Genomic DNA, 57,671 nt, shown 5'->3' on the forward strand with positions numbered 1-57,671 from the left:
CTTTTTTCGTCATTGTTGTCTTCGCTTCGACAACCGCCCTTCAAAAGCGGCAAGAAATAATGTATCACGTTCACGATTATAATGCAACACTTTTTTAAAAAAAGACTAAACCACGGTATGACCCTGAAATACCTTCTCTTTTTATTTGCGACAATGAACCCCACGAAATGACAAAGAGACTTCCTTGTCTCTCCGTGTGAACCATTCGTAGTCAAGCACTCACACGGAGAATTACAAGGAATGTCTCTTATTAGAATTACCTATTCTCCAGCTTTATTTACTGAAATTGAAGTATCGTCGTCTGAACTCGCACTATCGTTACTAGTTCCCTCTTTGCCTTTATTCGCTTCTTTATCCTTCAGACCTTTGTCGAGTGCTGTTTGCGCCTCAGCTTGAACTGTCTTGAGTGCTTCGTCCATGGTCTTCTTATTATCCTTTACCAATCCAAGTTCTCTGCTCAGGATTGAATTGTACTCGCCGTAGAAATTATCAGGGAGCTTCTCCATATTGTCATAAATCTTGCTCGCTTTGGGCTTCAAGGCATAAAACGGATCCAGGCTTTGACCCTCGTAATCCTTCTTAAAGCCCATTCGGGTCATTAGATCACCGCCGGATCTTGACTTAACACGGGCATAATCTTCACCGTTAATGAACTTAATGAACTCCCAAGCTGCATCTTTATTAGGAGAAGTTGCGTTAATAGCGAAAATCTCACTCAAATTTGCGTTATACGTTGATGTAGGATCCGAAGGATCAACCTGTCCGGAAACAATGCCGATTTCAAATGGCTTATAATCTTTCAATCTTTCCTTAGCATCCTTCATATTTTGAAGCATATAAGGATAACCCACTGTCATCGCAGCTCGTCCCATCAGGAATGGCTGGCTCTGATAATAGTCTTCCATCGTCCCGCCCGTGAATCCATCACCGTCTGGATTATAGATAACTCCAGATTTCTCGGCATCGATGGCCAGCTGGAATACTCTTTTCCACGAATCGGTATCTACCGTTACCTTCATCGTATCCGGTTTCACATACATCAGACCTTCTGAGCTCGAGATCATACTAACCAGAGAATCCATCGAGGTAGGGTAGTTATCGCCATACCCATATACACGAGTCTTCTCATCACCCTCGGTTGGGAAACGGCGAGCCAGGTCAATAATATCCTGCCAGGACATTCCGTCATGCGGCAAATCTACCCCATACTTGTTGAAAAGATCCTTATTATAGAACACTGCATTTCCATAAAAAGATGGCGAAAGGCCGTATAACTTATTTCCGCCAATCTCCTTCAACATATCGATCAAACCGGGATAAATCCCTTCAAGTTTAAATTTATCCTTCTCAATATACGTGTCCAGCTCTACGAGCTTGCCGTCAGCAACATACTTTTCAAAGTTGCTAGTATCCAGCATCAAAACGTCTGGCTTCTCCTTATCAATCAGTTCATTAAACGCTTCCTGATATGACTTGCCTTCCTCATTGTTGTACAGACCTTGCGTTGAGACAACTTGGAACTCGATGTTCTCCCCATTCTTCATGGTGAACAAATCACCATATTGTTGATAGAACCAGCTCTCATCATTAAAGAGCACTTTCAAAGTCGATTTAGTATTTTCCGTTTTCTTACCTGGCCCAGCTGTACAACCAGCTACAAGCATACAGCTTACAGCGAGCAAGGCGATCTTTTGCCACATTTTCCCCGCATCTTTTCCTCCTATGGTTCATGAATTTTTTTTAATCCAGTCATGGTTAATACGTATTCCTTAAATGTAAAGTTACATATTTACTGCAATTACAAAGATTCTCTGAAATTCATGCAAAAAAGAATCCTTCGCTCTCTCTAAGAAATAAAGTGCAACCTGACACTCTACATCAAGAGAAACAAAGGATATAATTCATCATTATTTAAAAAATGTAATTATCATTGGAAGCCACTTGAGTTACTCTCCTGAATTGCCCTCCTCTGTAACAACAACGCTTCCACCAGCACTCGCAGTACCCGGTTCCGGCACCTTCTTTACCTTTATTCGCTTCCTTATCCTTCAAGCCTTTGTCAAGCGCCGTCTGGGCTTCCGATTGAATCGTCTTCAGAGCCTCGTCCAAGGTTTTTTTGTTATTTTTCACCAAGTCAAGCTCTCTCGTCATTACCGCGCTGTAATCACCGTAGAAATTATCAGGTAGCTTGTCCCAGTTACGATAGCTCTTATTAAGTTTCGGTTTCAAAGCGTAGAACGGATCCAGGCTTTGACCTTCGAAGTCTTTCTTGAAGCCCATTCTAGACATCATATCATTGCCAGATCTGGACTTAACACGAGCATAATCCTCGCCGTTAACGAATTTAATGAAATCCCAGGCCACATCTTTATTGGTCGAAGCCGCGTTAATCGCGAAAACCTCACTCAGGTTCGCGTTATAAGTTGATGTAGGATCTGAAGGATCGACCGGACCGGAGACGATACCGATTTCAAACAGTTTATAATCTTTCAATCTTTCTTTAGCGTCCTTCATATTTTGGAGCATATATGGGGATCCTAACGTCATCGCGGACCTTCCCATCAAGAACGGCTGGCTCTGATAGTACTCTTCCATTGAACCACCCATGAATCTATCACCTTCCGGATTATAGACAACCCCGGATTTCTCGGCATCGATGGCCAGTTGGAATACCCTTTTCCACGAATCGGTATCCACTGTTACCTTCATTGAATCCGGGTTCACGTTCATCAGGCCTTCCGCGCTGGAGATCATACTTATCATGTTATCCATCGAGATAGGATAGCTATCGCCATACCCGTATACACGAGTCTTCTCATCACCATCCGTTGGGAAACGCCGGGCTAGATCAAGAATATCCTGCCAGGACATTCCGTCATGCGGCAAATCTACTCCATATTTGTTGAACAGATCTTTATTGTAGAACACAGCACTTCCATAGAAAGTTGGAGAAAGACCGTATAATTTACTACCGCCAATTTCCTTCAACAATTCGAGAAGACCTGGATAAATGCCCTCAAGATTATATTTATCCTTTTCAATATAGGTGTCTAGCTCTACGAGCTTGCCATCGCTAACATATTTCTCGAAATTATTAGTGTCCAACATTAGCACATCCGGCTTCTCTTTATCGATCAACTCATCGTATGCTTCCTGGTAGGACTTACCTTCCTCATTGTTGTACAGATTCTGCGTAGAGATAATTTCGAACTCGACATTCTCCCCGTTCTTCATCGAGAACAAATCGCCATACTGCTGATAGAACCAGTTCTCATCATAGAATAGTACCTTCAATGTTGTCTTTGTCTGTTCTACTTTCTTGCCTGCTCCATTCGTGCAGCCCGCCAATAACAAACCTACCATCGCTAGAAGTACAATCTTTTGAATCCATTTGTTTCTCATCATAACCTCCCAATGATTTGAATCCTACAATCATATGACAACACAAGCCCCAAAAAAGTTATATTCTGGGTCTCCTATTCCCAAATATTATTACATAGGAACCACAATTAATCTACCATAATCAGGAAAATTAGGAGATTTGACTAATGTTGATAGTCGAATATTGCTGTTTATTGCCTGCGTAACGCTAGATCAAGCACCTGTCGGAGAGTTCCTCTATTGCGATAATTTCTATATAAGAACCCGCCCCAAGAGCAATTCAAGGGAGCTATGCAAATTGAAATAATCACATAGTAGAGACTGGATAAAAAAAATCCCCAGGTAGCTCTCCTCAGTAAGGAAGTGCTGCTTGGGGATAGATTTGATTTTTGTGATCAGATTAATACCTGGAGTTGTTGCAGATCTGTTCCTTCAATTAGGAGTTAGATCCTTCTTCTAACAGGCGGATGAACTCATCTTCATCCTCGATAACCATAATCCCTAGTGCCTTGGCTTTGGCCAGTTTGCTGCCAGCTTTCTCACCCGCTATGACTAGATCAGTCTTCTTCGATACACTGCCCGTTACTTTCGCGCCGAGCGCCTCCATACGAGCGCCTGCTTCATCCCTGGTTAGCTTATGCAGTGTGCCCGTAAGAACAACGGTCTTTCCATTAAAGAAAGAGTCAACCGGAGGAGCAGCCTGCTCTTCTGGAGGTGTCGCCTTAACACCAAGCTCCAGCATTTTATCAATGCCATCACGGCTGATCGGATCTGCAAAGTATGTTACGATGCTCTCTGCTACAATGCCGCCAATATCCGGCAAAGCCGTTAATTCCTCAACGGTAGCACTCATCACCGCTTGTAGACTGCGGAAGTGATCAGCCAACACCTTGGTGGTCGATTTTCCGGTATTCGGAATCCCTAGGGCAAATAAGAAGGCAGCAAGGTCACGTTCCTTACTCTGCTCAATAGCCTCCAGCAGGTTGTTCGCTTTCTTCTCGCCAAAACGCTCTAGCTTAATCAGATCCTCAAAAGATAATGTATAGAGATCGGCTGGCCCATGAATATGCACTTCTTCAAATAACTGCTCGGCCGTCTTCTCACTAAAGGTCTCAATGTCCATTGCATCACGCGAAGCAAAATGCGTAATCCGGCTTACAATTTGCGGTTTACAATCCAGTCGGTTGTTACAGAACAGATGGGCTCCACGCTGCTCCAATGTAGAGCCGCAGGACGGGCACTCGGTTGGGAATAAAATCTCTCCCCATCTTGCTCATCCGTCACTTTGCCGAGGATCTCCGGGATAACGTCATTAGAACGCCGAATAAACACCCGGGTACCCAGTGCAAATTTCAAATTCTTGCGCTCAATATCACCCACATTGTTGAGTGTGCAGTTCTGCACGGTAACCCCGGCTAACTCAACTGCCTCAACTTTGGCAATAGGAGTGACCTTGCCAGGTCCGTCCAACATTCCAGCTGACCGATTCAAGAACCGTGGTTGTCTCCTCTGCCTCAAACTTGAAGGCCACTGCCCAGCGTGGAAATTTATCTGTATAGCCGAGCACCTCACGTGTACGCATATCGGTAATCTTGATGACCGCTCCGTCAATAAGATAATCCAGCGTTGGTCGCTGCTCTACGATTTGGTGTAGTTCTTCCATCACCTTAGAGAAGTCAGTATGGTAGGTAATGTACGGATTCACCTTGAAGCGATTTTCCTTGAGAAAAGCCATCATTTCACGGTGATCTGTAAACTGAACATTGTCTGAATACCCAACATTATAGAAGAACGCGCTTAACTTCCGCTCAGCAGTCGTCTTCGGATTCAGGTTGCGCAAAGCACCTGCTGCTGCATTACGGGCATTCTTCAACGGATCAGCCGCTGTCTCATTGTATTTGTTCAATACAGACAGATTCATAATGCCTTCGCCCTGTACTTCGATCGTACCGTCATGATAAGGAATCGTTAATGGCACCGACTTGATCGTCTTTACCTGCGCCAGAATGCCTTCACCGACAACACCGTTGCCCCGCGTGGACGCCTGTACCAACTTCCCATCACTATAGGTCAGATTGAGGGTCAGTCCATCGAACTTCAACTCAACGACATAAGTCGGATCTGGGAGCGGATTGTCCGGGTTCTTCGTGTTATAGTCGGCAATCAATCGAAGCGCCCGTCCATGCCAGTTTAGTAGTTGCTCCTCGTTCTGCGCCTTGTCCAAGCTCCATAGTGACGCCAAATGACGATGCGGTTTGAAGCCCTCAAGTAATTCACCGCCGACGCGAATCGTCGGGGAATCCGGCAAGGTTACTCCTGTCTCCGCCTCAAGCGCAGTCAACTCATCATAAAGTGCGTCGTACTCTTTGTCACTGATCATCGGCTCATCCAACGTGTAATAATGATAACTATAGTGATTCAATTGCTCCACGAGCTGTTCCATTCTTTGCCTAGCGTCCATTCAGGGACAACCCTCCTTATATATAAAAAAGTTGATGATTAACCTCAGTCGGTCAACAACGGCTATCACGCTTATTCTAGCGGCTTTGACCTGGCTTATGAATAGTTCGCGAGCCCCAACATACCGTTTATAATGAAGTCCTCCTCACAAGAACAATTGTGCGAAATGTCTTTCAGAACGCGGACACTATTCTAGAGAGGGGATATGCTCACTCATAGCATAGAAACAATATATATAGTATACGTTTGTAGACAACAGTCTACATATTGATCAAAAATCGGATTTGCAAATATAACCCTTGTGTCCACTTTTAGGTGGACATTTTACGCGTTTGTGTGTGGTAGAGAGACAATAATGACCATTGCAGCTCGGATATAAGAAAATTGGTATTCCCATGTTTGCTGCAATACGCATAGATAGTATATGCACATGTATACATCACTTATATATCAATATCATATCTATTATCATATCTATTCTAAAATCAAGTTCTTATATAGCATTCTACACAAAACCGATATTCCCCATACTAGATCAATCGAGACCATTCGCCTGCTGAGGTTCATGATCTCGATTGAAAGGGAATATATGATTCTATTACATGTTGAATTACTGTTCTAGCACTAATTAATCGAATTGATACTTGTCCTGAACCAGCTGCGCCTCGCCATGCGCAGGTAAACGCGCGCTAGCGAGCTTGCTTACTCAATCACCTTGGTGATTGGAGCGAAGCCAGCGAGCAGGCGCTTCACGCCAACCGGCGCCGGAAAGGCGATCTGCAGCTCCGTGTCATTACCGGAGCCCTTGATCGACACGACGGTGCCGATGCCCCATTTGCCGTGCGACACCTTGTCGCCGGCACTGAAGCCGCCGGGAGCTGCGCCAGCCGCCCCGGCAGTAGGACGCGTTCCGCCAGCAGCCCCTGGCACGCTGACGGTCACTCCACTGCGGCCGCTAGGCGCCGCAGCGTTTCTGCCTTCGGCCCCACCACGGTGGCCGAAGTTGCTTCCGCCGTTGCCGCTGAAGCCGCGGCCGCTGTAGGCGCCCCCGTTACCTGCCCCACGGCGGTATCGGTCGCGGGCGACGACGGTGTCTTCCTTCAGTTCCTCCGGAATCTCGTCCAAGAAGCGTGACGGCGGATTTGAAGTCGTCCGCCCGTACAGGGTGCGCATTTGTGCACAGGAGAGGAACAGCTTCTGCTCGGCCCGTGTAATACCTACATAGGCAAGACGGCGCTCCTCCTCCAGCTCTATATCATCCTGGAATGCCCGGCTATGCGGGAACACCCCTTCCTCCATCCCGACGATGAACACGACTGGGAACTCCAGACCTTTAGCGCTGTGCATCGTCATTAGCACGACCGCATCGTCCAGCGGACGCTCCTCATCGCTATCATTCATCGAATCGATATCCGCGATCAGCGCCAGATCCGTCAAGAACGCAACCAGCGTCTTATCCTCGCTGTTTTTCTCAAATTCCATCGTTACGGACAGGAATTCATCGATATTTTCCAGACGCGAACGCGATTCGATCGTATTCTCAGTCTGCAACTCCATGCGGTACTGGGTGAGCTCAAGCATTTTCTCCGTTAATTCCGTGACAGATAGATATTCCAACATCCGATGTAGGCCGTCGATCATATCGAAAAACTCAACCAGCGCATTCCGTGTCCGTCCAGCGAAGCCCAGATCATCCACAGTCTCAAGCACCCGGTAGATCGATGTGCCCCGCTCAGCCGCAGCTGCTGCCAGCTTGGCAACAGTCGTATCACCAATGCCCCGCTTCGGTACATTGATCACCCTTGTCAGGCTAATATCGTCGTCCGGATTGGACAAAAGACGCAAATAGCCGAGCATATCCTTAATCTCTTTGCGATCATAGAACTTGATGCCGCCCACGATCTGATACGGGATATCCGACTTGATCAGCACTTCCTCTATTACCCGGGATTGAGCGTTCGTACGATACAAAATTGCATGATCGCGATACGCTTTGTCGGCTTTAATATTTTTCTGAATTTCCGAAGTTACGAAGTATCCTTCATCATGCTCGGAATCAGCGCGATACACCTTGATCTTGTCGCCTTCACCTTTATCAGTCCACAGCTTTTTCGGCTTGCGTCCCGCATTGTTGGCAATGACACCGTTAGCTGCATTCAAAATAGTCGAAGTCGAGCGGTAATTCTGCTCCAGCAGGATCGTCTTCGCTTCAGGATAATCCTGTTCGAAGTTGAGGATGTTGCTGATGTCAGCCCCGCGCCAACGGTAAATCGACTGGTCGCTATCGCCGACGACACAGATCCGGTGGTGCTTGTCTGCCAGCATCTGGCACAGCATATACTGTGCCCGGTTTGTATCCTGATACTCATCGACATGGATGTATTTAAACTTGTTCTGATAAAAGTCGAGCACCTCAGGTGATTCCTTGAACAATTCAATCGTCTTCATAATCAAGTCGTCGAAATCCAGCGAATTGTTGCTGCGCAATCTTTTTTGGTACATCGTATAGACCTTGGCAACAATCCCCTCAAAATAATCACCAATCTTCTGCTCGTACTGCTGCGGTGTAATCAGTTCATTCTTTGCCGTGCTGATCATGGACAGAACCGCCTTCGGTTCGAATTTCTTCGTATCGAGGTTCTGTTCCTTCATGCAGTTACGAATGACCGAGAGTTGGTCGGTTGAATCCAGAATCGAAAAATTCGAGGTAAAGCCGATCCGCTCAATATCCCGCCGCAAAATACGCACGCACATGGAGTGGAAGGTTGAGACCCAAATGTCGCGCCCTTCCGTTCCTCCAACGAGATGAGAAACACGCTCCTGCATTTCGCGGGCTGCTTTGTTGGTAAACGTAATCGCCAGAATAGACCACGGCGCAGCCTTGCGGGTCGCTATCAAATAAGCGATGCGGTGCGTCAGCACGCGCGTCTTGCCACTGCCTGCACCAGCCATAATGAGCAGTGGTCCCTCCGTCGTCTCCACAGCTCTGCGCTGCTCGGGATTCAGGCGGGCTACCGCCTCTTGTATGTTAACAGGTTGCATAGATAAATCATGCTCCTTTCCAATTGCTATAACGTAAATCTAGTTCAGTCTGTCTGTTAAGTTGAACGAATCGGATGAATTTAGTTCAACACCTATATGCTGCTATTTATTAATCGCAGCAACGGTCTCCAATGCCTTGTCCAAGTCGCTGTAGATAATATTGCCTACAACAATCGTGTCACAGGCAGATGCAGCCAGACGCGCCGTATCTCCATCCACGATCCCCCCGCCGTAGAAAAGACGAGAATGCTCTAACCTGTGACGCACCGCTGTGACCAGTTCCAAATCACCAAAGGTTCCACTGTACTCTACATAAACGATTGGTAGATGAAATATCCTGTCAGCAATTTGCGCATATGCAGCCGCTTCAGAGTCAGATAGTGAGGTCTTGGCTTCTGTTCGTCTGGCTACCGTCGAATCGGGATTCAGCACGATATATCCTTCCGGAACAAGCATGTCCCAAGGAATCATATCACCATACATCTCTGCGGCCTGCGCCTGATTCCCGATCAACCACTGCGGATCGCTACTGTTAAGCACCATCGGAATCAGAAAAAAATCGAAGCCCGGCACGATCGCTTCCAGCGTTGATATCTCAAGCACACATGGAATTTGAAACTTGCGTATCCGTGTCAGCAGGCTCTCGGTATTCTTATAGGTCACCCCACTGGATCCGCCCACCATGATGGCATCCGTCCCAGAGCTGCAGATCGCTTCCAGTGTCTCATCATCGATAGACCGATCCGGGTCTAATTTGAACACATGCCGCCAAGATTGCACCATTTGATTCAACACTGATTCCTCCAGTTTAACTTGTTCGAACTAATAGAGGTTGTTCAACCAGTCCACCGGATTTTGCGAACACTCTAGTAAGTGCCTCATCCCATGAAAAAAGGGGCCGTCTTCGCCCCGCCTGTCATATTGTGGTGTGTTCAACCTCTTACCGTCTTCATGCTAAATAACCCAGTCTAAATTAAGGATATAAACCCGGCCATTTCCTTGGAAGAATGCGGGTTCTGTGTGCCCCGTTCCTCTCGCACTTCTTAGTCTAGTTTACTATAGAAATGCTGTCAATGTTCGTATAAAAGGCGAACAAAAAAAGATGCCTTACCTCCAATTGGAAAGGCATCTTGTCTTATAATCCTAAGTAATTACTCCACCATGAACGATTACCATCAGCCTCGGTCAGGAAATCAGTGTAAAAGCCATAGACACCCATATTCTTGAACTTCTGCATAGTCTCCACATCATTAATGGTGTGAACATAAGAAGGTATACCCAGCTTGTTCAGCTTCGAGACTAGATTTTTGTTCGCACGAGCCTCCGACATCGTAATCGCCGCTAGTCCCTTCTCTTCGGCAAACTGAAGTACTTCATCATCAGATTCATGGGTCTGATACAAGGTGAAAATCACGGATTCAAACGGATAAATCGCCTCGATCTGATCCCACATTGGATGATTATAAATCTGCGGCACTATTCTCGTTAGAATCTCCGGGTCACGCTTCTTGGCACCGTCTACGATTTTGGAGAAAATTTGGTCGATCTCCTCCGGCTTAATCTGCTTCGTATCCGTTACCAGATACATATCGGGATAGTCCACCATAAGATCTAGAACATCATCCCAAGTAAGCGGCTCATAGCGGCCCATGATCTTCGCGTCCTTGAACTCCTTGGTTGTAAATATGGCCCCATAACGCTCCGGCTTCAATCCGTCTTCTTGCCCCATCAATTTGGTGAAGCTCTCTCCCCATTCATGACGAGCAATTAGATCATCATCCGCACTAAGTAGGAAATCGCTCTCGAATACACGTATACCCTTCTCATAATTAGCGATAAAAGCTTCATAGCTGTTCGTATACGACTTCCCGCTGATCCCGCCCATGGCGTGAGCAATCATACGGTGGGCCTTGAAACCTTCTTGCTGCTGTAACGAGTTGTTGGATTTGTTAAAGAAGATTAAACCAATTAATATTGCGAGGAGTACAATGATTAATAATATGAAATATAGCCATTTTCTTTTCATTAAGGTTCTCCATCCAATCTTGTTCAGCAAGTTTATCTGTTATTTTAACTTAATAAGGGTGAAAATCCAAATATATTCATTTTAATAGGCGTTTTTATTTATAAATCCTTGGAGAACGGTCTTGAAAATAATTTTGATATCAAGCAAGATCGACCAATTCTCTATATAAAAAATATCATGCTCAATCCGATCCTCAATCGACGTATCCCCACGCAAACCATTGGCTTGAGCGTAACCAGTAATGCCGGGACGAACATGGTGCTTCACCATGTATTTAGGAATCTCTTCACGAAACTGCTCAACATAGTAAGGTCGCTCCGGCCTTGGACCAACGACGCTCATTCGACTGGCTAACACGTTAAAAAACTGTGGGAGCTCATCCAGACTCGTCTTACGCAGGAATGCACCAAACTTCGTACGTCTTGGGTCATTTTCCGTGGTCCAGCCTGTATCCGCAATCCCCTCCGGCAAAGCACGCATTGAACGGAATTTGTACATGGAGAATTTACGGCGGTTCAGGCCAACCCGTTCCTGTTTGAAAATAATTGGTCCCTTAGAGGTTAATTTGATGCCTATAGCGACTAACAACATGATCGGAGATGTAATAATGATGGCGAATGAGGAAAATACAATATCAAACATCCGCTTCACCAGCCGGTTTCCGGTTAAATCGAGTGGGATATCACGTACATTTATCATTGGCATACCGGCAAAGTTATCGAAATAAGGCCGTGCTGGCAAGAAGTCAAAGAAGTCAGGAATAATCAAAGCTCTGACCCGGCCTTCTCGCAAATAGATACAATCTTTGCATATTTGGGGTGCGCATAAAGCGGCAACGCCAGAACAACCTCATCTATTAACTTTTTCCGCAGAATTTTCTCTAGTTCATTCACCGCACCCAGGACTGGTTTATAGCGTTTAAGCTCCTCAGGCGTAAAGGTACGATGATCATCCAGAAATCCAATCACTTCATACCCGAGCTCCGGGTACTGCCTCAGATTCTCGTAAAACTTGCAACCCAGTGAACCTGCACCGACAATGAGCACGAACTGCTTGTTGAAGCCTTTTTTGCGGAAATGCTTAAGAGATTGCTTGAGGAAATAGCGGTAAAGCATAATCAGCAGCAAATCAAAGCTTATGTAGAGGGCCAAGTAATCCCGAGAAATATCAACCTGCTTCACGAAGAACATAATACTCAGCAGGACGAACAGACTCGTCATATGAACCTGAATAAGCTTGAGAACTTCGTCGGAGAAACGCTTTTTACGCTTAGGGGTATAGAGCGAGACCAGAACACCAGTCATGACCGCGATTGCACCATAGACAAGACTCCAAAAAGCGTAAATTTCAACCGGAAGTGCTCCATCAAAATCCATCCACCCGCTCTTGAACTTCAGCCACCAAGCAAGTATGAAAGATACTTGGATACATAAGAAGTCGACTAAGCTATACAGCTGTGCTAAGAAGCGCTGATTTTTGCGGATCATGACCTCACCTCCAATTTGGAATCGTTAGTGGACGGATGGCTTCCCATCCCCGATTTGAATCCTTGTCCCGTCCCCTAGGGATCAGTTTATTTTTCGCTAATGATAACGTGAATTTGACAGCAATTCCACAAAAGACAGCCGTGTTCGTAAGCCAGGAGTATTGCCGTACATAATGCTTGCGATGAAAGATCCACATGGAATGGTGGAATTCATATATAATCTTGAACGGCTTGCGTCGGCTGCTCGCTCCCTTATAGTGAACAATGTATGTGACTGGATGGTACCAAATGTCCCAACCTGCTTGCTTAATCCTGTAGCACCAGTCCACATCTTCCCCATACATGAAGAATGTTTCGTCCAGACCACCTACCTGCTGTAATGTCTCTCGACTTACCAACATGAAGGCTCCGACCAAACAATCGATGGCATAGCTCTCATTCGGATCGAGGTAACCGAGTTGATACTGATTAAACCGCGGTCGATCCGGGAACAACTTCGAGAAACCGAAGGCATAGTAAAAAGAGGCGGATGGAGTCGGAAATCCCCTCCGACAGGCCTTGTCTAAGGAACCGTCCGGCAGGATGACTTTGCAGCCTGAGGCTCCGATCTTCGGGTTCTCATCCATGAAGGATACCATCGTTTGCAACGTATCCGGTTGCACGATGGTATCGGAATTCAGCAATAATATGTAACGGCCCGCGGCAGCTTCCATCGCTTGATTGTTAGCCTTAGCAAAGCCTGTATTCTCATCATTCGCAATCATCCGCACCTGCGGATACTGCTCCTTAATCTTCTCTACCGAATCATCCGCCGAGGCATTATCTACTACTATTACCTCATACGAATAACCCGTCTCGGAATCATATACCGACCGCAGACAATCCAGCGTCAACCTGGCAGGTATTATAATTCACGATCAATACACTCAAATCCATGAACTACGCGCTCCTGACAAATATATTAATCTATCGACTATTGTCAACATTATAGCATAGTGTGAGGGAGTGAACCTGAAAGGGAAGGAATTTTAAGGTATTAGAAAGATCTTTGGGGCTGTCATTCTTAGTATGCTAGAATTACATTAATAGAATCGACGGAGGGCAAGTATCTTGGGCTACGCTAAAATTTGCATTTTACTATCTACCTATTGTGGTGAAAAGTTCCTATCTGAACAAATAAATAGTCTATTAATGCAAGAAAATGTTGATGTTCATATTTTGATTCGCGATGATGGTTCCGATGATCGCACTAAACAGATTATTTCAGAAATTGCAGATAAGTATCCTGATAAATTAGAGTACATATTTGCTCAAAATGTCGGGTAAAAAACAGTTTCTTTAACTTAATAAATCGTGCCTACGAAATAATAAACGATTATGACTACTTTGCTTTCTGTGACCAAGATGATGTGTGGATGAAAGACAAGCTATTTCGTGCCGTAACAAAACTTCAAATAGAAAACAGTAGCATTCCACTACTCTACTGTTCATCAACACAGATGGTGAATGCCGCTTTAGAATCGTTAAGTATATGGCCCTTACAACCTAAGAAGGAATTATCTATATACAATGCGACTGTAGAAAATGTGGTGGTGGGTTGCACCACCATTCTAAATCAAGTTGCTCTAGAATTAATTGTAACTCATCTTCCTGACCGTACAGATTACGTTATTATGCATGACTGGTGGGCCTATTTAAGTGTATCTTCGTTTGGAAAAGTAATTTTTGATCCAGAACCGGGTATTTTATATCGACAGCATGGCAATAACGCCCTTGGGGGCAGACTGATAACTTTATCAATAAATGGAGAAAAAGATTTAAGAGATACGCAGCTGGCCAAAACCATTATATTCTATCCCAGCAGGCTAAGGAATTCTTATGTAGCTACCGAGATTTACTGGATGAAGAATCCGTTGATGCAATTTCGAAATTAACCATCTCTCATAGCAAAAATGTCTTGGTTAGACTAATCTACGCTATTCGTTTACCTTTCTACAGGCAGTCACGTATGGATCAGTTGATTCTAAAGTGTATAATTTCTCTAGGGAAAGTATAGAAAGAAGAACACCTACTAAGCTTCATAGGTGTTCTCCTGTATTGTCTTCGTTCTTCAAAAATTCACGGAGAAAGGATATCAATCCTTCTCGCCAATGTCTTAAATCCTGAAATCCATTAGTCCGTATGCTAAGATGCTCCATCACTGAATTGGTAGGGCGTGGCGCAGGACGTGGAAACTCCTCCGTTGTACATGGATTGACCTGAACATTATAAGATCCGCCCTGAGAATTAGCCTCCGCAAAGATCGCCTGCGCAAATTCAAACCAAGTGCATTCCCCAGTATTAGATGCATGGTAAATTCCATATTTCTCTGTTTGTACAATTTCAAGAAGAAAATCGGCTAGATCCACCGTATAAGTTGGAGAGCCTTTCTGATCATTCACCACATTAAGTATAGGTTTATCCTGCCCCAGCCGTAGCATTGTTTTCACGAAATTGTTGCCATGAAGTCCATAAACCCATGAGGTCCGGACAATAAAGTAGGCCGAAGACAAACTCTGGACAAGCACCTCTCCAGTACGTTTAGATTTTCCATAGATAGTTTGAGGGTTAGTGTTGTCATATTCATGATAGCCGTTGGCAGACTGTCCATCAAAGACATAATCCGTACTAATATAACAAAATTTCGCGGCAATTTTCTCAGCAGCAACGACCAGATTTCTCGTCCCTACAGCATTCACTTGATAAGCCTGATCTACGTCCGTTTCCGCTTGATCTACAGCCGTATAAGCTGCGCAATGAATTATTACATCGGGTCTGAATTCCTCGACTCGTCTCAGACAAGCATCAGAATCTGTAATATCCAAAGACTTACGATCGCAAGGAAGAACTTCATAAGATTGCTGCTCAAACACCGCAACTACATCCCGTCCTAACTGCCCTGCTGCTCCAGTGACAAGAACCTTCATGCCCGATCCCCTAGCCTTGCCCCATACTGTTTGGCATAGTACTCCTGATACTCTCCAGATTGGATGCGCGTCCACCATTCTTTATTATCCAAGTACCACCTAATGGTCTCTTTTATTCCCGTTTCGAAATTATGCTTCGGCTTCCAGCCTAACTCTTGTGTAAGCTTCGTTGGATCTATACCATAACGACGATCATGACCTAGGCGATCTTCCACAAATGTGATTAGTGATTCTGGTTTGTTTAATTCTTGTAGAATGGTCTTTACAATATGGAGATTCGTCCGTTCGTTATTACCGCCAATATTGTATACTTCTCCCACACGTCCTTGATGAATAACAAGATCAATTGCACTACAATGATCTTCAACATATAACCAGTCACGAATATTTAGCCCATCACCATATACAGGTAAGGCTTGATCACTCAATGCTCGAGATATAATTAATGGAATAAGTTTTTCAGGGAATTGATAAGGTCCATAGTTGTTAGAACACCGTGTAATGTTCACGGGTAGTCCGAATGTTTCATGGTAGGCCCGAACTAACAGATCGCCTCCTGCCTTACTAGCTGAATATGGACTATTGGGCTCTAAAGGTGTACTCTCCATAAAGAGACCTGTCTCTCCTAGCGAACCATATACTTCATCCGTAGATACCTGTACATACTTTGTTACGCCATGCTTTTTAGAAGCATCAAGTAGTACTTGTGTACCGAGTACATTAGTCTTAACAAACACGCCTGGATCCAAAATACTGCGATCAACGTGTGATTCCGCTGCAAAGTTAACAACCACATCGACACCTTGGCTGATCAAATCATCCATCGCCTTAGCATCTGTAATATCAGCTTTCACAAAGGAGTAATTAGGATGATTCTCGATAGATTTAAGGTTCTCTAGATTTCCTGCGTATGTCAGGGCATCCACATTTACAATTTGATAATTTGGATGCTGCTGCAACATATAAATTACGAAATTACTTCCGATAAACCCGGCACCGCCGGTAACTTAATAGTTTCATTAGGAAATATGCCCCTACTCGAAGTTCAGTTCTGCATCTTTCAGCAGTGGATGACGTTGATCTTTGTCCGAAAGAATCGGACTTGATGTTGGCCAATCAATCCCCAAAGCAGGATCGTTCCATATAATGCCGCGATCATTCTCTGGTGAGTAGTATTCATCCACTTTGTAGAATACTTGTGTGTTCGGCACCAGCGTACAGAAACCGTGAGCAAAACCTTTCGGTACAAGAAGTTGACGGTGGTTATGTTCACTTAAAGTGACTCCCACCCACTGACCAAAGGTTGGTGAATTTCGTCGAATATCAACGATCACATCGTAGATAGCACCTGAAAGTACACGAATCAACTTCGTCTGAGCTTTAGGATTGAGTTGGTAGTGAAGGCCTCGCAGAACTCCTGGTTCTGCAGACAGAGATTGATTGTCTTGGATAAAGTCATATTTAATTCCCTGTTGTTGCAAAATAGCATCGTTATAACTTTCCATAAAATAGCCACGACTATCTCCGTGGACTACAGGTTCTATTATACTCGCACCTTGTAACTTAAGAGGAGTGACTTTCATAAGTTAGATTTCCTCCCTGTATTTATAGTTTTAACCTACCGAATGCTTCATCAAATACCAAGGCCTGCGACAATTCGTTAGCTCTTGCTAATGAAGAGTGTGTCCCGCATCCGTCCACCAACCATGAAGAACATCAAATGTAAGCTCATTACGATTAATATATGCATTATTTACATCTGTGATTTCCAGTTCGCCTCTGTTAGATGGTTTTAAAGTCTTCACAATATCAAATACTTTATGATCGAACATATAAATTCCTGTAACCGCATAATTTGACTTCGGATGTTCTGGCTTTTCTTCGATAGAAACAATTCGATCTCCTTGAAGTTCCGGTACGCCAAAGCGTTTGGGATCTTGGACTTCTTGAATTAGAATCTTAGCGCCATTCTTTTGTTGTTGAAAGTTATGCACATAAAGGGAAATATCATCTTCGAATACATTGTCTCCCAAAATAACGACCATTTGGTCTTCCCCAACAAAATGTTCAGCTAGATCAAGTGCTTGCGCAATACCTCCGGCTTCATCTTGCACTTTATAGGTAAAGCAAACCCCCATTTCTCGACCACTACCAAGTAGGTTAACTACATCACCCATGTGTTCTTTTCCTGTAACAATGAGAATATCGTTAATTCCAGCTTGTTTTAGTTTATATACCGAATGGAAAATCATGGGATATTTACCAACGGGGAGAAGATGTTTGTTCGTGACTTTGGTTAAAGGGTAAAGGCGTGAGCCTGTACCACCTGCTAGGATAATACCTTTCATTATGCTACCTCATTTCATTTACTTTTAATAATAAACTTAGAAAGTGTATAGGTAATTGGAATTGTTACTACAATAACGATTAAAGGTACAATTTGGGTTGATATGTGTAAATACTCAACTAAAATGTACAACATAAAAATGTTAATTAAATACTGTACCAAGTACACAACGGGAAATTTGAGAAATTTAACGAACGAAACTTTTTCTTTAAACACAAATACTGTATTCAAGTAATAGGATAGAAATATTCCAGATACATAGGAAATTGTATATGATAAAGAATAATTAAAAAATATGAGTAATAGTAGATAAACTAAATATGTAGCTAATGTATTAATTCCACCACTAATTACAAACTTCAAAAATTCCTTATTCAAAAGTTTTGTCAACAACGTAGGATGGTCGTTCTCTACTTTCATCTAATATCCTCCAAAGATATTCACCAATAATACCTAACATAATCATAATAATTCCTAACAAAAAAGTAATTAGAGCAATAATTGTAGTCCATCCTTGAAGTTGTATAAAGCCGAATAACGTACCGACTATTACGAAAACGCCGTATAAAAAACTCAAAATCGCTGTTATAACACCTATAAAGGACATAATTCGAATAGGTGAATATGAGAAGCTAACAAAGGAATCTACAAAGAGTTTGATTTTTTTGGAAAGTGTCCACCTAGATTTCCCAAGCTTTCTTTCCTGTCGTACGTAAGGAATTTGCACTTGATCATGCCCAAGCCAATAAATGAGACTCATGATATTTGTATTCTTCTCGTGAATCTTCACTACTTCATGAACAACTTGTTTATCGATCAATAAAAAGTCAAACCCACCTTTTGGGTATCCTTTTAAGGCTAGTTTCTCTAATAAAAAATAATAGGTATTAGAAAACAACTTCTGAGAGAACGATTCTTCCCGATCTTCTCTTGTTGCAAGAATAACCTTTTTCCCTGATTTCCAGTGCTCCATCATCTCTTTAAACATTTCCGGAGGGTCTTGTAAATCAGCAGCAATAATACCAACGCAATCGCCAGTCGCATATCCTAATCCAGCCTGAATAGCAGACATTGAACCAAAATTACGGCTTAACTTAATCACTTTAATCCGAGGATCTTGTTCTCTAGCCTCCAGCAGCAACGGAAATGAATTATCCTTTGATCCATCATCAACAAATATAAATTCAAAATCATAATCCGGCATAATATTCTGTAAGTTCTGCAATCTTGGAATAGTATACGGAATATTTAATTCATTGTAGTAAACAGGTACAACAATAGATAATTTAATTCGGTCTGTACTCATTTACAACCTCCACAATTCTTTTCACATCCTCCATATCCATAACCGGACTTATTGGAAGACTGACAATTTCCGAGTGAATCTTTTCAGATATAGGGAAGGTTAGCTCATTCCATTCTTTATATGCTTCTTGTTTATGAGGGGGAATAGGATAGTGAATCATAGTTTGAATTCCCTGTTGATTCATATAGTTAATAAAATCACTTCTATCTGGAGTTCTAACTACAAATACATGCCAGACATGGGATTCTGGCCCCTCTTCAACATAAGGTAATGCAACATGCTCATTAACAATATTGTTCAAATAGTACGTTGCAATATCCCTCCTGAACTTATTATCTAGATCTAAGAACTTTAATTTCTCACTCAATATTGGAGCTTGAAATTCATCTAATCTACTATTATAGCCTTTATAGATATTCTCGTATTTCTTATGTGATCCATAATTTCTTAAGGCCTGAAGATTCCTATACAAATCTTCATCATTTGTAGTGATTGCTCCAGCATCTCCTAAGGCCCCAAGGTTTTTACCAGGATAGAAGCTAAATGCTGCGGCATCTCCTAAATTCCCAACCTTACGACTTGCATAAACAGCCCCATGGGCTTGAGCACAATCTTCAATTACCTTCAAATTGTATTTCTCTGCAATTCTCTTAATAGGTCGCATATTGCATGATTGACCATAAAGATGAACAACTAAGATTGCTTTGGTATTAGGGGTAATACTTTCTTCAATTTTGTCAGGATCTAAGTTATATGTCATTAAATTAGGCTCAACTAACACAGGCGTAGCCCCATTTGCAGATACAGATAAAATAGATGCAATGTAAGTGTTAGAAGGTACTATTACTTCGTCCCCTATGCCAATATCGTACGCTCTAATGATTAATTCTAAAGCATCCAATCCATTTGCCACTCCAAGACAATAACTCGTCCCACAGTAGTCTGCGAATTTAGATTCAAAGGATTTAACCTCCTCACCGAGAATATACCATCCAGAATGCAGAACCTTATGAACACTATTTAATATTGCTTCTTCGTGACGTAGATTGATTTTTTTCAGATCGAGGAAAGGAATCATATTAACCCACCTATTTCAGTAAATATATTATTATTCAACAATAACTCCATCTTCCAAAGTATATTGCTTACCACAAGTTGAACATAACAACTCACCACTCAATTTTTCTCCACAGTTACAAATATATCCTTTGAATCTCGCTGGATTACCATACCATAACGTATTGTTTGGAATATTCTTTGTAACTAGAGAGCCTGCACCAATCATAGCATACCTACCTATTGTATTACCTGCTACAATCGTTGCATTAGCACCTATAGAAGCCCATTCTTCAAGTACAGTTTTCAAAAATTCACCTGGATACTGTTTAGAACGAGGTCTTAGATCATTAGTAAAAGTAACATTAGGACCAATAAACACATTGTCTTGTATTCTAACACCATCCCAAATATATACCCCTGATTTAACCGTAACGTTATCACCTATAATCACATCATTTTCAATAAATGTATGGTCGTTTATGTTACAATTTGAGCCTACAACAGCTCCCGGTAAGATATGAGCAAACGCCCAGACACGAGTATTTTCTCCTATTCGTTCCGATTCAACAATTGCCTGCGGATGATTAAAATACTGTATCATTCTTATACACCTCAATAAATTTATCATAATCTCGAATATAATCTTCTGAGTCGTACAAATGAGAAGCAAGTACTAGTAATACACAGTCAGGCGAAAAGTCATACATTTCATGCCAATCGTTTGGTTCAAGAATAAGAACCTTTGTTGGTGAATCTAATACAACATCCGTCTTTCTTTTTGTATTATCTAGATACACTTTACAGTTACCTGACACACAAATTAAAGCTTGTCGTGTTTTATAGTGAGCATGAAATCCTCTACGAATTCCTGTCATTGTATTATATATGTAAAATATTCGGTTGATCTCAAAGGGAATAGATTTATTTCCCTCAATTACGGTTAATAGGCCTCTTTCATCACCTAATTCTTCAATTTCAATTAACTTACTGATATCATAATCCACTTTTTTCATTTGATCCTCCCTGAAATATATTTAAAATCCTAACCAATTGATTCTACCTGTTTGATAATCCAACAAAAATGATAGATAGAATGTTAGGAGTATCACAATTATGAAAATCAATGAATATTTAATAGCTTTCTTTACTTTTAAGGATTTATTTATATTTTCACTTTTCCAATAATCCATACAATATTGAATACTCCATCCAGAGAAAGGTAACAACAACATAAAAAGTGGATATCCAAATCTTGATTCAATTATGGTAGTACCTATAAAGCCCCAATAAAGAATAAATGAACATAAAAATGATAAGGCGATAAATCTTCCGGATTTCAATTCATTTTTCTTGATAAAGAAATACACTCCGTATAAGCTAGTTATCCAAAATAAGTACAAAAATAGCGATCCTATAATTCTACTAATAGGATAGTAGTCTTTAATATAAGTATCAATATATCCCCAATCCAACACACCAAATAGATGAGAGGAATATGCTAGTATAAATGCAGGGAAATTTGTAAATATTAATTTGAATATATTACTTTCCGAAGAATCTAATAAATAAGGTGAAGGAAAAAATAATTGTGCATTTTCGTTTGGTATAACAACTGTCCCATATTTAAGATTTGAAGCAGCTAAGTTGCTTTGAAAATCGTACAAATCTGCATGCAATAGTGGTGTCCAATCATTGAACTGTTTTACATTATTATAGAGTTGCGGAAAAAAGATAATTAGCGCACTTACACAAAACACTAAACTCTTAAGAATATTTACATCTTTAATTATAATTTTTCTGATTGTTAAGAGAACGATTATTATTGGAATGAAAACTATCGCTGATGGACGAATCATCGTACCTATATAACTATAAGTAAATATCATTAAGTATGTTTTATTCTTATCGAAATCCCCAAATACAAGATATACTAATGCCAATATAACACAGCATGCAGACATAAGATCGGTCAATAACAAAGTTGAAGATTGAATTAAATAAGGATTTAACAAACCAAAAAATAATATTCCATAACACACAATTTTCTTATTACAAAACTCATAAAAACTAATACCAAGTAAACAAATAGTATATACATAAAACAAATACTGGAAGATACTCATTCCTATCTTTATAACTGCAATATCTCCATTCGTAAATATACTAATACAAGATATGATTAGCGGATATAAATAGGTTCTTAATGACTCATTAATATTAAACAATCCTTGAGCAAGAATATTCTTACTTATACCTATATATCCAATTTCATCATAGTAGCTTACTTTGTAATTGAAGCTTAAATAGTATAAAAACATGCAGATAGATGCCAGGAAAATAACAGCAAATTTTTTATCTTTAAATAATAATCTAAAAGTTCTCATATTCTCTCCTTAGACTTTATTGAAGGCACCTCTTACTCCTTACTCCTCTCGAAATTTATATCTTCTAGATAGATCGTCTTACTGATTACTAGATTTTCGTCTTTTTAACGTTATCTTAAACATAATAATACCCAGTAGTGAAATAAATGATATGATACTCCCGGTAATTAATAATGGGGGCACATAATTTAATTCAACTTCGTTATTTCCTACAGGTAAATCAAGACCAATAAATCCGATATTTATCTTTGATACCTCAACCTCTTCTCCATTTATTTTGGCCTTCCATCCTTTATCAAAGGGAATTGATATGAATAACTTTTCAGGCTTATCAACTACTATATTCCCTCGAATATAATCGTTTGAGTGTTCTGATATATTCAATACATTTCCCTTTAATTTCTCTATATTACCTAATGATTTATTATCTATAATCTGAATTTTAAGGTCAGAGATAGTAAATTGTCCTGGTGCATTTGAAATATCTATTCTCAATTGACTGATACCCAGTAATCCAAAGTTCTTTCGTAATAAGTATCCCCCACACCATATTTAAAGGTATTGGAATTCTCTTCACTAAAGCCATCGTTACCTCCAAAAAAAATCTGCCCCTCAGAGGTAATATTACTACTAATGGTCATAGATACTTTTATTTCTTGATTAATGCTTTCTATTGGTGTTACAGGTATGATAATATGCGGATCACTAGTTACTGCATTAAAAGTTAAAGATGTATTAATGTCTCCCATTATAGGTTCAATATTATTTAGTTCAATTTCCTCATCATTTATGGCAATACTCGCTAATACATTTGAATTATCACTTTCGTTTGCACTATACTCCTTATACCCTATAGAATCCGTCGTATTCTTATTTAACACAAAAGCCTTGAGTAATATATTATCTCGTTCTCTAGCATTGTATTCCATGAATTTTTCATAAGAAATGAAATTATTATAGGTGAACCCTAGTGGTAAAGAGTATTTATCTTCATATATTTTAACATTTCCAATTTGATCTAATAATTCGTATCCATTAGGTGGAAGTGCTAGGTTATTAATTAATAAATACTTAACACCTAACAATCTAGAATAAGTAGTATTTAAATCTAGGCCTGTTAAATAATTTGGATGATTCACAATTTTAAATGGGACTTCCATTGTTCTCAGGAACTCTATATATGAAGGTTGATTTAATGAATTATATGATTTCACACCTCTATACCCTTGAATCATTGCATCTGCAAGAAATACAGAATTGTAGCTTTTATCTATTCTAAATAGACCCTTATCTTTATTATTAATATAATCGACTGCTTCGTTGGTATAGTCATTGTATCCTATCTTAGATTCTACAGACTCTTTACTATACATTCCTCTATTTACAGTGATCGAAGAAAAACCAGCTAATTCAATGCATATCATAATAATGATCAAATTTTTAAATGTACTTAAATTAATTTTTTTTATAAGAACACCGTAGATTACCAAGAATAATAATGATATAAATAAATACTTAAATGAATGCGCAAAATACTGACTCCAGTTAAAAACCTCATTTCCGATTAACAATAAATCTATGGAAACAAATGCAATCGAAGAGATAAGCAGATATAATGATATATTGCTAAATTTCATTTTATTCTCTGTAATATAGTCAAGTGATCTCGCGTTTAGAATACTAATAAAAATAATTATAATAAAAGTCCAGCGGTAAGAGTTTGCACTAAAGGCATTAAAAAAATGTGAAAAGAAGGGAAACAGTAAAAATATAAAGAGGGACCCAAATAAGATTCCATAAATAATTTTATTCTTTTTGTTAGCATAAAAAAAATACAAAGGTACTAAAAGAATAGACAATGTTCCAGTATACAATATTGGCGATTCATAGTAATTCCACAATCCATGGAATTGGTTCCCGTCCCAAGAATGTCATTTGAAAATAATCTAAAGAACATGGTTATATAATCTACGAAACCTGCAAGTCTAAAAATTTCACCATCTATAAATTGCCCGCTAATTCTCGGATTATTCAACGCTACGTAAACCGAGGGAAGTAATATGAAACAACTTAGTCCAATCGCAAGAATAGAATACATGGCTATTTTTACTATAAATGAAGCAAAGTGTTTTAATTGAAACTTATATATTTCAAAGTATCTTACAATTACATACATAATAAAAAACATAGCAAACATAAACAAAAAATAGTAACTACTAAATGCAACAAAAAATAAAGAGATAATATATAAACTACTTTTCTTTTCCTTTACCCATTTTTCAAATCCTAATAGTACAAAAGGAATAAATACAATAATTGTGCCCATATGATAATGTTGTCCCCATAATATAATAAATCCGTTATATCCATAAAGTAATGAGACTATCAATGACGAGTACTTATTTATTCCTATATATTTCAAGTAAGTATAAAATCCTAAAGCAGCAATCATTATTTTCAGTAAGGCAATATAAGGTAATACATAAACCACTAACTTTGGACCCAGAGTGCAGCAAATATATTAAATGGGTCTGTAAGAATTGGATTTGTTGAGAACAAACTTGTTCCAATCCCAATATTAAATGACCAAAACGAAATAGATCCATCATATATCATATTTGATAAATATGTAAGATATGGCCAATATGAATTAATAGTGTCATTTCCAACATCATCATAATTATAAATATATACATTTTTCAACAAAAAAAGTCTTTATACACAAAAAAGCCAATAATTAATACTCCTAAAATTAAGATTATTCGCTCTCGCTCAAACTTCATTTTTTCCCACATATACTGATCTCCAATTCACTCAATCTATTCATGATAACTTAAGATACCTATATAGAGAATAAACTTATATATAAACTCACTCTCTATACTATTACCCTATCGAGAAGTCTTCCCTCTCCTTTGTTAAATTCGGATTATAACATGGATCGTTATCTAACACTTCTGACCAACGATTTCTCATCCACTCAACTTCACTATTAAATCGTTGCTTCTTTTCAGGAGTATCTTCGTGGCCCCGGCTTTTTGATTCGTAATGGAAAAGTTGAACTTGGGGAAGCCAAATGTTACGATAACCCGCTTCACCTATTTTCAGACAAAAGTCCACATCGTTAAAGGCTACTTGAAGCTCCTCTTCTAACCCACCAACTTCTTCATATACTTCTTTACGCACCATTAGACAAGCAGCAGTAACTGCTGAGTAGTTAGATACCATTTTCAAACGGCTAAAGTAACCATATTCTGAAGAAGGAAAGTACTTATGACTGTGACCAGCTACCCCACCTATTCCAAGTATAACTCCCGCATGTTGAATACTATGATCAGGATAATACAAGCACGCTCCAACAGCCCCTATCTCTGATCTTAAAGCTTGACCAGCGAGCTCCTCTAACCAATTTGGGGTAATAACTTCCACGTCATTATTGAGTAAAAGTAATAATTCACCCGTCGCTTTAGTGCATCCGAAGTTATTTAACTTAGAATAATTAAACGGAATGTTATATGAGTATACTTTAAATCTTTCGGGCTCTTGTACATACCATTGATCATAAAGTTGCTTAATATTTACTTCATCACTGCCGTTATCAATTATTATAACCTCAAAATTTTGGTACGTTGTTTTGTTGAAAATAGACAGTAAGCACTTATCCAATACGTCAGCCATATTTTTACTAGGAATAATAATTGAGATTTTAGGATTATTTATTGGTACATAATGAATTCGGAACAGATTTGGAATATCTTCGGCACCTTCAACCTCAGCATGCAATCCTCTTCTTGAAATAGCATCTTGCAATGCTTTAATACCCGCTAAATGAGTATAACTTTTCGAGGAGTTAACAGAAGCTGTTGATTCAGGTATTGATCTCCAATGGTAAAGAATCTTAGGAATATGGTGAACTTGATCTGTTTTTCAGAAACTCGCAACATCAAATCATAATCTTGACTTCCCTCGTAACCAACTCTAAATCCACCCACATCATTTACTAATGAAGTTCTATAAATAGTTAGATGACAAGTATACATTTGCGACAATAAAGTATCCGGTGACCAGTCCGGTTTAAAAAACGGATCATACCGTACACCATCCATAGAAATCTTATCTTCATCGCTATAGATAATATCAGCCTTAGGATGCTCATTTAATAATAATACATTTTCTAGTAGGGCATTTTTAGAAAGTTCATCATCATGATCTAATAACGCTACGAATTCTCCCTCGGCCATTTGCAATCCATCATTAGAAGCTCTAGATATATGTCCGTTTTCAGTTCGGATCTTGATTTTAATTCTTGAATCGATGGTACTGTATTCCTTCAATACTTCAGCAACATTTGGTTTTGTAGAACAGTCATCAACCAAGCATAATTCCCAGTTCGGATAAATTTGTTGCCTTACTGATTCAATGCAACGTTGGAGCCATATTTTATCCACATTGTACACAGGAACTATTATAGATATCATAGGTTTATATGATAACTGTTCCATCTTTATCTTGATTTTTTCGATTTCTTCTGTTGTCATTTCTTCCTTATTTATAAAGTCTTGATAGCTTTGGTCATTGTTACGTACAGTCAGTGACTCTCCTTTATTCAAAAACCCTCTAATTCCTCCGTTGTTAAGAATGCGCTTTAATTTAGTAATCAACAGCTTCATAGATGAAATTCTAATTCCATGTACCTTGAAAAATGAATACAAAGGACGAACTAACATCTCCGCAATAAAGATGTGGCGAACCTTTACTTGTTCTAATGAGAAAGTTTGTTGTTTACAGCCAGGGTCAAGTCTCAGTTGATGAATTCCTGATGGGATTTTTACTCTACCAATATTTCTTACTGCTACTCCTGAAGGCAATAATCCCAATGAAAGCTTCTGATTCTCTCCCATTCCATTGCCCAAATCGTAATAGATATCTAGAACAGATTCATGATCTGCCCCACCAACCCATGAAAATTCAGTCCATCCTTTTTTTATCTTTTTTCCTAACTTAAATTGAGGATCATCTCCCGTTGACACCCAACCAGATTCACATTTTACAACCTGATGTAATGGAATTAATTCAACCTTCTTCTCACCCAGCACCTTTTTTGCTAACGGTTTTATTTTCATTATGTTTTGTTTAATTGATAATTTTAGATTTCTAAGTGGCTTAGTTAACTTCCACGAACTACTGTTAAGTAACTGATTCAAACGATCATTTGTATTTAGTAATTCTTCTCTTATTTGTTGTGTCTGTAGCTCAACGGCCCTCAACTTTATATCCGATGCTTCATTTAATTCAATTAATTGTTTAACTTCATTTTCCTTTATCTCAACATCTTCTTTTAACTTATATAGTTGGAGATCATTTAACTTCAACTGATCCTCTTGAGTCGTCACTACATCCAACAGTCTTTCCGTCTCTTTAAATGAGTGTATACTCTCTGTTGCCTCTTGAGTTACTAACATCTTAATTTCAACTACTACATGTTCCTGTATATTTGGAATATTAATAATCAGTTGGGGATCATCTTTAAAGATAATACTTTTATTGAATCATTAATCCAAAAGCCATGTGCAGTACCTGCAAAGATTCCATCTCCCGGATTCATTTGAAAAATAGTTTCACCATTCATATTTTTTATATTGAACGCCAAAATATCAACCATTGCTGAAAAATTACAAGGGTCAAATCTTAATGCGCTTATTTGCTCATTCCCATTACCTAGTTCAAAAATATAGGTTGCTGTTTCATCCAGAGTAATATCGTGTAGAATTGATTTCCCTTCTTCGAATTCCTGCTGCACTTCAGAATGCCAATATAATTGAGCATACTTATCACTTATTGGGAAATGTGATTCCTCAGTCTGTATTTCCTCATGGAGATTTGGGACATAATTATAATATTCCTCGTAAATCTGAGACAACTCGGCCTGTAAGTTGCGACGTACCGTTTGATAATAGTTGAGATCTAAAATCTTAGATTGTAAACTAATTTCATATACCAAGAACATCATTTTCAAAAAATGATGATCAAAATCAGGGAGGAATTTACTAAACGACTTCAAATTGAGTAGAATATTGTTATTTTCCGCATAATGAACTAACCGTACGACTTCGATCCACGGTAATCTAGTATAGTGACTTAAATCGTAATCAACTAAGTAAAGGTGATTATTATTCAGAAGCATATTTTTTAACCACAAGTCCCCTGAGACAAGTTGCGGTGCTGAAGAAAGCGTTAGGAAGTTCTCCTGAATATCTCCGATTAGACGTTGCTTTGCCTCTTCTACCCAATCTAATTGTCGAATCAAGCTGATTATTTGATCAATCTCATTATTGTCTTTATCTTCTTGACCATCACTGGTTAAGTTTAATGAATCTTCTAATACACTACACAGCAAGGTAGTCAATTGATCAAGATTCATTTCACCTTTAAAAAAGACTTGATCTAGCGATGATCCTTCTATGAATTCTTCAATTAAATAAACGAATTGATCTGTATCATATCTAAAAAGAAATTTAGGAGATTTCAAAGTATTATCCGAAACTTTCTTCTTTTGTAATTCCATCGCCAAATCAATATCATAAATACTTTTCTGTGGGATTTTCTTTATTGAGCATATCGGATTATTATGAATAGATACCAAATACCGAGCTGTGGAAGATTGCTTTGAACGATTCGTATTATTATTAATCGCGAGGATATTAATACTATCTAGTTGCTCCCTTGTAATTAACCCAGATTCCCTGATAGCTTCCAAGAGTTCCATATCATCCTACCTTTCCAGTCAGAACAAATCCATAAGATGGGCAAAACAAATGTGCGACATTGTTTTTTGCTAATGTTGTATAAATGGAACGGAGTTCCTCCTGATGTTCAACAATTTCACCATTAGCCCCATTATATTCTTGTACATCTAAGTGGCCTGTTAAAATATAGCGATTAACATCGTCAATCTCAACCATTTGACGAATAAGCTTATAGTCAGGAAAACATCCGTACGTTTTCACTGTTTGAAAACCCGCCTCATCAAATAGCTGATAATACTCAGCTAAAGACCACGTTTTTGCGGGTAATAAATTATTGTTCGATTGTTCAAATTTCTGGTTTGCTTTCTCTTCTGATAAGTACATCAAGTGTGAAATTCCAGTATGATCGTCTGGAGTACCCATGATATATTTGGCCCCTATACTGTTTTCTATACCAATATAAAGTTTTCCATCCTTTTTCAAGATTTCCCTTGCCTTCTTAAGCGCATTAAGTTGTATCTCACGGATAGATACTACCTCTTCCCTACCCGAACCTATCCACTCTAAAGAGCCATTAAAAATAATTAAATCAAATAAATCCTTTTTAAATGGAAAACTCAAAAAATTTCCTTGAATCTTTTCAAGCATTACTCCTTCTTGGATTGCGATTCTGTCCAAAATTTGAAGACGGTTTAGTGTCAAATCAAAAGCCACTGTTCTTCCATGTTTGGCTAGAGGAATACTCAGCTGCCCCACCCAGCACCAACATCTAGATAAACTCCATTTTTAGTGTAATTTATCAAATCAAGAGCCTGTGCTCTACCTGGGTCACAAATTATCTTATACAACCAAGGATTAGATTCAAAGAAAAGTTCACTAACAACCTCTTCCCACGGTTCATTCTTTAATCGTTCAATTATTTTTTGTTCTTCTTCTAATGGAAGATCAGCATAGGTTCCAGAATATATTTTTTCGATAGCAAACGAATCATTCACCAACGTTACCAAAGACTCATCCTGTATTAAACTACCTATAAGCTTTGGTTGTAGTTCCACTAGAAAACACCTCTTTACTATATTCATTTTTATTAATCTCTATTGCACTCTCCAGATTAGCTATTCCAAAACTACGATCTCCTTGGTTGGGTAATATTTTAAGTTCTGCCACATCATATCTACGATCTAATGGAATAATATCACCATCAACTAACTCTACAAATCCTAAAGAAATATAATAGTCCCCTGGTATAAGAGACATTTTTTGCTTAAATGTAATGGAGATCTCTTCATCTTTATTTAGCGATTTAAAGGGGTAATTCTGAAAATAACTATTTGTTCCATATACTTCTAAACCCTTTATCGATTTTATTGTCATAGCATAAATAGGTTGCGCAATATATTCATTTGCCTTCACAATAAACTCAACTTCTACCTCTTCACCTGTTGTAATTGAAGTCACTCGTTCTCTTTCAAAATTCCTAATGAAAAACTCTTTAATAATTCCTCTGTAATCTCCATAACGATATTCCTTCGAAATATCCTTATCTAATGCATTAGCCCCAGCAAATTCTTTAACTTCTATTTGTGGGCCAGTCACTAATTCTTCATGTTCCGAAATTTCTTCAGCGTTATCAACTTGAGAGTTAGATTGAGTATTAGAAAATAATATTTTTGTATAATGATTTACTACATCATTGGGGTTTCCTACCTCAAGTAAATCTCCACGGTCAATCAAGACAACTCTATCACAAATTTGTCTAATCGTTTGCAGATCATGGGAGACCACTAATATAGTCTTTCCAGATTCTTTAAGGGATTTAATCTTTTCATAACATTTCAATTGAAAGCGACCATCACCAACAGACAAGGCCTCATCAACTATTAAAATTTCAGGATTAACATTAATCGATACTGCAAAAGCAAGCCGAACATACATACCACTAGAATAAGTCTTAACAGGTTGATCAATAAAGTCGCCAATATCAGCGAATTTAAGTATTTCTTCTAATTGAGTATCCATTTCTTCTTTACTAACTCCCAAAATAGCTCCATTTAAATAGATATTTTCTCGGCCTGTAAATTCGGGATTAAACCCACTTCCTAATTCCAAAAGTGCAGCAACTCTTCCATTCACGGAGATATCTCCTGTTGTTGGTGATAATGTACCTGCGATCATTTGAAGAAGTGTACTTTTACCCGACCCATTCCTCCCAATAATTCCAACAGCCTCACCCTTGAATATTTCAAGAGATAGTGGACGAAGCGCCACAAAATCTTTGTAGTATTTTCCCTTTTTGTTAATTATCTGTTTTAGACGGTCCGTTGGTTTTCCGTAGATACGATATGTTTTACTCACATTCTTAATTTGTATGGCTAAGTTCATAAACACACCTTTTTTCGTTTAATTATAAAACATCTGCAAAAGCATGCTTTGTTTTTCTGAATACTACCAATCCTATTAAACAAACAACCAGTGCGACTATACTCTCAGTTGCAAATTCCGCGAGGCTAGGAATTTTTCCCCACAACATAATCCCCCTAATATTCTCAATGTAATACGTAAGGGGATTGAGATTATAAAACCATTTAAACTGACTTGGAATGACCTCTACCGAATAAAATATAGGGCTCAGCAAAGATAAGGCTTGTACTACGATCGCAATCATTTGACCAATATCCCTAAGAAATACGCCTAAAGATGAAAACAACCACGATATTCCTAGCGTAAACACCAGTAGTGGCAAAATCATAATAGGTAGTAGTAATATAGTCCAATGCAACGTTTTAAATATAAAACCAGAAAAAATGATAACTAAACTAAAATTAATTGTGGCAGTTACCAATGCAGTACCAACTGAAACTATAGAAAAGACCTCTAGCGGGAATACTACCTTCTTAACGTAATTTGAATTTCCTAATATTAGAAATGGTGCGCGCGACAAAACTTCTCCAAATATATTAAATGTAGTTAAACCACAAAAAATAATTATCGCAAACTCAAGTTTATTAGTACTTCCCGTTCCCCATTTTGCTTTAAATATCTCACTAAACACGAAAGTATAAACTAACAACATAAATAGAGGGGTCAAAATTGTCCACATAAATCCTAAATAAGAACCCTTATAACGACTTATAGTCTCTCTCTTGATAAATTGCGTAATTATATTCCTATTTGTTTTCAAGTAATTAAACATTCTTAATAACATTATTTCAGCTCCATCGGTCCATGTTTAAAAATTGTATTCGATTATACTTATCTACCTTACCTATGCTAAAATATTGTCGTATCTACTAGAAAAGGAGATTATAACCTTGTCGAATCCAGTATACGGAAAAAATCCGTGCAGTCGAGAAAAGGGGAATTTTGGCCTGTAGCGGTTTGGGTGTTGTTGGTTGGTTTGATTCTGTTTTTAGCGTGGTCCCCTTTCCAGGCCGGATTGTTCAATGGACTTGTTCTTAATTTCGAGAAACCGATTCTCTGGGCCGTTTTGATTGGCAGCTTGCTGATGATCGTATGGGTCTGTTCCTACTTTAAAACCATGAAGCTTGATGATCAGAGAGATTGGACAGCGGTCGCGGTATTGCTTATTCCTATAACGTATGTACTTTCGCTGATCTCAGCAGCCTCACAGTATTTTGCGATTAATGCTATATTAATCCAATGTCTTTATGCATTTCTGTTCATTATCGCACTATATTTACTGCAAAATAAGCAAACTAACGCGGTTATCGAAACCTCGATCATTACCGTCGCTTACATCATTGTCATGTTCGGCTTGTTTAACTGGTTAGGCCAAGGTAGAACGGTGTCGGCCATTGTCGGCTGGTTTACGCCAACCGTGATCAACGGACAGTACAACCAAGCGATCTGGATCGATTCCAACGGTCCACGGTTGGCCTCGGTGTTCCAGTATCCGAATACATATGCTGCATTCCTGATGGCCTTCTTGTTCGTAGCTATATTCGCAATTACACGCTCTAAGAGATGGTGGATTCAGGCTATTCACGCCTTTATGCTCGTGCCGATGGCCCTATCGATTTTGCTCACCCTGTCGCGCGGGGACTGGTCTTCCTGCCGGTTGTATTCATCGTACTGCTTCTGTTCTTGAAGCCGGCTAAGCAGCTCCTGTGGATTCTGTACTGCATTATTGCCGGTCTGGGAACCTTATTGATTGCTAAACCCGTTACCGATCTAGGGCAGCAATTCCACAATGGTCAAATTAATGATCCGGCCAAAGGATGGTTCTACGTCCTTGCTGCCTCCGTCATTATTGCCGTAATAGCTTGTCTTATTCAGCGTTATGTTGCGTCAGCACTCGAGAGAGGTACTAATAAATGGGCATCCAAAAAGCTCGGTAATCTATGGTTGCCTGTCGGTTCCGTCGTAGCAGTTGTGGTAATCGTTGCCCTGTTCCTAGGAACGAACCTGAAGCATGTGCTGCCGGGCAATATCGGCGAACGTCTGGAGAACATCAACCTGCAGCAGCACAGTGTATTGGAACGCTTTACTTTCTATAAGGATGCTGTAAAAGTACTCAAGGATTATCCAGTGATTGGTGCAGGCGGTGGTTCATGGGCATCCATTTACGAGAAATACCAGAATAACCCATACACCAGCCGTCAGGCGCACAGCTTCATCATGCAATATCTAGTAGAAGTCGGTATCCTCGGCTTTGTGATCATGCTTGGATTTATGATCTTTATTTTCTATAAATATATTGTTGGATATATTCGTTCGGAAGAACAAAAACGTGATTCGTACTTTATCTACTTTATTATTGTTCTCTCGATTCTGATCCACAGCTTGATGGACTTCAATATGAGCTATGTCTTTATAGGGATGCTCGTATTCATCGGTCTTGGGGGCATGGCGGCGGCTATGGATAACCACTCAACAGAACGAGTGAAGCTGAAAGCTTCTTCAATGCGCGGGGTATTCAGTACCGTTATGGTGCTTGGATCCATTGCGCTGATCTTCATTTCTATCCAATATATTCAAGCTAACAATGCGGCAGTCAAAGGTCAGAACTTAATGTCAACTAGTAATAATTATCAAGAGATCAAAGCACCTCTTGATCAAGCACTGAAGAAACGCGGCAACTATCCTTACGCGGTTCTTAATATGAGCACCTTGCTGCAAGCCGGATATCAACAAACCAACGAGGATGCTTTTTATAATGAAGAAGACAATTTGCTTACTCAAGCTCTCAAAAAAGAACCGTTTGATAAAAATATGTATGCCCAGCTTATTTCTCACTATAAGCTAAAAGGTGAAACCGATAAGGCCTATGAAGTGCTTAAAGATAATGCCGAACGTTACGCATGGGATATGAATTGGTATGAGGAACTAATCACTCAATCTTTTCAGCTTGGTTATAAGGCTCTAGGCGCTCAGGATGCTGTTCTGAAGGAACATTACTTCAAGAGTGGACTGGAAGCTTACCAACATGTGGTAGATGGAGTTGAACATCTTAAGACATTGCCGAAGGGACAAATGCAAGGGAATCCGTTCGAGGTGACTCAGACGATGTCACTAAATGCAGGTAAAATGCAGTACATGCTGGGCCAGCCTGAAGCAGCGGCTACAATTCTGAAAGCAAGCATCAAGGAAGACCTCGGTGATCCTACAAACCAGGAATTGGCCCGCTGGTATCTAGCTGCATTGAAAAAAGCTGGTCAGAGCGATCAGGCAATGTATGATCAACTTATTGGAAAAGACCCCTCGATGAAAGACCAAATTAGCCAGTTAGCTGAGATGAACTTCTAAAATTTCATAGCAAAACAAAAAATCGACCTCTCCTAAGAGAGGCCGATTTTTTATCTTCTACAATCTGTTTCATATAGTCTAACAAATCCTCGCGTAGCTCCTGATTCTCCAGAGCGTAATGAAGCGTCGTCTTGATGAAGCCGAGCTTCTCACCGACATCATGCCGGGTTCCTTCGAAATTATAGGCTACGATTCGCTCGGATTCCCCAAGCTTGGAGATGGCATCCGTTAGTTGGATCTCTCCGTTGACCCAGCCTGCTGTTGTCCGAGGATTTCGAATATTTTCGGAGTTAATATGTATCTACCCATGATTGCTAGATTCGAGGGAGCTTTGTCCGCAGCTGGTTTCTCCACCAATTGTTTGGCCAGATAGACGCGTTCTCGAAGCTCTGAAGCATCGACCACTCCATACCTGGATACTTCCTCCCAAGGAACCGGCTGGACGCCGACTACTGAGGCCCGTTCATACTCAAACACATCAATCATTTGCTTCAAGCACGGAACCTCGGACTCAACGATATCATCGCCAAGCAACACAGCGAACGGTTCATCGCCGATAAATTTACGGGCGCACCAGATAGCATGTCCTAGGCCCTTTGGCTCTTTCTGTCGGATATAATGGATATCGGCCATCTCTGATGACTTGCGAACTTCTTCAAGCAGATCCCATTTCTTCTTCTCGCTTAAGTTATATTCCAGTTCGAAGGAATTATCGAAGTGATCCTCGATCGCCCGCTTCCCTTTCCCTGTGACTATAATAATATCCTCGATCCCGGAGGCAACTGCTTCTTCCACAATGTACTGTATCGTGGGCTTGTCTACGATCGGTAGCATTTCCTTCGGCATCGCCTTAGTTACGGGAAGGAATCTCGTTCCCAGACCCGCTGCGGGTATGATCGCTTTCCGAATCTTCATCTACCCCTATCTCCCCTTCTTCTAACTTCAAGATGTTTCCATTATATCACACAAAGTGTAAATACGATAAAAGGCCCCTTCCGTGGGTGAAGCCCATGTCAACGGAAGGGGCCTAAATCATTGTAATCTACCTTAATATTATAAATGTTTATTTAACTCCAGAATTTGCGTAACGTGAAGCGCTGAGATTCTTCCTCATGCCTTGCGCCTTGGCCCCACGGTTCTGGCGTATGAAGATGGCGTTCGACACCGTACTCAATTTTATGGTACTGCTGACCGCCCTCCTCATGAATACGTCCATGAGCCTTTGTTACCAACGATTGCATCTCGAGGAATCCTTCCAACATCACTTTCACCCTCCTACAAAATAGGCTAGCCAAGCGTTAGCCTCTCACTTTGTTTACGCTTTCATTATATCACATTAATCTTTCTTAGATTACTGATAACTAGCCTTTATCGGTGCTTTTGGAGTTGTTTTCACACAGTGTACATATTTGCATTTTGTCTGTCCACGGCGGAAAAACAACCGTCTTTCTATTAAATACTTCTACAAAAAAATGAGAACATATGTTCAAACCAGAACCTATATAAGTTAGGTAGCTAAAGCTAAAAAGGACACAAACCGTTTCCGGTTCATGCCCTTCTCTCTATTCTCTACGCCCTTAAGACAAAAGACTGTTTAATTGTGCTTCATTAATATTCTCGGTAATTACCTTCTGAATTTCTCCCTCATTGAAATAAGCGATAGCCGGGACGGTATCTATATCCAGCTTGGCGACAAGACCAGGGGATTTATATATGTCCACCTTGGTTACCCGCAGCTCCTCGGCATGTACTTGCTCGAACTTCTCAATCAGAGGCAACAGCTCGCGGCAGGCTGGCTCCGTCGCATTCCATAAATAAACGACCGATGGCTTGCCATGATTCTGGATCTGATTCTCGTATACTTCGCATTCGGAAATATATTTCTCTACTCCATAGCCAGCGATCGCTCCATCCCCAACTGCTGTGGCCACTTGTTTAAGGAATTTGTCGCATACATCCCTGCTGCGAACACGCCGGAAACATTCGTCTCCATCTTCTCATTAACGAGCACGTAACCGTTCCGGTTCAGATCAAGCACCCCGGAGAATATTTCGGTATTCGGGACATATCCGATGAACAAGAAGCAAGTGTCGACTTTTACAGGCTGCAGCTCGCCGGTTTTCGAGTTTTTCAAAACTACGGTCTCGAGCCGTTCTTCTCCTTCAAAAGAGTCCACCGTCGTATTCCACATAAACTCCATCTTGGGATTATCGAGCGCCTGATTTTTCGCAATCTCATTACAATCCATTTTTCCAGGATCATGCATAACGGAGACGATGACTTTGTCTGCAAACTTGGTCAGGAAAATTCCTTCTTCAATCGCAGCATCCCCGCTGCCGATGACCATGACTGTCTTCCCCGTATTGGCTGCTGCATCACAGGTCGCACAGAAGGATATCCCTTTATCGTATAAGTACTTATCCTCGTTCTGTGCCCCAGTCAGTCTTGGCTTCCCGCCACTAGCGACGATTACGGCTCTGCATTCGTAACGAACCCGGAACGTCTCAACGACCTTCACCTCGTCGTCAAGAGACACTGCTTTGACATCGGTCATTTTAAAATCGACGCCGAACTTCTTCGCCTGCTTATGAAATAAGCCCATTAGATCTGTGCCCGTTGTTCCTTCAGGGAACCCAGGATAATTTTCGATCTCATTCGTATAAGTGGCAAGGCCGCCAACCAAAGTTTTTTCCAGGATCAATGTCTTGAGCTTGGCACGTCCACAGTAAATTCCCGCCGTTAACCCCGCTGCGCCGCCGCCGATAATGACGACATCATACTGCTCCGTTCTCTTCTCCATATGCCTTAACCTCCATTAGAAATGTTGATTTCAAATAAACAGGCTGACTTCCGTCAGCCCGGCAACTTCTTTTACTTACATAAAAAACTTGGCTAATAATTTACTGCCGATAAAAGCGCCCGCGAGCAAGAACAACCAGAAGATCCAACCGGACAGCGACAGCGAGGAAATCGAAGTGAACAATGCCCCGATATTACAACCATTTGCAAGTCTTGCCCCGTAGCCCATCAGCAGTCCGCCAAGAACAGCGGCAAATACCTGTTTCATCGAACGGATTTTCTTAATCTTGAATTCGGAAGCAAACAGCGTAGCTAGAAGTGCTCCCAGAATAATGCCTAAGTTACGAATCGAACCACCATCGTTCATAAATCCACCAGACAGCGTCTTTTGCGCTTTTTCTGAGCTGAAATACGCCCAGTTATCTACATTGCCTCCCACCAGCTGATACAGCCAGGCGCCCCAATCCGCAAATGCACTCGTTACCCCCCAGCCCTTCGAGAACACGGCGAGATGAGCTATAGCGAACACAGCGAGCAGCACAGCTCCGGTGACGTAAGTAAGCGGCTCTTTCAGCAGCTTCTTGTAGAAACGGTTCGAGGATATCTTTAACCAAAATGCGTTCACCGTTCAATCACCATCCCTTGTCTCGTAAGTTCTATTTCAGCTTCTCAATAACGATTTCCCATTCTCCATCATCGATTTCATCAATTTCTACGTTATGTCCTTGCTTTCTAGCCCATTCTGGAACATTCTTCATCGCACAGCTATGATCGATCGATACGATCAACACATCGCCAACTGCAAGCTCAGTCATCTTCTTCTCTGTTCTCATCAAAGGAACCGGACAAGCTTCTCCCATACAATCCAACGTAAATTCTGCCATTATAAAAACCACCTTTTCGTTTTTTTTGATCATTATTGTGATCATTTGTTTTATTGTGAATCTTTGTATAATTTATTTTGTGAAAACATTCACTTTGTAGTGCGCAATAAACTATTAACCTGCCAATCTACCAACCTGCTCGGGTAAATTCACTTTGATTGCTTTCCCTTTACTCAGCACTACCCATCTTCTTCTCCTGCCATTTAACAGAAGCGATATAGAGCAGTAGAATGATCAAGAACTGAACAAGCAAAGCACCTAACCAGCCAAATACATCAGGCAAGAATACAGATGGTGCATCCTTGATTACATGTGCTCGCCACCAGCCCATATCATGTGCTCCCCACAGGGAACCGATAACGAAGAATAGCAGAGAGAGCATCTGCATCGTGAAGCCTTCCCCTACCCGCATTAGCGTACCAGAAGCACAACCGCCAGCAATGACCATCCCGATTCCGAAAACAACCGCACCTACGACCAAGGCTAGACTGATCTGACCGACATTTTCCATCCCGGGAATCGGATTGCCTCCTGCAAACGCCGCGTATTTGATCGCTGTGAAGCCAATCGTAGCAATGGAGCAAGCGATCAATACAGCTCTTGTTACAGATGTACTCCCCGTAATCCATGGATCTCTCATTGAAGCAGTGAAACAGAATCTCGATCTTTGCAAAATCACGCCAAATGCAAGCCCAAACAGTAAGTAGACAACCATCTTGCCATTGTAATGATTCAGGTAGAAACCAAATCCAATGACGAGAGCCGTAGCCAGCAAAGCAAAGGGCAGCTGACTCTTCTTAGGTTTTCTTGGTGCCCGGTTACGAGCGGGCTTCGATGCGGGACTATCGTTTTGTCCCATTTGTGAACACCTCCAGCATTTAAGTCAATTGACTATGTGAAAATAATAACATTCTTTTTATCCTTGTGGTCATCGGCTTTTTTGATACTGCATAAGTTTTTCTAATGGCAAATGAATCGTCATGCGTCAAATTGGTCACAGACACGTCATGATATACTTTGGTCAGAGGTTGGCGAGGGAGGAGCTTATAAATGAATCTGGAAACGCTTAAATTATTTCTTGATATAACCACGCTCAAGAGCATCTCCAAAGCAGCACAGAAATCGCATATTACCCAATCCGCGCTCAGTCAACAGTTAAAGTCCTGGGAGAGCTCACTTGGGACAGAGCTGCTGCAAAGGAGTAACAAAGGCGCTAAGCTTACCGAGGCAGGGGAGATTGCGAAGAAGTATGCGACTCAAATGTGCAAGCTTTATGAGGATATGGTTACCGAAATTGGGCAATTGAAGCCCACGGAGTATCAGCTATCGATCTATGCCATTCCTGAGGTATGTAACTATGCTTTGCCCTGTACTTTATTTGAAGTGAAGAGGCATTTCCCACAGTGCAATATTAAGTTAAATGAAGCACTCAGCTCGCAAATTGAGGAGCATATTCTGCTTGAGGAAGGGGATATTGGATTCATTTCCGGTTCGTCCTCCAATCCGGAGATAAGCTCCAATCAGGTGTTCTCTGATCAGGTCATTCTCGTAACCAGTAGTACCAAGTCAAGCCCCGATGAGATTGAAATCGAGGAGTTGCACCGGTATCCCTTGATATGGTCAACACAGCTCTGCTGCGTCCAGCGCACACTGGCTCAGACATTGGTGAATGATCATGCGAAGTTGAACATTCTCTATAATCTGGACTCGATAGAGGCTGTCAAATTGGCTGCAATCAAAGGCCATGGCGCAGCATTTCTACCGTATATGTCCATAAAAAAAGAGCTCTACAGTAAGCAGCTCAAAGCAATCCATATTCGCGACTTTCAGGTATATAATGAGGTTCATATGATCAAGAAGCATAATCAAAAAACGAACCGCGATACGAAGCAGTTAATTCGGTATATAGAACAGACCTTGATTGATACACTATGTTAGGGGCATTTCAAGCCTCTATGCAAATCTCCCATACGCCATTGATCACTTCGTTGATAGAGCAGCGCAGATTGACCTTGCCGCAATATTCTGTGATTGATTTTCTCGCACAGCTATGATCTGTTACGAGCAGTACCTGCTCGCCACTGCGGATCGCTTGTTGATGCTTCTTCAGCATCATCACCGGCACAGGACAAATTTCTCCCAAACAATCTATTTCTATCATACGCTTCCCCCTTCCCTTCCACTTCGTTCCCTAGATATGTTCAGTATAGCGTCAACTTCCCTTTAGAATTATGAGCTGCTTCACATCTTCTGTTATTTATCAACAGTGGTAAGTGTCCGTTACGACATAAAAGGGGCTGTCCCGTGTCTGAACTGCACCCCAATTGTTAGACACAACTAACAATTGGAGGTGCAGTTTTTTATGTGGAAATTTTCTGTAAAAGAGAAGCTCGAAATTGTATTAAGATATTTGGAAGGTAACGAAGTTGCGCCATCCATTGGAAGAAAATATGGTGTATCCAAAACTCAAATTTACTCTTGGGCAAAGCTGTACAGCGAGTGGGGGATTGAAGGTTTTCGAATAAAAGACTATGCTTCATATTCACCAGAGTTTAAACTAGAGGTACTTGAATATCGGTTAAAAACGAAGGCCTCATATGTAGATATCGCTGCGCATTTTGGTATTCCCTCACCTTCACCTATCAAAAGATGGGTTAAAGAGTTTGAAAGAAAGGGATTTGACGCCTTCAAAGCAAAGAAAAAGGGGCGTACATCCATGAACAAAGAAACAAAGAAACCAACAAAACAAGATGAAGGGTCACTTGAGAAACTACAGGCAGAAAACGAACGTTTACGTATGGAAAATGCCTATTTAAAAAAGTTGAATGCCTTAGTTCAAAACAAGGAAAAATCACCAAACAAGACAAAGCGCAAGTAGTCTATGAATTAAGGCGTGAATTTCCGGTGATAGCACTTCTGCAGCTTGCAGGTATTCCGCGCAGCACCTATTATTACGTGATTAAAAGCTTCGGACGTCCCGATCCAGATGGCGAGCTAAAGGTACTCATTCAATCCATTTATGACGAGCATGAAGGCCGCTATGGTTATCGTCGTATTCGTGATGAATTAAGGAATCGTGAGCATCAGGTGAACCATAAAAAGGTCCAACGTATTATGAAAGAGCTAGGATTAATATCAATAGTCCGTGTGAAAAAGTACCGCTCGTACAAAGGTAAGGTCGGTCAGATTGCACCGAACTTATTAGACCGTAATTTTAAAGCAGAGAGACCAAATCAGAAATGGGTGACAGACATTACAGAATTTAAATTACTGGGAGAAAAACTGTATCTGTCACCTGTTCTGGATTTATATAACGGTGAAATCATTTCGTATACGATAGGACTTAGACCTACCTACTCTCTTGTATCAGATATGCTAGAGCAAGCTTTTGAAAGGCTAACGATAGAAGGCAAGCTTCTCATGCATTCAGATCAAGGATGGCACTATCAGATGAAGCAATACCGTCAGGCATTACAAAGAAAACAAATCACGCAGAGTATGTCGCGAAAGGGCAACTGTTATGATAATTCTGTGATGGAGAACTTCTTCGGTATTCTCAAATCAGAATTCCTTTATATAAAGGAATTTAAAAGTATTGAACATTTTAAAGAGGAATTATCCAAGTATATTAACTACTATAATTACAAGCGGATTAAATCAAAATTAAAAGGCATGAGTCCGGTACAATACCGGACTCATGCCCAACAAACTGCTTAATGAAAATAAACTGTCTAACTTTTCGGGTCACTTCACTTATAGGACAGCCCCATCACTTATTTCAAAAAAATTATTTAACTAATTGCCCACGAGTTACACCAAGCTGGTTCGTCGCCTTCAGAGTACGCCAGACTTGCGAACCGCTGATTTCTCCGCGAAGTGCACGGTTGTAGAGGTCGATAACTTCGTGTACTTTCTCCGGCGTCTCCTCCAAGAATTCTACGCGGTATCTGGATACGCCTAGATCTAGGAAGTGGCTCAAGTATTCCGCACCGGATTGCTCGATCGCATTATAGACCGTATTGCGGCAGCCTTCATCCACGCGAACCGGGTGAGACATACCGATCCGGTCCTGCAGCGAAGCACGATGCTCTTCGCAAGGACGACCGCAGTTCGTGTAATTAGTACCTTCGCTCATGAAGGTACAGTATACACAATGCTCGGTATGGAACATCGGCAAATGCTGATGAATAACGATCTCTAGTTGATCCGTCATACACTCGCCCAGCAGATCGACCATCTGCTGGATGTTCAAGTCATAAGACGGCGTTACGAAGTCGCAGCCTGCTTCTAGGAACAGCTCCACCGCTTTGTGATTGGCGATGTTCAGTGAGAAATCACCGATCAGCTGCGGGTGGAACGCATCCGGGTTCTCTTGCCGGTGGCGCAAGTAGAAGTAGAGCGCACCGGTATTGCGTACGAGAACGGCGTCTGGCTGCAGACGCAGGATGTTGTTATGATAGCCGTTCTCGCCCGGCATATGGATTCGCGGCGTCGCCAGCGCAATTCGCTTGCCCGCAGCCCGAACGGCATCTACTGCTGCCGGGAATTGCTTGATGAACTCGAAGTCGGCATAGATCATATCCACGCCGGCCTCGAGTGCAGCCTGCACCTGCGGCAGGCTGCGGCACAACGCGGTGAGCTCTGCTTCACCGCGGGCCACAGCGCGGCGCTGCGGCTGAGCCGCAGCAGCGCTAGCTTCGCCCGCCCGTTTCACGTACACGGGCGGCTTTGGCCGTTCGCCGGCTAGCAGCTCCACTGCGCGCCGGCGAACGCTGTTCAGCTCGCGAATCGGCAGGATGACGTCGCCGCTAAGCTCCGTCTCCAGCTGCTCGAGCTGGAACAGCGTGCCGCCGAGACGGCCCAGTTGCTCCTCCAGGAGCGCCTGGTCCATCGGCCGTTTCTGTGCGACCTCGAGCAACAGCTCCGAGTCGACCTGCACTGTCGTTCCCTTCTGTACATCAGTCCAGAAGGTTTTTAACGGCTCACCAGCTACACCAATGACACGAACATGAACCGGAAATACCCGGTAAGGCTTCTCCGTCTCGAACGTCTGCCGCAATCGCTTGTCCAACGCCGGATCATTCGTCTTCCAGATCCGATCTCCGACATGAACACGACGCAGATCGATATCATTCCGACCCGGTACAATATCAACGATCCAGCTCTCACCCGCTTCTCCTTCGATTTTCACACCTTTACGACGCAGATCGTATACACGTCCGCCTTCTTCCTTCTTTGTCGGGTCACCGGCATCAAAGACGATTCCGTCACCACGCTTCAGCGGCGCCTCAAGATGACAGACGACACCATCGCGTAGAATCTGCTCGACACGACCTAGATACACACCGCGGCTCTTCGGAAATGTTCCGTCTACCAGCTTCTTATTGTTAGTCCCTTCCAAGAATCCATGCGTGAAGCCACGTGAGAAGCTCTGCTGCAGCTCACGCATTTCCTCCTTGGATGGAGCTCCGTTTTCCCGTCAAAATACCGGTCAATCGCCTTCCGGTACTTGCTAACCACATTCGCTACATACTCCGGGCTCTTCAGTCGCCCTTCTATTTTGAAGGAAGTGACCCCTGCTTCAATCAGCTCGGGCATCAAATCAATGGCTGCCAAGTCTTTAGGGGAGAGCAAATAAGTGACATTGCCCATCGGCTTCTGAACCCCATCCACCATCAGATCATACGGCAAACGACAGGCTTGCGCACATTCACCGCGGTTAGCCGAGCGACCGCCCCACATTTCCGATGTCAGACATTGACCGGAATAGGACACACATAGCGCTCCGTGGACGAACACCTCCATCGGTAGCTTCGCTTGCTCACCGATCTTTTGAATCTGTTGTAAATTATTCTCGCGGCCAAGTACGACCCGCTCCAGACCCCAGGGCTTCGTGAACTCCACAGCCTCTGGCGAAGTAATCGTCATCTGCGTCGAGCCATGAATCGGAAAATCTGGCGATAGCTCGCGGATCATCTTCACCAAGCCCAAATCCTGTACAATTACCGCGTCAACTCCAGCATCGACACACGCCTCGATCAGTTCATTAGCATCCGCCAACTCATTTTCGAATACTAAAATATTAAAGGTTAAGAACCCCTTCACTCCATAACTGTGTAAAAACGCCATAATCTCCGGCAACTCATCCATCCGGAAATTGTTCGCCCGTGCACGGGCATTGAATTTTTCCACACCAAAGAAAATCGCATCCGCGCCGTTTGCAACGGCCGACCGCATGCAATCCCAGTCACCCGCTGGCGCCAGCAACTCTACATCCTGTCTTGTGATCGCTATCTTGCTCATTTATATCCTCCCGCATGAATCGTGTCGACTCATCGCAATATAATTAACTTACTAACATGTTTTAAATTTTGAGATATTATAAGTGCTTGTCCATGTACAACTTCCATAACCAATTTATTTTAACAGACTTCGTCGTAATACACTACCAACAATCCATTCCAACCATTGAAAAGAAAGGTTCGTCCCGTAATAAGCTTTCATAATTACAATGACAAAAACTACAACTAAACACATGACTTTCAGTTCTTACACAGCATTACTTGCAAAATCTACACTTAAATCAACGAACCCGAAAAATACATACCTGACATGAAATTCGGACCCTAGTACTGTACTGTGAATCTCGTTATATTTAATGTGATATGGGATTGAAACCGTTTTCTTAAGCTGCAAGAGCAAGGAAATCCTTACCTCTCAGTTTACCCATGTTAACCCCAGTTGAAATCATGTAGGAGGTGTTACCCGATGTATGCTAATAACGGAGAAGTACATGGTTTTTTACGAGCCGACGGCCAGCGCCTAGTCAATGGACAAGGTGAGGAAATACTGCTTCGGGGCGTAGGACTTGGCAATTGGCTGCTGCCGGAGGGATATATGTGGAAGTTCCCACCGGATAAGGCGGATCGACCTAGACGGATTGAGAAGCTGATCCGCGATTTAATCGGTGAGACAGAGGCTACAAGTTTTTGGACGGAATTCAGACAGCACTATATCTCAGAGCAAGATGTAGCCCGTATGGCTGAGGAAGGACTTAATTCCGTCCGTCTGCCTATCAATGCTCGCTTCTTGCTTGAAGATGGCGATCAAGTCATTTTCAAAGAGAGCTCAATCGGACTCATCGACCAGTTTATTGATTGGTGCAAGCAGTACAAGCTCTATGTTATTTTGGATCTGCATGGCGCTCCGGGTGGACAGACGGGACAAAATATCGACGATTCCGAGCATGATCAGCCTGAACTATTCATCGACAAGGGATACCGAAGACAGACCATTCAACTATGGAAAGCTCTTGCAGATCGTTACAAGGATGAATGGATCATAGGTGGCTATGATCTGTTAAATGAACCTTTGCCAAACTTTTTCAATCAATATAACGACATGCTCATGCCGCTCTATAAAGAAATAACCGAAGCGATCCGCGAGGTCGATGCGAAGCATCTAATTATTCTGGAGGGAGCACATTGGGCAACGGATTGGTCTGTATTCACAGAAATGTTCGATAACAATATTCTGCTGCAATTCCATAAGTATTGGAGCAGCATCGACACTGAAAGTATCGCCCCTTACCTGGATAAACGCCTTGAGTTCAACGTCCCCATCTATATGGGTGAGGGCGGAGAGAATACGTTAAGCTGGTATACCGGTGCGTTCGGAATGTATGAGGATCACCATATCTCATGGAATTTCTGGACATGGAAAAAACTCGACACCTTCAACTCCCCATGTTCGATCAACAAACCGCAAGATTGGAATCTGATCCTGGAATACTTACGCGGAGGTGAGAAGCCGGACAGGGACAGAGCAAGAGCAATCCTACGGAAATATCTCGACAATATCCGTTTTCATAACTGCCATTATCAGCCACAGGTGCTTAATGCAGTACAGCGCAAGCTACCGCTGCGAATTCCCGCCGAATATTTTGATTACCAGGGTGAAGGCATTAGTTATAACGCTTCAAATCTTAAGCAACCGGGCAATAATCCATTTCGTCCTAGCGACAGAATTCCTATTAACTTTATTCAAAAAAAGATGGCCCGCCGAATTTTCATTTAAAACCGGAGGAAGAATGGAAGGATGAAGAGCGCCTTTGCATCGAATTAACTTCCGGAGCCTCGGTGAGCTATTCACTACACTGTGATCGTCCTGGTGAATATGTATTTGCCCTTCGGGCTGCTGTTCCTGAAGGGGGCGCATCTCTGAACTTACAGCTTAATCAGGAGCCAAGTATCACCAAGGCATTTGCTCCGTCTAGTTGGAAGATTCATTCCTTAGAACAAGCGCTTTATGTCCCGGAAGGCGATCACATGCTCAAATTATCCGTATCGCATGGGGATTTTCAGATCGATTGGATCGAATTCAGCACAAAGTAATCGACGCTCTTTTCGATATGCATCATGACTTTCAAACCTGCAGCCCATCCCACCAAGACGGACATAGAGCATACGAGCAAAAATAAAGAAGCAAGGGATCTCTTCCGCTCCCCTGCTTCTTCTCATATTACATCTACCATGCTAAATTGCCATATGTACCTTAACTAAACCAAGCCTTGATCATAATTGCATCGGATGCTAAAAAGACGAGTAAGCTGACGATCCCAAAGCCTAGTGCGAACAAGTTCTTCTTCGGACCATCCTTGAGCAATCGGATTACCCCGATCAGAATAATCAGCGTGAACAATATCATAAAAATATCAAAACCGTTAAAGGTCAATGTCGTCTCCCCGCAGCTGCGAGTAACATAGCGTACCCTCCTCTGATCAATTCGCTTATTTCCATCTCCTTATATGTTATCTTCCTCCTCGATTGGATGCAAGAGGAAAGACAAAAAAATGTTAAATTTTTCTGCTAAAATAGCTTGAAAATCAAAGAATTCAACCCCACTATATATCAAAGTTCCTTGACAATCATTAGTTTCCGCTTTTAACCCCTTAGTTATTTATATGTTATTAACTATGCATATCAAACTTCACTATACGAATTGCAGTGGTGTAATCATCCAAACAAGGTGTGGTTGTAATCATTTCTGTTCCTAGAGGAATTAAGTATATCTTTTGTAATTACTTTTACTTTTCTTCTTCGAATTCACAAAAACAATATGTCTCCCTCAGATACACAAACAGCAGAAATGTCCACCTGAAAGTGGACATTAGAGGCTTTCACTTCACATAACCAAGAACACTATATATAGATTGCATTAGACCGCGGATACACTATATATACTACTCTAGGTTAGATAGAGATTATTACGCCCTACCAAGCAGTGTCCACCTTTCAAAAGACATTTCTTAAATTTGTCCTCATATAAGAAACATCGAGACAATATACTCAGGTGAAAACATAACGTACAAGTTCTATATTCAAAAAGAGCCTGCTGAGAGCTATTTCTTTCCTCTCAACAGGCTTCTGCAAAACTACAATCTATTCTATTGCAGCTGCTGCGATCAAATCCTGGGTCCGTTCCTTATCACGCTTGAGCACAGGACCAAGATAGCGCCCTGTGTAAGACTCCTCTGTCTTGACAATGTCTTCTGGCGTGCCGGTAGCGATGATCGTTCCACCGCCGCTACCGCCCTCTGGACCGAGATCGATTAAATAGTCGGCGGTCTTGATCACATCAAGATTATGCTCAATAACCAGAACCGACTCCCCCGAATCGACAAGACGATGCAGCACCTTAAGCAGGCGGTCGATATCATCAACGTGCAGACCTGGTCGTCGGCTCATCGAGAATATAGATCGTTCTGCCCGTACTACGGCGGTACAACTCGGAAGCCAGCTTCACGCGCTGTGCCTCACCCCCGGACAGTGTCGTCGCCGGTTGGCCTAGATTAATATAGCCTAGACCTACATCCATCAAGGTCTGCAACTTGCGGTGAATCTTCGGAATGTTCTGGAAGAACTCCGTCGCATTCTCCACCGTCATCTCCAACACTTCGGCAATGCTCTTACCCTTATATTTAACTTCCAGTGTCTCCCGATTGTATCGCTTGCCTTTACAAATTTCACAAGGCACGTAAACATCCGGCAGGAAGTGCATTTCAATCTTGATTATCCCGTCACCGCGACAAGCCTCGCAACGTCCGCCTTTGATATTGAAGCTGAATCGGCCCTTCTTATAACCTCGGATTTTCGCTTCATTCGTCTGTGCATACAGATCACGAATATCATCAAAGACACCAGTGTAGGTTGCCGGGTTGGAACGCGGCGTACGGCCGATTGGTGACTGGTCGATATCTACGACCTTATCGATATGCTCCAAGCCTTTCATTTCGCGATATTGCCCAGGTCTAACTCTAGCCTTGTTCAGATCGCGTGCCAACGTCTTGTACAGGATTTCGTTCACTAAGGTCGATTTACCTGAGCCGGATACTCCGGTAACTGCGGTAAAGACGCCGATCGGGAACTTGACATTAATATTCTTTAGGTTATTCTCCTTCGCACCCTTCACTTCGAGCCAACGTCCATCCGGCTTGCGGCGTTCAGCTGGAACGGCAATGAACTTCTTGCCGCTCAAATACTGTCCGGTCAGCGATTTCGAATCCGCCATCACTTCCTCAGGCGTTCCTTGAGAGATAACCTGTCCGCCATGAATACCTGCCCCTGGGCCAATATCGATAATATAATCCGCCGCCAGCATCGTGTCCTCATCATGCTCAACAACGATGAGTGTATTCCCGATATCACGCATATGGGACAACGTAGAAATCAGACGATCATTATCCCGCTGATGCAGACCGATACTTGGTTCATCAAGAATATACAATACACCCATCAAGCTGGAACCAATCTGAGTTGCAAGACGAATCCGCTGTGCTTCACCGCCGGACAGCGTGCCTGCGGCACGGCTCATCGTCAGATAATCGAGTCCCACATTGACCAGGAAGCCAAGACGACTGTTAATCTCTTTCAGAATTAGGTGGGCGATTGCTGTCTCCTTCTCACTCAATTGCAGGCCATCGAAGAACTTCCGCGCTTCCCCGATCGATAGCGAAGTCACATAGGCCATATTCTGATCATTGATCGTTACGGCCAGGCTCTCCTTCTTCAAACGGTGCCCTTTACAGGTTCCACAAGGTTTGGAGCCCATGAAGCCCTCAATATATTCGCGGATACCCTCCGAGGCTGTATCACGGTAACGACGTTCCAAATTCGGAATGATCCCCTCAAAAGTGACAAGCGCATCCTTGCTCATGCCGAAATCATTCTCATAGCGGAAGCGAACCTTGATGTCGCCTGTACCATATAACAGCTTGTCCATTTGATCCTTGGTTAGCTCTGATACAGGTACATTCCGCGGAATATCAAAATGCTCGCATACCGACCGCAGAAACTGCGGGTAATAGTTCGAGGTTCCGCCAGCCCATGCTTCGAAAGCCCCATCCTCAATGCTCTTGGAAGGATTAGGTACAAGCAAATCCGGTCGATAATCATCTTAACCCCGAGCCCGTCGCATTCCGGACAAGCCCCGAAAGGACTGTTAAAAGAGAACATCCGCGGAGACAGCTCATCGATGCTGAAGCCGCAAATCGGGCAAGCAAAGTTGGAACTGAAGCGCAGCTCCTCCTGACCGATAATATCAACGAGGATCTGGCCACCCGACATTTTAAGCGCCGTCTCGATCGAGTCGGCAAGCCGACTCCGTGCGTCTTCCTTCACGACAATACGGTCCACGATAACCTCTATGGAATGCTTCTTGTTCTTCTCCAGCTCAATCGTCTCGGACAGATCACGCTGCTCTCCATCAACACGTACACGGACGAAGCCCTGCTTGGAAATTTCGCTGAACAGGCTCTTATGCTCACCCTTCTTGCCGGACACGACTGGGGCTAGAATTTGCAATCGAGTCCGCTCTGGATATTGCATAATACGATCAACCATTTGCTCGACCGTCTGTGACGTAATTTCAATCCCATGCTCTGGACAATGAGGATGCCCAACACGAGCGAAAAGTAGGCGCAAATAATCATAAATTTCCGTTACGGTTCCCACAGTGGAACGCGGGTTACGGCTCGTTGTCTTCTGATCAATGGAGATCGCCGGCGACAGCCCTTCAATGGAATCCACGTCTGGCTTCTCCATTTGTCCGAGGAACTGGCGGGCATAGGCCGATAGCGATTCGACGTATCTGCGCTGACCCTCAGCGTAAATTGTATCGAATGCTAGTGAAGATTTGCCTGAGCCACTAAGTCCGGTCAGTACGACAAAGCGATCGCGCGGGATCGTGATGTCGATATTCTTCAGATTATGGGCGCGTGCGCCCTTGATTACGATATTCTCACTAGCCAATAGGTTTCATCTCCTTGAACCATCTATATAATAGAGGAAGTTCAAAAATTCCGCTTTTGATCACGAAGTCATTTCGAGAAGTATATTCGACATCGAATCTTGAATTCACCCGGGCCTTTCGATGCTCACGTACCAACTACGTACGCTGCGCTTCTCAGTCCCTAGCTTTATCCAACCTTCTCGGTGCTGAAAATCGGCCTTTTTGAACATTACTATATAACAGTTTGCTATTCTGCTTTAAGCTCTAAAATCGCGTCGCGTAGCTCAGCAGCCCGTTCAAACTGCAGACTCTTGGCCGCTTCCTTCATCTCGGCCTCAAGCCGTTTGATCATTGACTCGCGATCGCGTTTGGACAACTTACCTTTAGCATCGGCCAAGTAATCCGCCTTGCTCTCCGCCACTTTGGTCGCTTCAATCACATCTCTGACTTTCTTGCGAATCGTTTGAGGCGTGATGCCATGCTTCTCATTATAAGCGATCTGGATGCTGCGACGACGCTCCGTCTCCTTGATAGCGCGATCCATTGAATCAGTAATATGATCGCCATACATCAACACTCGGCCATCTGAATTCCGCGCCGCCCGGCCAATCGTCTGGATCAGTGAGCGCTCGGAACGCAGGAAGCCCTCCTTATCCGCATCGAGAATAGCAACCAGCGACACCTCAGGAAGATCGAGCCCCTCCCGCAGCAGGTTAATCCCAATTAATACATGGAAGGTACCCAGCCGCAAATCGCGAAGAATGCTCATCCGCTCTAATGTCTTGATATCAGAATGAAGATAGCGCACCTTAATCCCGATCTCCTTCAGATAATCGGTAAGGTCCTCGGACATCTTCTTAGTTAATGTCGTAACCAGAACCCGTTCATCCTTATTAATCCGCTCGTGGATCTCTCCGATCAAATCATCGATTTGGCCCTTGGTCGGACGCACTTCGATTACCGGATCAAGCAGACCCGTCGGTCGGATAATCTGCTGCGTCATTGTATCGCAATGTTCTAGCTCATATGGACCTGGAGTTGCTGATACAAAGATCATTTGCCCCGCCTTTTCCTCAAATTCCTCGAACCTGAGCGGACGGTTATCGAGTGCGGAAGGAAGCCGGAACCCGTGGTCGACCAGCACGTTCTTCCGAGCCTGGTCCCCATTATACATCGCCCGAACTTGCGGCAACGTAACGTGTGACTCATCCACGACAATCAACATATCGTCAGGGAAATAGTCCATCAAAGTATAAGGCGTTGCTCCCCGTTCACGGAAGGTCAACGGCCCTGAATAGTTCTCAATCCCTGAGCAGAAGCCAACTTCCTTCATCATCTCAATATCATACCGAGTACGTTGTTCAAGCCGCTGTGCCTCCAGCAACTTCCCCTGAGCGCGAAAAGTCTCCAATCGCTCCTCCAATTCGCGTTCGATATTGACAAGCGCTGCCTTCATCGTCTCCTCTTGGGTTACGAAGTGAGATGCCGGGAAAATAGCGACATGGTCCCGCTCCCCGACCAATTCACCGGTCAGCACGTCAATTTCCGTGATCCGTTCGATCTCATCGCCGAAAAACTCGACTCTAATCGCTTGTTCCCCTTTGGAGGCCGGGAAAATCTCCAGCACATCCCCGCGCACACGAAACGTCCCGCGCACGAAGTTGATATCGTTTCGCTGGTATTGGATATCAACGAGCCGACTCAGAATCTGATTGCGTTGTTTCTCCATCCCGACACGAAGTGACAGAACGAGATCGCGGTATTCCATCGGCGAACCGAGACCATAAATACACGATACGCTCGCTACAATAATGACATCCCGCCGTTCAAATAATGAGCTTGTCGCTGAGTGCCTAAGTTTATCAATTTCTTCATTAATGCTGGAATCTTTCTCAATATAGGTATCAGAGGAAGGGATGTACGCTTCCGGCTGGTAATAGTCGTAATAACTGACGAAGTAATCTACAGAGTTATGAGGAAAAAATTCTTTGAACTCGCTTGCGAGTTGCGCGGCCAGCGTCTTGTTGTGAGCGATCACCAGTGTCGGCCTATTCAGCTTCGCAATCGTGTTCGCAATTGTAAAGGTTTTACCGGTACCTGTTGCGCCTAATAGCGTTTGGTACTTTCTACCCATTTTTACGCCTTCAACCAATTCCTCAACGGCCGTCGGCTGGTCTCCCTGCAGCTTATACTCGGAGACGACTTCAAATTTATTATCATTGAAGACAATATCGCTCATTGTCCAACATCACCTTTATCGTTAAAATGAAATACTAGAGGTTATCATTAGACAGCTTGTGACATATTTCTACTCTTTATAGAGGTTGAACCTTCACTATACACCAATTCATCCCTATAAATGTAAAATAGGAATGGATGTTCCCATACATTATAACTTTTTTGTGTATCAGATGCAAACGATAAGTAAGAAGAGGAGTGGGTAGCAGGAGATGGATATTTCAACAGTTATCGGTATCATTGTCGGACTTGCCGCATTGATCGGCGGGTTCATTTGGGAAGGGGGAGAATTAGGAGGTCTCATGCAGATTACTGCCGCTTGCATTGTGTTCGGAGGAACACTTGCTGCGGTATTGGTTAGTTTCCCACTTGCAAGGCTGAAGACGGTCCCGCGTGCGCTGGCTATCGCCTTTACTTCTAGACACTCTGATTTGTCCGGGTTGATCGATGACATCACCAGCATGTCCCATACCGCGAGACGAGAAGGTGTCTTAACTCTGGAGAAAAAAGCAGCGGAATATCCCGATCCCTTCCTCCGCGAAGGAATCCAGCTCGTCGTTGACGGTACAGATCGGGCGATGGTTGAACAGATCATGGAGCTCGAGCTACAAGCTACGCATCATAAATATGAAAGCTATGCCAAAATATTCGAATCCGCTGGCGGATATGCCCGAACGATGGGGATTATCGGTACGGTCATGGGCCTCATTCACGTTCTCGGCAGCCTGACTGAGCCGACAGCATTAGGACCTTCCATCGCTTTGGCCTTTACAGCTACATTATACGGTGTGGCAAGCGCCAACCTGATCTTTTTGCCGATCGCTACGAAGATAAAGTCGAGGGGCGAGGATGAAGTACAGCGGATGGAAATGATGCTCGAAGGTATTCTCTCCATTCAGAACGGAGACCACCCGGTGCTGGTTCGCCGCAAGTTGGAATCCTTCACTATGGATTCTGATTCTGTTACTCCCAAGCAGGAAGTAGCCGAGTTCAAGGAGATTGAACTATGAGGCAGAGTCAGCATGAACGGAGCCGCAGGTGGAAGAAAAGCCAACAAAATGACTCCAAAGATCGCTGGATGATTACATACGCTGACCTGATTACACTACTACTCATTTTCTTTGTCATCATGTATGGAATGAGTCGTCTCGATGTTGAGAAATACGAGCTTGTTACTCAATCCCTGCAACATACATTCAGCAGCGGAAATTCTATTATTAATGGTGGTAATGGCATTCTCGACGGTTCACAAAGCCCGGATATACATAAGGAACCGATCCCCGGTTCTGCTAACGCAGACCAGAGCAAACCAAATGGTACAGAGCCGTTAAGCGAGCGCGAGCTCGCGTTCCGCAAACAAGAGGAAGAGCTACAGAATCTAATGGCCCGGATCGAAGCTTATGTGAAGGATAATCAGCTGCAGGATCAAATCCATGTTGCCGATCTGCCGAAGGGAATCTCGATCACCTTGAGCGATCGTTTCCTATTCGATACCGGCAAGGCGGAATTGAAGCAAGAATCTGCCAAGACCATGGCCAAGTTGGCCAGCCTGTTTCAGCAGCTTAACACCGTTATTAGCATCGAGGGTCATACCGACAATCAGCCGATCGTTCGCGCCTCTAGGTACAAGGACAATTGGGAGCTGTCTGGTGCAAGAGCCCTATCTGTGTTGCGCTTCTTCTTAGATAAGGAGAAGTTGGATCCACAGCATTTTCAGTACGCTGGCTACGCCGACACCCGTCCTGCCGCCGACAATACAACAGATGAGGGTAGACAGAAGAACCGTCGTGTTGAAATCACAGTATTGAGACAGCTACAGCAATAAGTAACGGAAAGCTTGGTGACATGCCAAGCTTTTTGCTTTGTAGATAAAATGTTGTACGATAGAATAGGTAAAATTATGCACTGCATCTTTTTTATAGGTATGATATAAGTTTGGATATCTACGTTGAATATGGTGGGTGAAGAAATGATAGAAAACCTGAATACAGAAAAAGCGGGCAAGACAGCATTAGTCGTTGAAGGCGGCGGAATGAGAGGCATCTTCTCAACGGGAATTCTCGATGCATTCATCAAACAGGAATTCTTCCCATTTGACCTATGTATCGGCGTTTCTGCCGGATCCTCAAATGTCGCTGCCTATTTAGGCAGGATGTATCAGCGCAATTATAAAGTATTTACAGACTATTCACTCCGTCCGGAGTTCATCAGCATGAAGAAATTTATCCGCGGTGGCCATCTGATGGATATCGACTGGCTCTGGGACGTTACACTACGGGATTTGCCTGTGAATGTAGACACTCTGTTCTCTGCCTCCTCCGAATTTATTATCGGAGCGACCGAAGTGAACACGGGTAATTCGGTGTATTTAAAGCCGACCCGGCATAATTTTGACCAGTTGATGAAAGCTTCAAGCGCCATACCGGTTATATACCGCAGCTTCGTTGAAGTGGATGGGGTAAAGTATGTCGATGGCGGAGTCACCGATTCCATTCCCGTAATCGAAGCCTATCGCCGTGGCGCCACCAAAATTATGGTGCTACGATCCAGACCCCATGCTTATATGATGAAGAGCAGCAAAAATAATATGTTAACCCGGTGGTATCTGCGTAACTATCCAGACCTGCTGCAAGCACTCGACAACCGCGCACATACCTACCAGGAAGCGATCGATTTCATGCGCAATTCTCCGGTCGATGTGCAGGTCATTGAAGTGAATCCACCGGATTCCTTCAAGACAGAACGTTTGACTAAGGAGCTGTCTGTGCTGGAGCAAGATTATCAACTCGGCTATGACATAGGCGTGCAGTTGTCGCAGGATTGGAGTAAGTAATTGCCCCAACGATGCGCTTCAACACAAAAGGGCTGCGGCCGCTTACGCGGTGCCGCAGCCCTTATTTTCGTCTCAACCCGCCGATGGCGGTTGAGACGCTGTGTCGCCGCCCCGCCTAGCCGGGCGGCGCTTATCGCGCGCGCCAGCTTCGCTGCGCCGCGGCTTGAGCAGCTGCAGCAGCGACAGCGGCTGCAGCCTTACAGCAACCGGCGCCTTATCGTCAGGCGCCAGGATCACGCCGAGCTGATGATGCTCGCCGGCGTATATCGCGCGCTGGAGAAACTTGATCTCACCCTTGAGATTAAGAACCTCCAGCTTGCAGAAGGCCGGATTCATCCGCAGCGCCGCATGCATCTCTTCCTTCGTTGGCACCGGCACACCATTAACTTTGCGAATGGTCTCACCGACCAGAATGCCCATTTCCTGTGCCGGACTATCCGGCAACACCGCAAGCACCCTCAATCCCCCTACCGGATTGACGAACAGCGGACTTGATTCTTGCTCCTCGAAACGGCTGTACCATACCAGTCCTTCGTGCAATAAGAAGGACACTAGTGCCGCTGGCAACACGATCCAGCCCCACCAGTGGGACAGCAATGCTAGTACGAATACGGTCAAACCAAAGAACAATAACCGATTTGAGGTCAATCGCGCCTTGACCTGAGGTAGCATCCCGCTCGTCATCTCCGAGAAACCGATAATGATCGGCAGAGCGACAAGCCCGAACCCGTCCTGCCATGCATTCCCGCCAAATAACGGGGTCCAAGGCAGCACCCCTCCCGCCGTCTGAGCAGGAATGAGCAGTAGCAGTGGAACGGGCCATAGGCTCTGCATTTGATAACCCCCGACCAGCTTGCCGCGCTTACCTTCGAAGAACAACGGCCCTGCAAAAGAAGCACCCTGCCAACGGACGAGCAGCCCTTCCGCTAAGTGCAGTAATCCGACAAGACAAAGCAGCGCTGGAATATTCAGCTCCCTAACCGCACGAAGCACTTCGGCTCCAAATCCACTGCCAACAAACGAAGGAAAGCGATCCAGTACAAACTGGATGACTCCCAGCAATCCGACGGAGTAAGCCATACATAGATATCTGACACGAACGAGCAGCAATACAATCGTTACCGCCCATATACATAAAATGCCCTCTACCGTAAGCGTCATGCCAATAAACGCGTTAACAAGTGAGATGATAACCCCTGCCAGCAGACCTCCAAGGACTGTACGCCAAGTCTGAGTGAGCCAATTGTTCAGCCGTACATGGAACAATCTACGCTCCAATATGACTTGCCTGCGATAGAGCAAGAGCACCATAATAATCGAGATATAATAGAACGGCTGCAGAAACAATTGTCCTACGGCCCCGGCTACATTCCATAATCCTTCAAGCACTAGATCCAATCGATCATCAACCCCTAACCATCATCTCAAAATATCGCTCTATCCATAACTGGATTACTTCAACATCAATAAAACTTGTCCACCTTTAACTATAACAGAAAAAAAGAAGGCTGCACTCAGCCTTCTTACTCATTCGACGCTACCGAAGCAATTTCCTTCTGAGCCTCTTTGATCGCTTGATTCATTTGATTATCATTCTTTGGATCACGGATCTGATCAATCAGACTGCTCTCGAGTGCCTCTGCCGTCTTGGCATCAAGAA

Annotated in this window: 45 protein-coding genes and 8 pseudogenes (1 of these 53 cut by a window edge); 11 read left to right on the plus strand and 42 right to left on the minus strand. The window is 42.6% G+C overall.

From position 1 onward, the window contains the following. Positions 1-260: 260 nt before the first annotated feature. The 8 genes and pseudogenes from RE628_RS26040 to RE628_RS26075 all read right to left on the minus strand — a co-directional run bounded on the left by RE628_RS26040 (position 261) and on the right by RE628_RS26075 (position 13,331). Positions 261-1,700: an extracellular solute-binding protein gene (locus RE628_RS26040; protein WP_309156201.1), complete on the minus strand. Its 1,440-nt coding sequence runs from the start codon at positions 1,698-1,700 to the stop codon at positions 261-263. Positions 1,701-1,911: 211 nt separating this feature from the next. Then, a complete protein-coding gene (locus tag RE628_RS26045; RefSeq protein ID WP_309156205.1) occupies positions 1,912-3,405 on the minus strand; it encodes an ABC transporter substrate-binding protein in 1,494 nt (497 codons plus the stop codon). Positions 3,406-3,817: 412 nt separating this feature from the next. After that, positions 3,818-5,842 (minus strand): annotated as a pseudogene (gene ligA / locus RE628_RS26050) (NAD-dependent DNA ligase LigA). Between the two features lie 701 nt (positions 5,843-6,543). After that, the gene (gene pcrA, locus RE628_RS26055; protein WP_309156208.1) at positions 6,544-8,883 is read right to left on the minus strand and encodes a DNA helicase PcrA; all 2,340 of its coding nucleotides are present in this window, start codon (positions 8,881-8,883) and stop codon (positions 6,544-6,546) included. Between the two features lie 102 nt (positions 8,884-8,985). After that, entirely contained in the window at positions 8,986-9,675 is a 690-nt protein-coding gene (locus tag RE628_RS26060) for a heptaprenylglyceryl phosphate synthase (RefSeq protein WP_309156211.1), read from the minus strand. Between the two features lie 343 nt (positions 9,676-10,018). Further along, on the minus strand, positions 10,019-10,909 hold the full coding sequence (locus RE628_RS26065) for a phosphatidylinositol-specific phospholipase C/glycerophosphodiester phosphodiesterase family protein (protein WP_309156214.1): 891 nt from the start codon (positions 10,907-10,909) through the stop codon (positions 10,019-10,021). A gap of 81 nt (positions 10,910-10,990) precedes the next feature. Continuing rightward, positions 10,991-12,396, minus strand: a pseudogene (locus tag RE628_RS26070) (undecaprenyl-phosphate glucose phosphotransferase). Positions 12,397-12,400: 4 nt separating this feature from the next. Further along, positions 12,401-13,331, minus strand: a pseudogene (locus RE628_RS26075) (glycosyltransferase family 2 protein). Positions 13,332-13,505: 174 nt separating this feature from the next. Between RE628_RS26075 and RE628_RS26080 the strand changes: the two are divergent. After that, the gene (locus tag RE628_RS26080) at positions 13,506-13,721 is read left to right on the plus strand and encodes a glycosyltransferase (RefSeq protein ID WP_309156216.1); all 216 of its coding nucleotides are present in this window, start codon (positions 13,506-13,508) and stop codon (positions 13,719-13,721) included. An 89-nt stretch (positions 13,722-13,810) separates the two neighbouring features. Beyond that, the gene (locus RE628_RS26085) at positions 13,811-14,329 is read left to right on the plus strand and encodes a glycosyltransferase family protein (RefSeq protein WP_309156218.1); all 519 of its coding nucleotides are present in this window, start codon (positions 13,811-13,813) and stop codon (positions 14,327-14,329) included. Positions 14,330-14,473: 144 nt separating this feature from the next. Here the strand turns inward: RE628_RS26085 and rfbD are convergent, their stop codons facing one another. The 20 genes and pseudogenes from rfbD to RE628_RS26185 form a co-directional block, all read right to left on the minus strand. Further along, positions 14,474-15,361, minus strand: coding sequence for a dTDP-4-dehydrorhamnose reductase (rfbD, locus tag RE628_RS26090; protein WP_309156220.1), 888 nt, complete (start codon positions 15,359-15,361; stop codon positions 14,474-14,476). Then, positions 15,358-16,368, minus strand: a pseudogene (gene rfbB, locus RE628_RS26095) (dTDP-glucose 4,6-dehydratase); the annotation flags it as partial. The gene rfbD and the pseudogene rfbB, both read right to left, overlap by 4 nt. Before the next feature lie 27 nt (positions 16,369-16,395). After that, on the minus strand, positions 16,396-16,944 hold the full coding sequence (rfbC, locus tag RE628_RS26100) for a dTDP-4-dehydrorhamnose 3,5-epimerase (protein WP_309156222.1): 549 nt from the start codon (positions 16,942-16,944) through the stop codon (positions 16,396-16,398). A 22-nt stretch (positions 16,945-16,966) separates the two neighbouring features. Continuing rightward, positions 16,967-17,709, minus strand: a pseudogene (locus tag RE628_RS26105) (sugar phosphate nucleotidyltransferase). Between the two features lie 14 nt (positions 17,710-17,723). Next, positions 17,724-18,128, minus strand: a complete 405-nt coding sequence (locus RE628_RS26110; RefSeq protein WP_309156224.1) for a GtrA family protein — start codon at positions 18,126-18,128, stop codon at positions 17,724-17,726. Next, positions 18,079-19,014: a glycosyltransferase family 2 protein gene (locus RE628_RS26115; protein ID WP_309156225.1), complete on the minus strand. Its 936-nt coding sequence runs from the start codon at positions 19,012-19,014 to the stop codon at positions 18,079-18,081. The genes RE628_RS26110 and RE628_RS26115 overlap by 50 nt, the downstream gene beginning before the upstream one ends. Continuing rightward, positions 18,995-20,092: a DegT/DnrJ/EryC1/StrS family aminotransferase gene (locus tag RE628_RS26120; RefSeq protein WP_309156228.1), complete on the minus strand. Its 1,098-nt coding sequence runs from the start codon at positions 20,090-20,092 to the stop codon at positions 18,995-18,997. The genes RE628_RS26115 and RE628_RS26120 overlap by 20 nt, the downstream gene beginning before the upstream one ends. A 30-nt stretch (positions 20,093-20,122) precedes the next feature. Then, positions 20,123-20,674 (minus strand): acyltransferase, encoded by a 552-nt coding sequence (locus RE628_RS26125; RefSeq protein WP_309156230.1) that lies wholly within the window; start codon positions 20,672-20,674, stop codon positions 20,123-20,125. Continuing rightward, positions 20,658-21,086, minus strand: coding sequence for a sugar 3,4-ketoisomerase (locus RE628_RS26130; RefSeq protein WP_309156232.1), 429 nt, complete (start codon positions 21,084-21,086; stop codon positions 20,658-20,660). The genes RE628_RS26125 and RE628_RS26130 overlap by 17 nt, the downstream gene beginning before the upstream one ends. Before the next feature lie 21 nt (positions 21,087-21,107). Beyond that, positions 21,108-22,457, minus strand: a complete 1,350-nt coding sequence (locus RE628_RS26135; RefSeq protein ID WP_309156234.1) for a hypothetical protein — start codon at positions 22,455-22,457, stop codon at positions 21,108-21,110. Positions 22,458-22,535: 78 nt separating this feature from the next. Further along, a complete protein-coding gene (locus RE628_RS26140) occupies positions 22,536-22,952 on the minus strand; it encodes a YfhO family protein (RefSeq protein ID WP_309156236.1) in 417 nt (138 codons plus the stop codon). Then, the gene (locus tag RE628_RS26145; protein WP_309156238.1) at positions 22,949-24,358 is read right to left on the minus strand and encodes a YfhO family protein; all 1,410 of its coding nucleotides are present in this window, start codon (positions 24,356-24,358) and stop codon (positions 22,949-22,951) included. The genes RE628_RS26140 and RE628_RS26145 overlap by 4 nt, the downstream gene beginning before the upstream one ends. After that, the gene (locus RE628_RS26150; protein WP_309156240.1) at positions 24,301-24,948 is read right to left on the minus strand and encodes a YfhO family protein; all 648 of its coding nucleotides are present in this window, start codon (positions 24,946-24,948) and stop codon (positions 24,301-24,303) included. Before RE628_RS26150 ends, RE628_RS26145 begins: the two co-directional genes overlap by 58 nt. A gap of 395 nt (positions 24,949-25,343) precedes the next feature. Next, positions 25,344-26,267, minus strand: a complete 924-nt coding sequence (locus tag RE628_RS26155) for a glycosyltransferase family 2 protein (protein ID WP_309156242.1) — start codon at positions 26,265-26,267, stop codon at positions 25,344-25,346. Positions 26,268-26,281: 14 nt separating this feature from the next. Continuing rightward, a complete protein-coding gene (locus RE628_RS26160; RefSeq protein WP_309156244.1) occupies positions 26,282-27,919 on the minus strand; it encodes a glycosyltransferase family 2 protein in 1,638 nt (545 codons plus the stop codon). A 47-nt stretch (positions 27,920-27,966) separates the two neighbouring features. Further along, on the minus strand, positions 27,967-29,223 hold the full coding sequence (locus RE628_RS26165; RefSeq protein ID WP_309156246.1) for a hypothetical protein: 1,257 nt from the start codon (positions 29,221-29,223) through the stop codon (positions 27,967-27,969). A gap of 1 nt (position 29,224) precedes the next feature. After that, on the minus strand, positions 29,225-29,917 hold the full coding sequence (locus RE628_RS26170; protein WP_309156248.1) for a class I SAM-dependent methyltransferase: 693 nt from the start codon (positions 29,915-29,917) through the stop codon (positions 29,225-29,227). Between the two features lie 29 nt (positions 29,918-29,946). Continuing rightward, a complete protein-coding gene (locus tag RE628_RS26175) occupies positions 29,947-30,258 on the minus strand; it encodes a hypothetical protein (protein WP_309156250.1) in 312 nt (103 codons plus the stop codon). After that, positions 30,230-31,558, minus strand: a complete 1,329-nt coding sequence (locus tag RE628_RS26180; RefSeq protein ID WP_309156252.1) for an ABC transporter ATP-binding protein — start codon at positions 31,556-31,558, stop codon at positions 30,230-30,232. The genes RE628_RS26175 and RE628_RS26180 overlap by 29 nt, the downstream gene beginning before the upstream one ends. Before the next feature lie 49 nt (positions 31,559-31,607). Then, on the minus strand, positions 31,608-32,396 hold the full coding sequence (locus RE628_RS26185) for an ABC transporter permease (protein ID WP_309156254.1): 789 nt from the start codon (positions 32,394-32,396) through the stop codon (positions 31,608-31,610). A gap of 147 nt (positions 32,397-32,543) precedes the next feature. Here RE628_RS26185 and RE628_RS26190 point away from each other — a divergent pair, with 147 nt between their 5' ends. Further along, positions 32,544-33,311, plus strand: coding sequence for a hypothetical protein (locus tag RE628_RS26190; RefSeq protein WP_309156256.1), 768 nt, complete (start codon positions 32,544-32,546; stop codon positions 33,309-33,311). Positions 33,312-33,370: 59 nt separating this feature from the next. Beyond that, positions 33,371-34,969 (plus strand): O-antigen ligase family protein, encoded by a 1,599-nt coding sequence (locus RE628_RS26195; protein ID WP_309159576.1) that lies wholly within the window; start codon positions 33,371-33,373, stop codon positions 34,967-34,969. A 4-nt stretch (positions 34,970-34,973) separates the two neighbouring features. Here RE628_RS26195 and galU read toward each other — a convergent pair. The 7 genes and pseudogenes from galU to RE628_RS26230 all read right to left on the minus strand — a co-directional run bounded on the left by galU (position 34,974) and on the right by RE628_RS26230 (position 39,511). Next, positions 34,974-35,884 (minus strand): annotated as a pseudogene (galU, locus tag RE628_RS26200) (UTP--glucose-1-phosphate uridylyltransferase GalU). Positions 35,885-36,036: 152 nt separating this feature from the next. Further along, positions 36,037-36,231: a hypothetical protein gene (locus RE628_RS26205; RefSeq protein WP_309156258.1), complete on the minus strand. Its 195-nt coding sequence runs from the start codon at positions 36,229-36,231 to the stop codon at positions 36,037-36,039. A gap of 315 nt (positions 36,232-36,546) precedes the next feature. Beyond that, entirely contained in the window at positions 36,547-36,900 is a 354-nt protein-coding gene (locus RE628_RS26210) for a thioredoxin family protein (protein WP_309156260.1), read from the minus strand. Then, positions 36,855-37,769, minus strand: a complete 915-nt coding sequence (locus RE628_RS26215; protein ID WP_309156262.1) for an NAD(P)/FAD-dependent oxidoreductase — start codon at positions 37,767-37,769, stop codon at positions 36,855-36,857. The genes RE628_RS26210 and RE628_RS26215 overlap by 46 nt, the downstream gene beginning before the upstream one ends. 75 nt (positions 37,770-37,844) lie before the next feature. Further along, positions 37,845-38,393 carry a YeeE/YedE thiosulfate transporter family protein gene (locus RE628_RS26220; RefSeq protein WP_309156265.1) on the minus strand — a complete coding sequence of 183 codons (549 nt, stop codon included), beginning with the start codon at positions 38,391-38,393 and terminating at the stop codon, positions 37,845-37,847. Positions 38,394-38,424: 31 nt separating this feature from the next. Beyond that, the gene (locus tag RE628_RS26225; protein ID WP_309156267.1) at positions 38,425-38,652 is read right to left on the minus strand and encodes a sulfurtransferase TusA family protein; all 228 of its coding nucleotides are present in this window, start codon (positions 38,650-38,652) and stop codon (positions 38,425-38,427) included. A 169-nt stretch (positions 38,653-38,821) separates the two neighbouring features. After that, on the minus strand, positions 38,822-39,511 hold the full coding sequence (locus RE628_RS26230; protein ID WP_309156269.1) for a YeeE/YedE thiosulfate transporter family protein: 690 nt from the start codon (positions 39,509-39,511) through the stop codon (positions 38,822-38,824). Positions 39,512-39,702: 191 nt separating this feature from the next. On the opposite strand from RE628_RS26230, the gene RE628_RS26235 reads away from it, so the two are divergent. Beyond that, positions 39,703-40,590, plus strand: a complete 888-nt coding sequence (locus RE628_RS26235; RefSeq protein ID WP_309156270.1) for a LysR family transcriptional regulator — start codon at positions 39,703-39,705, stop codon at positions 40,588-40,590. A gap of 7 nt (positions 40,591-40,597) precedes the next feature. Here the strand turns inward: RE628_RS26235 and RE628_RS26240 are convergent, their stop codons facing one another. Then, complete coding sequence (locus RE628_RS26240) at positions 40,598-40,813, minus strand: sulfurtransferase TusA family protein (RefSeq protein WP_309156271.1); 216 nt, start codon at positions 40,811-40,813, stop codon at positions 40,598-40,600. A gap of 201 nt (positions 40,814-41,014) precedes the next feature. Here RE628_RS26240 and RE628_RS26245 point away from each other — a divergent pair. Further along, positions 41,015-42,369, plus strand: a protein-coding gene (locus RE628_RS26245) for an IS3 family transposase (RefSeq protein ID WP_309156272.1) whose coding sequence is annotated in 2 segments (ribosomal slippage) — positions 41,015-41,465 and positions 41,465-42,369 — 1,356 coding nt in all. Because the reading frame shifts where the segments join, the coding sequence is not laid out codon by codon here. A 70-nt stretch (positions 42,370-42,439) separates the two neighbouring features. Here RE628_RS26245 and RE628_RS26250 read toward each other — a convergent pair. After that, positions 42,440-44,955: pseudogene (locus RE628_RS26250) on the minus strand (DUF3656 domain-containing protein). Between the two features lie 465 nt (positions 44,956-45,420). Between RE628_RS26250 and RE628_RS26255 the strand changes: the two are divergent. Both RE628_RS26255 and RE628_RS26260 read left to right on the plus strand, forming a co-directional pair. Further along, positions 45,421-46,728 carry a glycoside hydrolase family 5 protein gene (locus RE628_RS26255; protein WP_309156273.1) on the plus strand — a complete coding sequence of 436 codons (1,308 nt, stop codon included), beginning with the start codon at positions 45,421-45,423 and terminating at the stop codon, positions 46,726-46,728. Positions 46,729-46,790: 62 nt separating this feature from the next. Continuing rightward, positions 46,791-47,045 carry a carbohydrate-binding protein gene (locus RE628_RS26260; RefSeq protein WP_309156274.1) on the plus strand — a complete coding sequence of 85 codons (255 nt, stop codon included), beginning with the start codon at positions 46,791-46,793 and terminating at the stop codon, positions 47,043-47,045. A 160-nt stretch (positions 47,046-47,205) separates the two neighbouring features. Here RE628_RS26260 and RE628_RS26265 read toward each other — a convergent pair whose 3' ends face one another. The 3 genes and pseudogenes from RE628_RS26265 to uvrB all read right to left on the minus strand — a co-directional run bounded on the left by RE628_RS26265 (position 47,206) and on the right by uvrB (position 53,179). Beyond that, a complete protein-coding gene (locus RE628_RS26265; RefSeq protein ID WP_375143010.1) occupies positions 47,206-47,385 on the minus strand; it encodes a DUF2759 family protein in 180 nt (59 codons plus the stop codon). A 707-nt stretch (positions 47,386-48,092) separates the two neighbouring features. Continuing rightward, a pseudogene (gene uvrA / locus RE628_RS26270) lies at positions 48,093-50,960 on the minus strand (excinuclease ABC subunit UvrA). Positions 50,961-51,187: 227 nt separating this feature from the next. Next, positions 51,188-53,179: an excinuclease ABC subunit UvrB gene (gene uvrB / locus RE628_RS26275; protein ID WP_309156275.1), complete on the minus strand. Its 1,992-nt coding sequence runs from the start codon at positions 53,177-53,179 to the stop codon at positions 51,188-51,190. A gap of 211 nt (positions 53,180-53,390) precedes the next feature. On the opposite strand from uvrB, the gene RE628_RS26280 reads away from it, so the two are divergent. The 3 genes from RE628_RS26280 to RE628_RS26290 all read left to right on the plus strand — a co-directional run bounded on the left by RE628_RS26280 (position 53,391) and on the right by RE628_RS26290 (position 56,011). Beyond that, the gene (locus RE628_RS26280; protein WP_309156276.1) at positions 53,391-54,188 is read left to right on the plus strand and encodes a flagellar motor protein; all 798 of its coding nucleotides are present in this window, start codon (positions 53,391-53,393) and stop codon (positions 54,186-54,188) included. After that, positions 54,185-55,003: an OmpA family protein gene (locus RE628_RS26285; RefSeq protein WP_309156277.1), complete on the plus strand. Its 819-nt coding sequence runs from the start codon at positions 54,185-54,187 to the stop codon at positions 55,001-55,003. Before RE628_RS26280 ends, RE628_RS26285 begins: the two co-directional genes overlap by 4 nt. 144 nt (positions 55,004-55,147) lie before the next feature. After that, complete coding sequence (locus tag RE628_RS26290) at positions 55,148-56,011, plus strand: patatin-like phospholipase family protein (protein ID WP_309156279.1); 864 nt, start codon at positions 55,148-55,150, stop codon at positions 56,009-56,011. A 72-nt stretch (positions 56,012-56,083) separates the two neighbouring features. On the opposite strand, the gene RE628_RS26295 is transcribed toward RE628_RS26290, so the two are convergent. Both RE628_RS26295 and RE628_RS26300 read right to left on the minus strand, forming a co-directional pair. After that, a complete protein-coding gene (locus tag RE628_RS26295) occupies positions 56,084-57,409 on the minus strand; it encodes a PDZ domain-containing protein (RefSeq protein ID WP_375143011.1) in 1,326 nt (441 codons plus the stop codon). Between the two features lie 125 nt (positions 57,410-57,534). After that, positions 57,535-57,671 carry the end of a S41 family peptidase gene (locus RE628_RS26300; protein ID WP_309156281.1) on the minus strand. The gene runs 1,330 nt beyond the window's last position, so only the last 137 of its 1,467 coding nucleotides appear in the window; its start codon lies beyond the right edge, outside the window; it ends in the stop codon at positions 57,535-57,537.

This window comes from Paenibacillus sp. D2_2, from assembly GCF_031199965.1.
Classification (GTDB): domain Bacteria; phylum Bacillota; class Bacilli; order Paenibacillales; family Paenibacillaceae; genus Fontibacillus.

Excerpts from the sequence above, each read along its gene's own strand:
- RE628_RS26115 (WP_309156225.1), bottom strand. The coding sequence starts at position 19,014 with ATGAGTACAGACCGAATTAAATTATCTATTGTTGTACCTGTTTACTAC.
- RE628_RS26185 (WP_309156254.1), bottom strand. The coding sequence starts at position 32,396 with ATGTTTAATTACTTGAAAACAAATAGGAATATAATTACGCAATTTATC.
- uvrB (WP_309156275.1), bottom strand. The coding sequence starts at position 53,179 with ATGAGCGATATTGTCTTCAATGATAATAAATTTGAAGTCGTCTCCGAG.
- pcrA (WP_309156208.1), bottom strand. The coding sequence starts at position 8,883 with ATGCAACCTGTTAACATACAAGAGGCGGTAGCCCGCCTGAATCCCGAG.
- RE628_RS26290 (WP_309156279.1), top strand. The coding sequence starts at position 55,148 with ATGATAGAAAACCTGAATACAGAAAAAGCGGGCAAGACAGCATTAGTC.
- RE628_RS26225 (WP_309156267.1), bottom strand. The coding sequence starts at position 38,652 with ATGGCAGAATTTACGTTGGATTGTATGGGAGAAGCTTGTCCGGTTCCT.
- RE628_RS26065 (WP_309156214.1), bottom strand. The coding sequence starts at position 10,909 with ATGAAAAGAAAATGGCTATATTTCATATTATTAATCATTGTACTCCTC.
- RE628_RS26160 (WP_309156244.1), bottom strand. The coding sequence starts at position 27,919 with ATGTTAGTAACTCAAGAGGCAACAGAGAGTATACACTCATTTAAAGAG.
- RE628_RS26110 (WP_309156224.1), bottom strand. The coding sequence starts at position 18,128 with ATGAAAGTAGAGAACGACCATCCTACGTTGTTGACAAAACTTTTGAAT.
- RE628_RS26120 (WP_309156228.1), bottom strand. The coding sequence starts at position 20,092 with ATGATTCCTTTCCTCGATCTGAAAAAAATCAATCTACGTCACGAAGAA.
- RE628_RS26130 (WP_309156232.1), bottom strand. The coding sequence starts at position 21,086 with ATGAAAAAAGTGGATTATGATATCAGTAAGTTAATTGAAATTGAAGAA.
- RE628_RS26045 (WP_309156205.1), bottom strand. The coding sequence starts at position 3,405 with ATGATGAGAAACAAATGGATTCAAAAGATTGTACTTCTAGCGATGGTA.
- RE628_RS26285 (WP_309156277.1), top strand. The coding sequence starts at position 54,185 with ATGAGGCAGAGTCAGCATGAACGGAGCCGCAGGTGGAAGAAAAGCCAA.
- RE628_RS26215 (WP_309156262.1), bottom strand. The coding sequence starts at position 37,769 with ATGGAGAAGAGAACGGAGCAGTATGATGTCGTCATTATCGGCGGCGGC.
- RE628_RS26240 (WP_309156271.1), bottom strand. The coding sequence starts at position 40,813 with ATGATAGAAATAGATTGTTTGGGAGAAATTTGTCCTGTGCCGGTGATG.
- RE628_RS26235 (WP_309156270.1), top strand. The coding sequence starts at position 39,703 with ATGAATCTGGAAACGCTTAAATTATTTCTTGATATAACCACGCTCAAG.
- RE628_RS26040 (WP_309156201.1), bottom strand. The coding sequence starts at position 1,700 with ATGTGGCAAAAGATCGCCTTGCTCGCTGTAAGCTGTATGCTTGTAGCT.
- RE628_RS26255 (WP_309156273.1), top strand. The coding sequence starts at position 45,421 with ATGTATGCTAATAACGGAGAAGTACATGGTTTTTTACGAGCCGACGGC.
- RE628_RS26165 (WP_309156246.1), bottom strand. The coding sequence starts at position 29,223 with ATGGAACTCTTGGAAGCTATCAGGGAATCTGGGTTAATTACAAGGGAG.
- rfbC (WP_309156222.1), bottom strand. The coding sequence starts at position 16,944 with ATGAAAGTCACTCCTCTTAAGTTACAAGGTGCGAGTATAATAGAACCT.
- RE628_RS26085 (WP_309156218.1), top strand. The coding sequence starts at position 13,811 with ATGAAAGACAAGCTATTTCGTGCCGTAACAAAACTTCAAATAGAAAAC.
- RE628_RS26280 (WP_309156276.1), top strand. The coding sequence starts at position 53,391 with ATGGATATTTCAACAGTTATCGGTATCATTGTCGGACTTGCCGCATTG.
- RE628_RS26230 (WP_309156269.1), bottom strand. The coding sequence starts at position 39,511 with ATGGGACAAAACGATAGTCCCGCATCGAAGCCCGCTCGTAACCGGGCA.
- RE628_RS26135 (WP_309156234.1), bottom strand. The coding sequence starts at position 22,457 with ATGAGAACTTTTAGATTATTATTTAAAGATAAAAAATTTGCTGTTATT.
- rfbD (WP_309156220.1), bottom strand. The coding sequence starts at position 15,361 with ATGAAGGTTCTTGTCACTGGAGCAGCAGGGCAGTTAGGACGGGATGTA.
- RE628_RS26205 (WP_309156258.1), bottom strand. The coding sequence starts at position 36,231 with ATGTTGGAAGGATTCCTCGAGATGCAATCGTTGGTAACAAAGGCTCAT.
- RE628_RS26125 (WP_309156230.1), bottom strand. The coding sequence starts at position 20,674 with ATGATACAGTATTTTAATCATCCGCAGGCAATTGTTGAATCGGAACGA.